Origin of the sequence: Nocardia cyriacigeorgica, from assembly GCF_010858045.1 — a bacterium.
GTDB lineage: Bacteria > Actinomycetota > Actinomycetes > Mycobacteriales > Mycobacteriaceae > Nocardia > Nocardia cyriacigeorgica_E.
Genome location: NZ_JAAGVC010000023.1, coordinates 1 through 57671 on the forward strand (window position 1 = coordinate 1; position 57671 = coordinate 57671).

51 protein-coding genes and 1 pseudogene (1 of these 52 running past the window's edge) are annotated in these 57671 nt (G+C 66.6%); 29 read left to right on the top strand and 23 right to left on the bottom strand.

Features of this window, described 5'->3' with window-relative positions; genetic code table 11:
- Nucleotides 1-470: 470 nt before the first annotated feature.
- Nucleotides 471-1703 carry an MFS transporter gene (locus tag GV790_RS18915; protein WP_178128119.1) on the top strand — a complete coding sequence of 411 codons (1233 nt, stop codon included), beginning with the start codon at nt 471-473 and terminating at the stop codon, nt 1701-1703.
- A 133-nt stretch (nt 1704-1836) separates the two neighbouring features.
- Here the strand turns inward: GV790_RS18915 and GV790_RS18920 are convergent, their stop codons facing one another.
- Both GV790_RS18920 and GV790_RS18925 read right to left on the bottom strand, forming a co-directional pair.
- Nucleotides 1837-2778, bottom strand: coding sequence for a LysR family transcriptional regulator (locus GV790_RS18920; RefSeq protein ID WP_163814663.1), 942 nt, complete (start codon nt 2776-2778; stop codon nt 1837-1839).
- Nucleotides 2779-2857: 79 nt separating this feature from the next.
- Nucleotides 2858-4213, bottom strand: coding sequence for a phenylacetate--CoA ligase family protein (locus GV790_RS18925; RefSeq protein WP_163814664.1), 1356 nt, complete (start codon nt 4211-4213; stop codon nt 2858-2860).
- Nucleotides 4214-4602: 389 nt separating this feature from the next.
- On the opposite strand from GV790_RS18925, the gene GV790_RS18930 reads away from it, so the two are divergent.
- Genes GV790_RS18930 through GV790_RS18955 form a run of 6 tightly spaced genes read left to right on the top strand, consistent with a single transcriptional unit; the run spans nt 4603 to nt 10304 of the window.
- Nucleotides 4603-5748 carry an acyl-CoA dehydrogenase family protein gene (locus GV790_RS18930; RefSeq protein WP_163814665.1) on the top strand — a complete coding sequence of 382 codons (1146 nt, stop codon included), beginning with the start codon at nt 4603-4605 and terminating at the stop codon, nt 5746-5748.
- A 35-nt stretch (nt 5749-5783) separates the two neighbouring features.
- Complete coding sequence (locus GV790_RS18935) at nt 5784-6287, top strand: MaoC family dehydratase (RefSeq protein WP_163814666.1); 504 nt, start codon at nt 5784-5786, stop codon at nt 6285-6287.
- A 4-nt stretch (nt 6288-6291) separates the two neighbouring features.
- Nucleotides 6292-7497, top strand: coding sequence for a thiolase family protein (locus GV790_RS18940; protein WP_163814667.1), 1206 nt, complete (start codon nt 6292-6294; stop codon nt 7495-7497).
- A 19-nt stretch (nt 7498-7516) separates the two neighbouring features.
- On the top strand, nt 7517-7939 hold the full coding sequence (locus GV790_RS18945; RefSeq protein ID WP_163814668.1) for a Zn-ribbon domain-containing OB-fold protein: 423 nt from the start codon (nt 7517-7519) through the stop codon (nt 7937-7939).
- A 51-nt stretch (nt 7940-7990) separates the two neighbouring features.
- The gene (locus tag GV790_RS18950; protein WP_163814669.1) at nt 7991-9157 is read left to right on the top strand and encodes a CaiB/BaiF CoA transferase family protein; all 1167 of its coding nucleotides are present in this window, start codon (nt 7991-7993) and stop codon (nt 9155-9157) included.
- A complete protein-coding gene (locus tag GV790_RS18955; protein ID WP_163814670.1) occupies nt 9150-10304 on the top strand; it encodes a CaiB/BaiF CoA transferase family protein in 1155 nt (384 codons plus the stop codon). Before GV790_RS18950 ends, GV790_RS18955 begins: the two co-directional genes overlap by 8 nt.
- A 95-nt stretch (nt 10305-10399) precedes the next feature.
- Here GV790_RS18955 and GV790_RS18960 read toward each other — a convergent pair whose 3' ends face one another.
- On the bottom strand, nt 10400-11338 hold the full coding sequence (locus tag GV790_RS18960; RefSeq protein WP_163814671.1) for an alpha/beta hydrolase: 939 nt from the start codon (nt 11336-11338) through the stop codon (nt 10400-10402).
- Nucleotides 11339-11661: 323 nt separating this feature from the next.
- Nucleotides 11662-12891, bottom strand: a complete 1230-nt coding sequence (locus GV790_RS18965; protein ID WP_163814672.1) for a CaiB/BaiF CoA transferase family protein — start codon at nt 12889-12891, stop codon at nt 11662-11664.
- Between the two features lie 317 nt (nt 12892-13208).
- Between GV790_RS18965 and GV790_RS18970 the strand changes: the two genes are divergently transcribed.
- A complete protein-coding gene (locus GV790_RS18970) occupies nt 13209-14123 on the top strand; it encodes an alpha/beta hydrolase (RefSeq protein ID WP_163814673.1) in 915 nt (304 codons plus the stop codon).
- A gap of 85 nt (nt 14124-14208) precedes the next feature.
- On the opposite strand, the gene GV790_RS31895 is transcribed toward GV790_RS18970, so the two are convergent.
- The gene (locus GV790_RS31895; protein ID WP_163814674.1) at nt 14209-14478 is read right to left on the bottom strand and encodes an antibiotic biosynthesis monooxygenase; all 270 of its coding nucleotides are present in this window, start codon (nt 14476-14478) and stop codon (nt 14209-14211) included.
- Between the two features lie 324 nt (nt 14479-14802).
- Here GV790_RS31895 and GV790_RS18980 point away from each other — a divergent pair, with 324 nt between their 5' ends.
- The 4 genes from GV790_RS18980 (at nt 14803) to GV790_RS18995 (ending at nt 19717) form a co-directional block, all read left to right on the top strand.
- A complete protein-coding gene (locus GV790_RS18980) occupies nt 14803-16356 on the top strand; it encodes an aldehyde dehydrogenase family protein (protein ID WP_163814675.1) in 1554 nt (517 codons plus the stop codon).
- 68 nt (nt 16357-16424) lie between these two features.
- On the top strand, nt 16425-17969 hold the full coding sequence (locus GV790_RS18985) for an aldehyde dehydrogenase family protein (protein WP_163814676.1): 1545 nt from the start codon (nt 16425-16427) through the stop codon (nt 17967-17969).
- A 137-nt stretch (nt 17970-18106) separates the two neighbouring features.
- Nucleotides 18107-19225 carry an NDMA-dependent alcohol dehydrogenase gene (locus tag GV790_RS18990; RefSeq protein WP_163814677.1) on the top strand — a complete coding sequence of 373 codons (1119 nt, stop codon included), beginning with the start codon at nt 18107-18109 and terminating at the stop codon, nt 19223-19225.
- Nucleotides 19226-19276: 51 nt separating this feature from the next.
- Nucleotides 19277-19717: a nuclear transport factor 2 family protein gene (locus GV790_RS18995; protein WP_163814678.1), complete on the top strand. Its 441-nt coding sequence runs from the start codon at nt 19277-19279 to the stop codon at nt 19715-19717.
- Nucleotides 19718-19833: 116 nt separating this feature from the next.
- On the opposite strand, the gene GV790_RS19000 is transcribed toward GV790_RS18995, so the two are convergent.
- Nucleotides 19834-20298, bottom strand: a complete 465-nt coding sequence (locus GV790_RS19000) for an aldehyde dehydrogenase family protein (RefSeq protein ID WP_256673389.1) — start codon at nt 20296-20298, stop codon at nt 19834-19836.
- A 211-nt stretch (nt 20299-20509) separates the two neighbouring features.
- On the opposite strand from GV790_RS19000, the gene GV790_RS19005 reads away from it, so the two are divergent.
- Nucleotides 20510-20725, top strand: coding sequence for an aldehyde dehydrogenase family protein (locus GV790_RS19005; protein WP_306043336.1), 216 nt, complete (start codon nt 20510-20512; stop codon nt 20723-20725).
- Between the two features lie 104 nt (nt 20726-20829).
- Here the strand turns inward: GV790_RS19005 and GV790_RS19010 are convergent, their stop codons facing one another.
- Nucleotides 20830-21573, bottom strand: coding sequence for an N-acyl homoserine lactonase family protein (locus GV790_RS19010; RefSeq protein WP_256673390.1), 744 nt, complete (start codon nt 21571-21573; stop codon nt 20830-20832).
- Between the two features lie 321 nt (nt 21574-21894).
- Here GV790_RS19010 and GV790_RS19015 point away from each other — a divergent pair, with 321 nt between their 5' ends.
- Nucleotides 21895-23016 (top strand): NDMA-dependent alcohol dehydrogenase, encoded by a 1122-nt coding sequence (locus GV790_RS19015; RefSeq protein WP_163814680.1) that lies wholly within the window; start codon nt 21895-21897, stop codon nt 23014-23016.
- Between the two features lie 606 nt (nt 23017-23622).
- Here the strand turns inward: GV790_RS19015 and GV790_RS19020 are convergent.
- Together GV790_RS19020 and GV790_RS19025 are read right to left on the bottom strand one after the other, a co-directional pair.
- Nucleotides 23623-24204 carry a TetR/AcrR family transcriptional regulator gene (locus tag GV790_RS19020; RefSeq protein WP_178128120.1) on the bottom strand — a complete coding sequence of 194 codons (582 nt, stop codon included), beginning with the start codon at nt 24202-24204 and terminating at the stop codon, nt 23623-23625.
- A gap of 258 nt (nt 24205-24462) precedes the next feature.
- Nucleotides 24463-24867 (bottom strand): nuclear transport factor 2 family protein, encoded by a 405-nt coding sequence (locus GV790_RS19025; protein WP_163814681.1) that lies wholly within the window; start codon nt 24865-24867, stop codon nt 24463-24465.
- 114 nt (nt 24868-24981) lie between these two features.
- Here GV790_RS19025 and GV790_RS19030 point away from each other — a divergent pair, with 114 nt between their 5' ends.
- Nucleotides 24982-25542 carry a PadR family transcriptional regulator gene (locus GV790_RS19030; protein WP_163814682.1) on the top strand — a complete coding sequence of 187 codons (561 nt, stop codon included), beginning with the start codon at nt 24982-24984 and terminating at the stop codon, nt 25540-25542.
- A gap of 384 nt (nt 25543-25926) precedes the next feature.
- On the opposite strand, the gene GV790_RS19035 is transcribed toward GV790_RS19030, so the two are convergent.
- The 5 genes from GV790_RS19035 to GV790_RS19055 form a co-directional block, all read right to left on the bottom strand.
- Complete coding sequence (locus tag GV790_RS19035; protein WP_163814683.1) at nt 25927-26772, bottom strand: alpha/beta hydrolase; 846 nt, start codon at nt 26770-26772, stop codon at nt 25927-25929.
- Nucleotides 26773-26783: 11 nt separating this feature from the next.
- A complete protein-coding gene (locus GV790_RS19040; RefSeq protein ID WP_163814684.1) occupies nt 26784-27566 on the bottom strand; it encodes an alpha/beta fold hydrolase in 783 nt (260 codons plus the stop codon).
- Nucleotides 27567-27580: 14 nt separating this feature from the next.
- Nucleotides 27581-28543 (bottom strand): alpha/beta hydrolase, encoded by a 963-nt coding sequence (locus tag GV790_RS19045; RefSeq protein WP_163814685.1) that lies wholly within the window; start codon nt 28541-28543, stop codon nt 27581-27583.
- 95 nt (nt 28544-28638) lie between these two features.
- A complete protein-coding gene (locus tag GV790_RS19050) occupies nt 28639-29652 on the bottom strand; it encodes a GlxA family transcriptional regulator (RefSeq protein WP_163814686.1) in 1014 nt (337 codons plus the stop codon).
- A complete protein-coding gene (locus GV790_RS19055) occupies nt 29649-30602 on the bottom strand; it encodes a helix-turn-helix domain-containing protein (protein ID WP_163814687.1) in 954 nt (317 codons plus the stop codon). The genes GV790_RS19050 and GV790_RS19055 overlap by 4 nt, the downstream gene beginning before the upstream one ends.
- Nucleotides 30603-31174: 572 nt before the next feature.
- Between GV790_RS19055 and GV790_RS19060 the strand changes: the two genes are divergently transcribed.
- Together GV790_RS19060 and GV790_RS19065 are read left to right on the top strand one after the other, a co-directional pair.
- On the top strand, nt 31175-32866 hold the full coding sequence (locus GV790_RS19060; RefSeq protein ID WP_175585945.1) for a hydrogenase maturation protein: 1692 nt from the start codon (nt 31175-31177) through the stop codon (nt 32864-32866).
- A gap of 211 nt (nt 32867-33077) precedes the next feature.
- Entirely contained in the window at nt 33078-33866 is a 789-nt protein-coding gene (locus GV790_RS19065) for an MHYT domain-containing protein (RefSeq protein WP_178128123.1), read from the top strand.
- A gap of 10 nt (nt 33867-33876) precedes the next feature.
- Here the strand turns inward: GV790_RS19065 and GV790_RS19070 are convergent, their stop codons facing one another.
- From GV790_RS19070 to GV790_RS19080, 3 genes are all read right to left on the bottom strand, one after another.
- Entirely contained in the window at nt 33877-34530 is a 654-nt protein-coding gene (locus tag GV790_RS19070) for a DUF305 domain-containing protein (protein ID WP_425343126.1), read from the bottom strand.
- Nucleotides 34527-36101: an LVIVD repeat-containing protein gene (locus GV790_RS19075; RefSeq protein WP_163814689.1), complete on the bottom strand. Its 1575-nt coding sequence runs from the start codon at nt 36099-36101 to the stop codon at nt 34527-34529. The genes GV790_RS19070 and GV790_RS19075 overlap by 4 nt, the downstream gene beginning before the upstream one ends.
- A gap of 323 nt (nt 36102-36424) precedes the next feature.
- Nucleotides 36425-37309, bottom strand: coding sequence for a 3-methyladenine DNA glycosylase (locus tag GV790_RS19080; protein ID WP_163814728.1), 885 nt, complete (start codon nt 37307-37309; stop codon nt 36425-36427).
- A 174-nt stretch (nt 37310-37483) separates the two neighbouring features.
- Here GV790_RS19080 and GV790_RS19085 point away from each other — a divergent pair, with 174 nt between their 5' ends.
- The gene (locus GV790_RS19085) at nt 37484-38104 is read left to right on the top strand and encodes a TetR/AcrR family transcriptional regulator (protein ID WP_163814690.1); all 621 of its coding nucleotides are present in this window, start codon (nt 37484-37486) and stop codon (nt 38102-38104) included.
- On the opposite strand, the gene GV790_RS19090 is transcribed toward GV790_RS19085, so the two are convergent.
- Both GV790_RS19090 and GV790_RS19095 read right to left on the bottom strand, forming a co-directional pair.
- Nucleotides 38105-39097: an NAD(P)H-quinone oxidoreductase gene (locus tag GV790_RS19090; protein ID WP_163814691.1), complete on the bottom strand. Its 993-nt coding sequence runs from the start codon at nt 39095-39097 to the stop codon at nt 38105-38107.
- A gap of 92 nt (nt 39098-39189) precedes the next feature.
- Nucleotides 39190-40443: a PucR family transcriptional regulator gene (locus GV790_RS19095; protein WP_163814692.1), complete on the bottom strand. Its 1254-nt coding sequence runs from the start codon at nt 40441-40443 to the stop codon at nt 39190-39192.
- 124 nt (nt 40444-40567) lie between these two features.
- Between GV790_RS19095 and GV790_RS19100 the strand changes: the two genes are divergently transcribed.
- Entirely contained in the window at nt 40568-41902 is a 1335-nt protein-coding gene (locus GV790_RS19100; protein WP_163814693.1) for a YhgE/Pip domain-containing protein, read from the top strand.
- Between the two features lie 105 nt (nt 41903-42007).
- Here GV790_RS19100 and GV790_RS19105 read toward each other — a convergent pair whose 3' ends face one another.
- On the bottom strand, nt 42008-42970 hold the full coding sequence (locus GV790_RS19105; protein WP_163814694.1) for an alpha/beta hydrolase: 963 nt from the start codon (nt 42968-42970) through the stop codon (nt 42008-42010).
- Between the two features lie 260 nt (nt 42971-43230).
- Nucleotides 43231-43983 carry a TetR/AcrR family transcriptional regulator gene (locus GV790_RS19110; RefSeq protein WP_218586436.1) on the bottom strand — a complete coding sequence of 251 codons (753 nt, stop codon included), beginning with the start codon at nt 43981-43983 and terminating at the stop codon, nt 43231-43233.
- 31 nt (nt 43984-44014) lie between these two features.
- On the opposite strand from GV790_RS19110, the gene GV790_RS19115 reads away from it, so the two are divergent.
- The 3 genes from GV790_RS19115 (at nt 44015) to GV790_RS19125 (ending at nt 47799) form a co-directional block, all read left to right on the top strand.
- Complete coding sequence (locus GV790_RS19115; protein ID WP_163814695.1) at nt 44015-45109, top strand: saccharopine dehydrogenase family protein; 1095 nt, start codon at nt 44015-44017, stop codon at nt 45107-45109.
- Between the two features lie 126 nt (nt 45110-45235).
- Entirely contained in the window at nt 45236-46153 is a 918-nt protein-coding gene (locus GV790_RS19120; RefSeq protein ID WP_163814696.1) for an acetoacetate decarboxylase family protein, read from the top strand.
- Between the two features lie 53 nt (nt 46154-46206).
- Nucleotides 46207-47799, top strand: a complete 1593-nt coding sequence (locus GV790_RS19125; protein WP_163814697.1) for a succinic semialdehyde dehydrogenase — start codon at nt 46207-46209, stop codon at nt 47797-47799.
- A gap of 158 nt (nt 47800-47957) precedes the next feature.
- On the opposite strand, the gene GV790_RS19130 is transcribed toward GV790_RS19125, so the two are convergent.
- The gene (locus GV790_RS19130; protein WP_163814698.1) at nt 47958-49244 is read right to left on the bottom strand and encodes an NADH:flavin oxidoreductase/NADH oxidase family protein; all 1287 of its coding nucleotides are present in this window, start codon (nt 49242-49244) and stop codon (nt 47958-47960) included.
- 104 nt (nt 49245-49348) lie between these two features.
- Between GV790_RS19130 and GV790_RS19135 the strand changes: the two genes are divergently transcribed.
- Nucleotides 49349-49945, top strand: a complete 597-nt coding sequence (locus tag GV790_RS19135) for a TetR/AcrR family transcriptional regulator (protein WP_163814730.1) — start codon at nt 49349-49351, stop codon at nt 49943-49945.
- A gap of 19 nt (nt 49946-49964) precedes the next feature.
- Here the strand turns inward: GV790_RS19135 and GV790_RS19140 are convergent, their stop codons facing one another.
- On the bottom strand, nt 49965-50576 hold the full coding sequence (locus GV790_RS19140) for a TetR/AcrR family transcriptional regulator (protein ID WP_163814699.1): 612 nt from the start codon (nt 50574-50576) through the stop codon (nt 49965-49967).
- An 84-nt stretch (nt 50577-50660) separates the two neighbouring features.
- Here GV790_RS19140 and GV790_RS19145 point away from each other — a divergent pair.
- From GV790_RS19145 to GV790_RS19170, 6 genes and pseudogenes are all read left to right on the top strand, one after another.
- Nucleotides 50661-51414 (top strand): annotated as a pseudogene (locus GV790_RS19145) (SDR family oxidoreductase).
- 43 nt (nt 51415-51457) lie between these two features.
- Nucleotides 51458-52717 (top strand): acyl-CoA dehydrogenase family protein, encoded by a 1260-nt coding sequence (locus GV790_RS19150; RefSeq protein WP_163814700.1) that lies wholly within the window; start codon nt 51458-51460, stop codon nt 52715-52717.
- Nucleotides 52714-53862 (top strand): phosphotransferase family protein, encoded by a 1149-nt coding sequence (locus GV790_RS19155; RefSeq protein WP_163814701.1) that lies wholly within the window; start codon nt 52714-52716, stop codon nt 53860-53862. The genes GV790_RS19150 and GV790_RS19155 overlap by 4 nt, the downstream gene beginning before the upstream one ends.
- Before the next feature lie 202 nt (nt 53863-54064).
- The gene (locus tag GV790_RS19160; protein ID WP_163814702.1) at nt 54065-54781 is read left to right on the top strand and encodes a type 1 glutamine amidotransferase domain-containing protein; all 717 of its coding nucleotides are present in this window, start codon (nt 54065-54067) and stop codon (nt 54779-54781) included.
- 376 nt (nt 54782-55157) lie between these two features.
- A complete protein-coding gene (locus GV790_RS19165) occupies nt 55158-56345 on the top strand; it encodes a lipase family protein (protein WP_256673393.1) in 1188 nt (395 codons plus the stop codon).
- Between the two features lie 273 nt (nt 56346-56618).
- Nucleotides 56619-57671 carry the 5' portion of a DUF1254 domain-containing protein gene (locus GV790_RS19170; RefSeq protein ID WP_163814703.1) on the top strand. The gene runs 252 nt beyond the window's last position, so 1053 of the gene's 1305 nt are visible here — the first part of the coding sequence; the start codon lies at nt 56619-56621; its stop codon lies off the right edge, out of view.

Genomic DNA, 57671 nt, shown 5'->3' on the forward strand with positions numbered 1-57671 from the left:
CAGCAGGCCGGTCAACCCCCACCCGGTAACCCCTGGACCGGCAACCGGAGGCGCCGAGGTAGATGTCTGGTCTTGTGCGAGTTGTGTCACGCGCTGGCCCTCGCCTCGGTCTTTCGACCTTCGATGTCGCCTGCCCGGCCCCTCACGCCGGGCAGGCGATCAGCTGTGGTGAGAAGTTGCATTGCCCCGGCCGTCTTTTGGTTGCGGAGCCCCGGACGCTGTACGACCAACCTCGACTGCCGGCCACCCGGTCGCGGCGTCAGGTGGTGAGCCGGACGAGCGGCGGTTCACGACGGGGTCCACTGAACTACCACTCTCACTCGCCATATAATATATGATGCGTAACACATTGGCGGGACAAGGTGGTCATCGCCACAGCATCGAAGGGCCAGCGCGTGACACAACTCGCACAAGACCAGACATCTACCTCGGCGCCTCCGGTTGCCGGTCCAGGGGTTACCGGGTGGGGGTTGACCGGCCTGCTGGTGGTGCTCTATCTCCTCAACGCCTCGGATAAGGCGGTGTTCGGTCTCATCGCGCAACCGTTGCGTGAGGATCTGGGGCTGACGGCGTCGCAGATCGGGTTCACGGGCAGCATGTTCTTCCTCGCGTTCACGGTCGGAGGTTTCTTGGCCGGCCCGATCAACAAGGTGCTGGCGTTGCGGTGGTCGATCGCGATCATCGCGGTCCTGTGGGGATTGGTGATGCTGCCCTTGGTGGTGTGGGCGACCTTCGCGGTGCTGTTCCTGAGCCGCGTGTTGCTCGGGTTCACCGAGGGCCCGACGTCGGCGTTACTGCATACCGCGGCGTACTCGTGGCATGCGCCGAGTAAGCGTGGATTACCCAGCGGGCTCATCCTTTCCGGGAGCATGCTGGCCAAAATGGCTGTTGTTCCGCTGCTGGCGCTGGTGGTCGCCGACCATGGGTGGCGTGCGGCGATCATCGTGCTCGCTGCGGCGACGGCACTGTGGTGTGTGCCGTGGCTGATCACCTGGCGGCCCGGGCCCCACACGGTGGGTGGGAATCGTTCAGTATCGGCGGACGCGAACTCGGAACCGGCGGTGGCGTGGCGACGGCTGCTCTCATCGAAGACCTTCGTATCCGCGGTCGCGGTGGCGATCGTCGCCTATGCGCTGATGTCGGTCGTATTGACCTGGTTGCCGTCGTATTTCGAGCAGGGCCTCGGCTATTCGCGGTTGGAGTCCGGCGCGTTGTTCGCAGCACCGAGCCTCGTCGGGCTGACCACCCTGCTGGGCGGTTCGTGGCTCAGCGACCGGGCAGCCAGTCGAGGATTGTCGTTGCGGCTGGTGCGAGTGGTCGCGCCGTGCGTGGGTGTGTTCGTGGCGGGCCTACTGCTGCTGAGTCTGCCCATGCTGGGGTCGCCGATCCTGGCAGTGGTGGCGGTGTCTGTGGCCTATGGGCTGGTCGTGGCGATCTTCCCGCTCCTCAATGCGGCGGTCACCGCGACGTGCCCGCCGCAGCAGACCTCCGGGGTGATCGGGGCGTTCTTCGCGTTGCAAGCGATCGGCGGCATCATCGGTCCATGGACGATGGGCATCGTCGTGGACGCGTCGGCAACGAAGGTCGACGGGTACACCGCCGCCTTCCAATGCCTCGGTGTCGCGGGCTCGATCGCAGCGGTAGCGGCATTACTTCTCGCCGACCCCGCCCGTGACCGTGAGCGCCTCCGGGCGACACGCTGACCGCCCGTCTCGGTCATCAGCCCCGCGACCCGCGACACCGACAGACGACCATCTTGGGCGAATTGGATCCGGCATCGGAAAACGCTGACCGGAGCCCCTGGTCCGAGACCACGGGCTCCGGTCGGCGTCGTTCTCAGAGGTCGTCGGCCGGCTCGATATCGTCGGCCGGTCGGGTCAGCAGCTGTTCGATGAGGACCTTTGTCGCAGGGCTGAATTCGCGACCGCGCGCGGTGGCGAGGTGGATGCGCCGTTCAGCCCATGGCTCGGCCAGGTCGAGCACGGCGACGCGGCCGGTCCATTCGTGGCCGACCAGGCATTCCGGCTGCACAGTGACGCCGAGCCCGGCGTTGACCAGGCTGATCGCGGCGCCACCGCTGCGCAGGACGTGCTTGGGCTCGTACTCCTCGCCGATACGCCGCGCAGCGGCGCGTAGCGCGCCGACCAGTGCGCGCGGGGCGATCAGTTTCTCCGGCAACAGGTCTCGGATCGTCACGCTGGTCTGCCCGCTGAGCGGGTGACCGAGCGGCACCACCGCGACGATGCGGTCGCGCCGGTAGGGCGTCACCTCGACACCGTCGAGGTCGAGGCCATAGGCCGAGGCGAACACGCCGAGGTCGGCCTCGCCGCGTGCGACTTCCTGCACGATGTCGGCGTTCTCCACCTCGTGCACCACCAGATCGACCAGGGGGTACTGGCGGCTGAACTCACCGAGCTCGCGGGCCAGGAACGGCACGATGATCGACCGAGCCGACACTATCCGCAACTCGCCCTGCACACCCTCGGTCAGTGCGGCGAACTCCGTGCGCATGTCGTCGAGGCTGTCGAAGATCATGCGTGCGTGGCGGGCCAGGATGGCACCCGCCGGACTCGGTAACACACCTTTGGGGGTGCGGTCGAGCAGCTTGACCCCGGCGATGTTCTCGAGCACCTGGATGCGTTTGGTCGCGGTGGACGCTGCGATGTTCTCGCGAATCGCAGCGAGGCCGATCTGTTGTTCTTCGATCGCCGAGAGGAACAGCCGCAAGGTGAACAGGTCCACCTGCCGAATCAGATGCAACCGGTTGAGGGTGCCCATCCCACCTCCGCTGTCGAGCTGTGACCGGTGCTTCCGATCATAGTCGAGCACCGAACGAAGAATATTTTATACGTCGCATTCAGGAGGTGGGCACTCGCTCGATGAGAGCGACCTTGACGTGGTCGGGTCGCTTCAACGTGCCGTCGGGCACCAGCTCCACGATCGTCTTCACATTGAGCGCCGATCGCACCCGCTGTTCGATGGTGGCGCGCAGATCGTTCTGCTGGTCGGTGCTCAGACCCCGGGCGAACTCGACTGCCAGCGGCAGCGGACGCTGGGTGGAGTGGCCTTCGAAATCGGCGCGGATGCGCATCTCGCCGGTCGTCGCGGGTGCCAGTTCCATGACCAGTTCTTTGACCGCGGAGGGGAACAGGTTGATGCCGCGCACGATGAGCATGTCGTCGGTGCGGCCGACGCAGCGCACCTTGTAACCCGTTCGGCCACAGGGGCAGTCGGTCCCAGTGACCACCACGTGGTCACGGGTGCGGAAGCGCAACAGCGGCGAGGCCTGGCGGCGCAACGCCGTGTAGACGAGTTCACCGCTGGCGCCTTCGACCGGGGTCACCTGGTCGCCCGTCTCCGGATCGATGAGTTCGGCGATCATCAGGTCCGGTGACAGGAAATGCATGCCGTCGCCGACTTCGCATTCACCCCAATAGGTGCACGCGATGTCGGTACCGCCCAGCATTTCGCGCACGGTGGCACCCCACAGCGATTCCAGCTTCTCGCGCACGGCGGGCAGGCCGCCGCCCGGCTCGCCACCCACGCTGATCGTCCTGACACCCAATTCGCCGGCCGCCCGCCCGACGATCTGCGGGGCCTGCTCGGCGAGGTGGGTGAGGAAGTAGGGGGTGCCGATGAGTGCGTTGGGGCGCTGGTCGGCCTGTACTCGCAGCAGCCGTTCGGCGCCGGCCTCGGCGCCGATGGGGATGTCGACGATGCCCATGTATTGCAGGATCTGCACGACCGGCAGGCCGCCGACGAAGCCCTTGCTCATGCCGAAGCCGTGCAGCAGGCGGTCGCCGGGGCGGAAACCGTTGGCGTACAGGGCACGTGCGCCGAGCTCACTCCAGACGCGGATATCGCTCTCGGTGAGACCGACGTAGGAAGGTGAGCCGGTCGTGCCCGAGGACGCTTGGATCTGCACGATATCGGCGTCGGCGGCGGCCACGTGCGTGCCCAGCGGTGGTGCGGCGGCGAGACTGTCGCGCAATTCCTGTTTCTCGGTGAACGGCAGACCCGCGAGGTCGGCGACCGTCGCGATCTTGTCGATATTCACGCCGTGTTCGGCGAACTTCGCCCGGTAGAACTCGCTGTTCGCCGCCAGATAGGCGAGCTGCTCCCGGAGCCGCTCGTCCTGGACCCACCGCGACTCGGTCGCGGACAAGGTCTCTACGGCACTCCAGTACTGCGCCGAGAAAGGAACACTTCTCATGATGACTCCCGAATGGCCGATGCAACGCCGCCGCGCTACCGTGGCGTTCGGCGACGAGTGTGCTCCGACCATAGTTCGGCCGGTACTGCTATTCAATTCCCTGTTTTCGAACTGCGGCTTCGGGAATTTTCACTTGCCGATCGGCAGGGTGGCGGGCATCCTCGAAATGTCGCCGCCGCGCCCTCTGACCTCGTGTTTCAGGAGGTCACCCAGGCAAGTTCGATCGAAGCAGGCGGAGCATCCGCCGGGTTTTTCGACACTCGTGGGGAACTTCGAAGCAGTCGAATGGCGAATTCGAAGAACATCACTTGGCGCACCGAGTGAGTGGGAATTAACGTCCTGCTCAGAAAAGACATCATCCGAATCCATCGCATTACGGAGCACACAGAATGAATTCGAACTTCCTGGACGAGGCGCAGGCCGCCTGGCTCGACGTCGTGAACAAGTTCATGGACGACGAGATCACCGTCGAATACGTGCGCAAGTGCGATGTGGGCCGCGAGTACCCGTACGAGGCGTACGAGAAGATCGCCGCGCAGGGCTGGCTCGGCATCCTGATCGACGAGGCTGACGGCGGTTCCGGCGGCGATATCTTCGACTACTCGCTGATGGCCGAGGGGCTGGGCAAGTTCGGTTTCGACTTTGCCTGCTCGGTGTTGGTTCCCACCTTCACCGCGATGAACATCATCAAGTACGGCACCGCCGAGCAGAAGGCGCGCTACGTCAAGCCGTTCATCGACGGCCAGATCCGCTTCTCGGTCTCGATCTCCGAGCCCGACGCGGGTTCGGACGCCTCCAACACCAAGACCCGCGCACGCCGGGACGAGAACGGCGACTGGATCGTTTCCGGGCAGAAGCTGTGGTGCTCGGGTGCCGCTGCCGAGAACACCGTCATCGCGATGCTGGTGCGCACCGACGCCGGTGACAAGCACGGCGGCCTGTCGGTCCTGCTGATCCCCAACGACACCCCAGGCCTGGACATTCGCAAGCTGCCGACGCTGTCGCGCCATGCCACCGGCACCACCGAGATCTTCCTCGACGAGGTCCGTGTCCCCGCCGACGCGCTGCTGGGCGAGGTCGGCCAGGGCTGGAAGATCATCACCGAGCACTTGGAGCTGGAGCGCTGCGCGGTCGCCGCCGCCTACGTGGGTAACGCCCAGGAGGCGGTCAGGGCCGCCAACAAGTACGCCCACGAGCGCATCCAGTTCGGCAAGCCGATCTACGAGTTCCAGGTGCTCAAGCACATGCTGGCCGAGAACCAGACCCGGGTCGACGCCGCGCGGCTGCTCTGCTACCGCGCCGCCAGGATGAAGGCCGCCGGCTTGCCCGCGCCCCGCGAGACCTCGATGGCCAAGCTCTACGGCTCCGAAACCCTCAAGCAGTGCGCGCTCGACGGCATGCAGATCCTGGGTGGTTACGCCAACCTGCCCGAGGCCGATATGGAGCGCTACCTGCGCGAGAGCGTGCAGTCCACCATCGGCGGCGGTACCTCGCAGATCCAGCGCACCATCATCGCCAAGTCGATGCGCCTTTGAGCCGCATTCACCCACGCACACCCAGGAGAACTTCGATGGCCACCATCAACAACCGCATCGACATGCCGCTCGACGAGATCGAGGTCGGTACCGTCTTCCGCTCCGGCGGACGCACCATCACCGAAGCCGACGTAGTGAACTACTGTGCGCTGACCGGCAATTGGATCGAGATCCACTCCAACGTCCACTACGCCGCGCAGACTCGCTTCGGGGAGCGTCTGGTGCAGGGTTCGCTGACCTACTCGCTGATGACCGGCCTGATCCAGTTCGGCCCATCGATCCAGGCGAACTATGGCATCGACAACCTGCGCTACCTGAAGCCGGTGCTGATCAACGACACCATCTACGTCACCGCCGAGGTGATCGGCAAGAAGGACAAGGACGAGAAGTACGGCGTCGTCACTTTCCTGATGAAGGCGCTCAACCAGCACGGTGACGTGGTTCAGCGCAGCGAGTGGAGCCTGCTCATGCTGCGCAAGCGCGAGGACCTCGAGGCGCTCGTCGGCGCGTCGCTGCCGACCGAGAAGGTCCGGAGCTGAGGTCATGACCGGACAACCCGTCGCCGCGATCGTCGGCATGGGCGACGCCTATGCCACGCGCGCGAACCGCAAAGACCCGCTGCAACTGGCCGTCGAGGCCACCGTGGCGGCGCTGGCCGATGCGGGGATCACGAAGAACCAGGTGGACGCCCTGTTCACCGGTCGTTCGCCGTGGGCCGATAAGCGCTCGCAATGGAACAACATCTTCGCCTCGCACATGCAGATGCCGTTGACGTTCACGAGTGAACTGACCCTGCATGGCGCCGGCCTCACCGCCTCGCTCGCGCAGGCATCGCAGATGATCGCCGCGGGCAAGGCGGAGTATGTGCTCTGCCTGCAAAGCGATGCGACGGAGTTGTTCGTCGACGCGGTGGCCATGGGCGCGGAGGCCGACGCGGATCCGCAGTTCGAAGTGATGTACGGACCGACGATCCCGTCCCTCTACGCCCAGGCCGCCCGTCGGTACTTCCATGAATTCGGCATCACCGAAGCCGATCTGGCCGAGGTTGCCGTCGCCAATCAGCGCTGGGGCGCGCATCATCCGCACGCGGCCAAGGCCAAGCACGGCGAGATCGATGTCGCGACCGTGCTCGCCTCGCCGTACGTGGCCACCCCGTTGCGGCGGTGGATGTGTTCCACCTGGGGTGGCGGTACCGGCGGCGCACTGGTCGTCACCGCACCCGACAATGTGCGACCCCATCAGAAGCCGGTCTACCTGCACGGATACGGCTCGGCCACCACCCACGAGTACCTGTCGGACCGGATGAACATGCGCACCTGCAAGTTCGCCGACTTCGGCGCCCTGCCGAACCTCACCCATACCGCCACCATCGAGGCGGCGCGGCAGGCCTACGCCATGGCCGGGCTCGGCCCCTCCGATATCGACATGGTGCAGATGTCGGTGAACTTCGCGCATATGGGCCCGATCGTCATGGAGGACCTGGGCTTCGCGAAGAAGGGCCGGGGCATCGACGTTTATCGTGAGGGCCGCACGGGCGTCGACGGCGATCTGCCGACCGACACCAACGGCGGCTGGCTGTCCTTCGGCCAGCCGGGTATCTCCTGCAACATGGACACCATCGTCGAGACCGTGCGCCAGCTGCGCGGGGAGGCGCTGGGGCTCGCACCCACCCGCAAACCGGAAACCGCGCTGGTCCAGGGTGCGGGCGGCATGTTGGCGGCCGGCAGCGTGCTGGTGCTGGCGGCCTGAGCGGAATCGGAGAACAACCATGAGCGAAGCAACCGCACCCAATGATTGGCCGCAGCCGTACCGACTGCTCGACGCCGCACCCTACTGGGCGGCGCTGGACGAGCGGCGCCTGACTTTTCAGCGCTGTGCCGGCTGTGCCGAAGCGGTCTGGCCCGCACACTCGTACTGCCCCTACTGCTCCTCGCCGGAATTGGCCTGGGAGGAGTCGGCCGGGCGCGGCACTGTCTACTCCTTCAGCACGGTGATGCGGGGCCCGACCCCGGTGTGGGCGTCGATCACGCCCTACACCGTCGGATTCGTGCAGATGGCCGAGGGCTACCTGCTCTTCGCCCAGATCGAAGGCGACCCCGAATCCATCGCGATCGACCAGGACGTCACCGTCCGGTTCGTCGAACGCGGTGCCCAGACCATCCCCGTCTTCACCGCCGCGAACCCCGGGTAAAGGTGCACGATGACAACACACGATCGACCACGACCAGGGCAGGAGCAGCCGATGCAGAACGAACTTCCGCTGTCCGGAATCGTCGTGGTCGAACTCGGTGACAGCGCCTCGGCACCGTTCACCGGCAAGATCCTGGCCGAGCTCGGCGCCGAGGTCTGGAAAGTGGAGCGCCCGACCGGCGACTCGTCACGCGGCTGGGGCCCGAGCATGTGGAAGGGCAGCGGCGCGGCGTTCCACGCACTGAACCGCGGCAAACGGTCGATCAAGATCGATATCAAGGATCGCGATCAGCTGGCGTTGCTGCACCAGTTGATCGCCGAGCGCGCCGACGTGTTCCTGCACAATCTGCGGCCGGGCTCCGCGGCGAAATACGGGCTGGACGCCGAAAGCCTGCGGGTGACCAAGCCCGAGCTCGTGCATTGCGAGATCGGCGCGTTCGGGCACACGGGCCCGATGAACACCCTGCCCGGCTACGACCCGCTGATGCAGGCGTTCTCCGGGATCATGAGTATCACCGGCGAACACGACGGACCACCGGTGCGAGCCGGGGTCTCGATCATCGACTTCGGTACCGGCATGTGGGCGGCCATCGGCATCCTCGCTGCCCTGCATCGGCGCCGATCGAAACTGGACGGTGCCGCGGTGAACGCGTCGCTGCTGGAAACGGCGATCGGGTGGATGTCGGTCGGCGTGGCCGGCTACAACACCGATGGCGCTCCCGGCGAACGCCACGGTTCGGGTGTCGCGTTCATCGTGCCGCACCGCGCGTACTCGGCCGCCGACGGCGATCTGATCGTCAGCTGCGGCAACGACGGACTGTTCGCCCGCCTGAGTCAGGCGCTGGGCCGGCCGGAGTGGGCGAGCGACGATCGGTTCGCCACGAACACCGGACGCCTGGCCAACCGGGCCGAGATCGACCGGCTGATCGGCGAACGGTTGGCCGAGCATCCGCGGGAATACTGGCGGAAACGCTTGCAGGACTTCGGTGTTCCGGTCGCACCGGTGCAGACGACCGCCGAGATGGTTGCCCATGAGCAGACCAAGGCCCTCGGCATCATCGGTGCGCCCGCCGAGGACGAGATCGGGGTCGTCGGACTGCCACTGTCGTTCGATGGCAAACGACCGCCCCCATTGCCGGCCGCTCAGGATATCGGCGGTGCCGACGACGAGCTGCGTGCTCTGCTCGGGCACCACAGCGGCGAAACCGGCAATGACTAGCCGCAGCGGCCCACTGACCGGCATACGCATCGTCGAACTCGGCGGGGTCGGGGCGGTGCCGTTCGCCGCCATGCTGCTGTCGGATCTCGGCGCCGACATCATTCGGCTGGACCGACCGCCGGGCTACGACGGCGGAGCACCGATCGACGCACGGTTCAATCTGCTCAATCGGGGAAGGCGCAGCGCGGTCTTCGATCTGAAGAAGCCCGCGGCGGTCGAGGCGGTGCTGCGGCTCGTCGGGAAGGCTCAGGTGGTGCTCGAGGGGTTTCGGCCCGGGGTCGCGGAGAAACTCGGCCTGGGCCCCGACGAATGTATGGCCGTGAACCCGGCGCTGGTGTACGGCCGGATGACCGGGTGGGGCCAGCGCGGGCCGCTCGCGAACGACCCCGGTCACGACGTCAACTACATCGCGCTGACCGGAGTGCTGCATTCGGTGGGTCGCGCGGGTGAACAACCCGTCATCCCACTCAATCTGGCGGGCGACTTCGGCGGTGGGGCACTGTATTTGGCGTTGGGCGTGGTGTCGGCGTTGCTCGAGAGTCGTACATCCGGCCGGGGCCAGGTCGTCGATGCCGCCATGGTCGACGGCTCGGCGTCACTGATGACGCTGTTCTACGGGCTGTTCGCCGCGGGCTATTGGAGCGACGAGCGCGGCGTGAACCGGCTCGACTCGGGCGCACCCTGGTACAACGTCTATGAAACCGCCGACGGTGGCTGGATCAGCGTGGGCGCCAACGAATCCCGCTTCTGGCGCAACCTGCTGCGAGTGCTCGGCATCGAAGAATCGGACATGCCCGACCAACACGACAAGTCACAATGGCCGGCGGTGCATGAGAGGTTCACGACGGTGTTCCGCACCAGGACCCGCGACGAATGGTGTGCTCTGGCAGTCGGGCAGGAGGCGTGTCTGACGCCGGTGCTATCGCTGACCGAGGCGCCGCGACACGCACACCTGCGAGCACGCGGCACCTTCGTCGATGTCGCCGGCGTGGTCCAGCCCGCGCCGGCGCCGCGTTTCAGTCGCACACCCGGCGCTGTCCAGCGTCCTCCGGCACAACCGGGTGAACACACCGACGAAGTATTGAGCGACTGGGGGTTCACCCCAGCCGAGCTGACCGCCCTGCGCGATCAGGGCGCCATCGGCTGAGTTCGGGGCAACCGTCGTTCCTCCGCGGGGCAGCGGCAGCCGGTAGTTCTCGTGCGACTACCGGCTGTCGGCCGGCCGAGCCGGATCGCGGCGTGTCAGAGGTGCTTGGCGAAAAACGGAATCGCCTTCTCCAGCGCGGCGCCCGCGCCCTGTGGCTGGTCGTAGAGGTCGTAATGTGACACGCCCTTCAGCACGACGAGTTCCTTGTCGGCCGAGGCGGCACGATTGTAGATCTCATAGCCGTCGCGGTAGGCCCCGAAAGCACCGGGCTTGTCACCGATGACGATCAACGCCGGTTGGGTCAGCAGAACCTCGGCGAGGTGGAACGCATCCCAGCCCAGCGCGGAGGCGCCGTGCGCGACATCGAAGGTCGCGGGACCGTTGGGAGCCTGACCACGTGGTGTGCAGTAGTAGTCGTACGCCTCGATGACGTCGATGTCGCCGATCTGCTTCGCGACCTCGGCGGATGGCGGCAGTGCGGCGCTCACCTGGCCCTCGGCGCCACCGAGTTCGGCCGAGCGCTGATCGGCGACCGCCTGGAGGGCAGCGACAGGCCCGCCCTGAGCGATCGAGTTCTCCCGCACCATCCGTCCGTAGTTGACACCGGTGATGGACACCACGGCCTTGAACCGGCGCTCGGTCATCACGGCATTGAGCGAATATCCGCCACCGCCGCACACGCCGAGGACGCCGATTCGGTCGTTGTCGACATAGGGGAGGGTGGTCAGGTAGTCGGCTACCCGCCGGAAGTCCTCGACCCGCTGCGTCGGATCCTCGACCCGGCGCGGGCTGCCGCCGCTCTCGCCCTGGAAGCTCGCGTCGAAGGCGATGGCTACATAGCCTTCATCGGCCAAGCGGGTCGCGTAGATGTTTCCCGCGGTCTGTTCCTTACAGCTACCGATCGGATGTGCGCAGACGATCGCCGGATAGGTCTTCGAACGGTCGAACGAAGGCGGGAAGTACAGATCCGCGGCGATATCCCACGCCATGTCCGGATTGCGAAACTTCACGTGCTCGATGTTGTCTGTCGACATCAGCTAGCCCCTTCCGTCATCTTCGTGTGCTGCGGATGAAGGCCGCAACCGGCCGATATCTTCGGCCTGTTCATACTCTCTGCCGTTGGCCAGTCGATTACCAGGGAGAATTCATGCCTAGGAACGCGGTGCGCCTCCGGGTGGGACACACCACCCCGAGGCGCCGCCGCGCGACGTCCTCGCCGGCCAAGGTGCGCGCCCTGCCCGATAAGCGGTTGCCGCCTGCACGCGGCCCGATCACCGGGAGCCGTCATGCCCGCATCGACAAGCTGCCGAATCATCACGATCGCCGGCTCGATCTGTGCCTGCGGGTGGTCGAACGCTCAACCCGGCACCGAACCGGATCGGGCCTGCAAGGTCTCCGGTGTGTGGGCCGCACCCGTCGACACGAGGTGTTCGATCTCGTCGGCACCGAACCCGTACTCGCTCAGGATCTGCAGCGAGTTCTCGCCGAGTCTCGGTGCGGGGTACCGCAATTCGGGTGTGTCGTCGCTCCACCGTTGCGGGATGCCCAGCGATCGCAGCAGGCCTTCGGTCGGGTGTTCCTCCTCGATGAAGAACCCGACGTCTTTCATGTGCGGGTCGTCGAGGAGGGTTTCGGGGGTGTTCATCTCGATGGCGGGGATGTCGGCCTCGGACAGGATCTGCACCCACTCCGCCGTCGTCTTGGTCGCGAGTACGTCGGCGAGGAAGCGGTAGAGCAGGCCGATGTTCTCGGTGCGGCCGCCGATGTCCGCGAAGCGCGGGTCCTGCGCCATTTCCGGCTTGCCTGCCAAGGAGAAGAATCGGTGCCAGTGCTTGTCGTTGTAAACGTTCACGCCGAGATAGCCGTCACGGGTCCGGTACGGACGACGGTCGGAGTTCATCATCCGGGCGTAGCCGGAGGTGCCGATCGGGGGAATGAAGGTGTGACCGTAGAGGTGATCGCCCATGGCGAACTGGGCGAATGTCTCGAACATCGGCACCTGCACCTCCTGGCCGTGCCCCGAGCGTTCGCGGCGGTAGAGGGCGGTGGTGACCGCGTTGGCCGCGGCCATGCCGACGACGCGGTCGGCGATCGCGGTGGCGATGTAGGTGGGCTCACCGGTTTTGCGGCTCTGCAGAACCGGCATGCCGACGGCGGCCTGAATCAAGTCGTCGTAGGCCGGCCGGTCAGCGTAGCGGCCGTTCTGGCCGAAACCGAAAGCGCCACAATAGATCAGGCGTGGGTTTCGCTCGCGCACCTGCTCGTAGGCGAGACCGAGCCGTGCCATCGACTTCGGACGCAGGCTGTAGAGCAACACATCCGCCGAAGCCAGCATGCGCTGGAGTGCGGCGTTGCCGTCGGCCGACTCGAGATCGAGCACCAGGCTGCGCTTGTTGCGGTTGAGGTGTAAGAAGATCGCGCCCATGCCGGGGTTGCGACGTGGACCGACACCACGGGTGGTATCCCCGGCCACGGACTCGATCTTCACGACATCGGCGCCCATATCGGCCAGCAGCAACGACGCGAACGGGCCCATGAAATTCGAGGTGAGGTCGAGGATGCGCACGCCGTCGAGCGGTCCGGCCATGGTCGTCTCTTTTCGTGATGGGGGAATACGGCGCCGGGGCAGGTCACCGGCAGGATCGTGAATCGTGCCGGGAGCACCCGAGGCTCGGTCACCGGCTGCCCTCATCGTAGCCCGCTCGGCTGCCCGAACTCGGTGACATGTTCCGAAGCGGAAATTCGCGATGGTCGAATCGCGGGCGATCACCCGCGTGCCAGTAGTTATCAGTGGGCTCGAGAGTTCATAGGAAGAATCCTTCCCATTGTCGGCAGGTTCTGCCGGAGAGAAGGTTGTCGCATCGGCTTCGAGCCGGACAGATCTCATCGAAAGGATCGTGCCTGATGCGCACAAGTGTCACCTTCCCGAGCAACGGCCTGCGCCTGGCGGGCATCCTGTTCACCCCCGACAACCGCGGCGGCGAGCGCCTGCCGGCCGTGGTGGTGTCGCACCCCGGCGGTGGTGTCAAGGAGCAGACCGCCAGCATCTACGCGCAGCGCCTGGCCGACAAGGGCTACGCCGCCCTCGTGTTCGATGCCGCCTACCAGGGCGAGAGCGAAGGGGAGCCGCGCTTCCTGGAAGACCCCTTCCAGCGCAGCGAGGACGTCAAGTCGGCGGTCACCTTCCTGACCACCCGTGACGACATCGACCCCGCCCGCATCGGTGCCCTCGGCATCTGCGCCTCCGGCGGTTACGTGCCCTTCGCCGCGCAGACCGATCACCGCATCAAGGCGGTGGCCACCGTCAGCGGCCTCGACATCGGCGACTACCTGAGCAACGGCCTCGGCCGCACCCAGGACCCCTCGGTGCTGCAGGAGATGCTCGACGCCGCCGGCGCGCTGCGCACCGCCGAAGCGCAGGGCGCCGAGCCGAACTACCAGATCTGGGCGCCGCCGAGCGCCGAAGGGCTGGAGGACGCGCCCGATCTGTACCGGGAGGCGCACGACTACTACCGCACTCCGCGCGCACAGCACCCGCGGTCGGAGAACAAGTGGTTGTTGCAGAGCATCGACCGTATCGCCCAGTTCGACGCCTATGCCAAGATCGCGATGATCTCCCCGCGTCCGCTGCTGATGATCGTCGGGTCCAAGGCCGACACCGCCTACTTCAGCGAGGAGGCCATCGCCAAGGCCGCCGAGCCGAAGGAGTTGTTCGTGGTCGATGGCGCCAGCCACATCGACCTGTATGACGTTGACCAGTACGTCACCCAGGCCGTGGACAAGCTCGAGGAGTTCTTCGGCAAGGGTCTGGCCGGCTGATCCCGGTCACCGTCCGCGTCTGCCCCGCACGGGTAATCCTCGTGCGGGGCAGACGCTTTCGCATATCAACCAGGCTGTCTTCACCTCAGATGCCCAGGAAGTCGTGGTAGCGGAAGGTGATCTCGCCGTCGAGCATCTCGAGGAGTTCGGCGATCACGCCGGATTCGTCGCGCCAGGCGAGGTAGGCCTCGAAATCCGAACGGCTGTCCCACTTCTCGACGAACAGGATACGGGCGGGTTCGTCCTGGTTGCGCGCGATCTCGACGTTGATGTTGCCGGGGTAGCTGCGGGTGCCCGGCAGGTTCTTGATGAACCATTCGCGCAGATCATCGAACCGGCCCTCTTTTGCTGTCATGTCGATTGTCACCTGAATAGCCATGAGAATGCAGACTCCTGTCGCGGAATGGGAATGTTCGGCGGTACTCCGGCAGCGAACGAGATGACCGTAACCTGCATCACATTCTATGCCAATTGACGTTTCGGAAATCGGCGATTCGGTCCGGGTGAAGTGCAGCAAGGCGCGCGAACCGAGTGTCCAAGAATCTGGACACTCGTGTGATCTGTATTTCCCTACTGTCGACACCGTGCCGCTACGCATCGGCAACGGTGCCTGGCGGACGCCCGACCATTCACACATTCCCGCCCCGCCGGATCCGGCAACTCGAACAAAAGGTGAGAAATGACTGCCACCCTCCCCGAATCCGCAGCCGTCGACCGTGACGGTGTGCCGCACTACCGGCTGTTCATCGACGGTTCGTGGGTTGATACCGATACCGTGATCCCGGTGATCGATCCGGCCACCGAAGAGGTCGTGGTCACCGTCGCGCAGGCCGACACCAGCCACGTCGACGCGGCGGTCGCCGCCGCCAAGCGAGCCCACGAGTCCGGTGTCTGGCGCAACACCCCGCCCGTCGAGCGGGCCGCCGTGATCGACCGCGTGATCGCCGCGCTCAGTGCCAAAATGGACGATCTCGCGGTGCTCAGCGCCAAGGAGACCGGCATGCCGCTGCGGCTGGCAGGTGCCATCGGCGTCGGTTTCCCGCTGATGCACCTGGGCCACTACGCGGAGCTGACCCGCACCTATGAGTGGGAGCGCCCGGGGCCGGTCACTGGCCAGGTGCTCTCGGCGAGCTTCATCCGCAAGGAGCCGGTCGGCGTGTGCGCCGGCATCGTGCCGTGGAACTTCCCGGCAGTCATCGCTGTGTGGAAGTCGATCCCGGCCCTGGCCGCGGGTAACACCGTGGTCCTCAAGACCGACGAGAAGACCCCGATCTTCGCCCTCGAACTGGCCCAGCTGCTGCAGGAAGCGGGACTGCCCGACGGTGCCCTCAACGTCGTCGTCGGTGACGGCCCGACCGTCGGCGCCCACCTGGTCAAGCACCCCGACGTGCGGCTGGTGTCGTTCACCGGCTCCACCGCCACCGGTCGGCAGGTCATGGCCGACGCCGCCGGCACGGTCAAGCGCGTGCTGCTCGAACTGGGCGGCAAGGGCCCGAACATCGTGCTCGACGACGCCGATCTGACTGCGGCCGTGGATGGTTCGATCTACGCCTTCTTGCTGCACGCGGGTCAGGCGTGTGAGTCCGGCACCCGGCTACTGCTGCCCGCATCGATCCACGACGAGTTCGTCGCCCGTCTGGTCGAGCGGTTGAAGACTTTGAAGATCGGCAGCCCGCTGGACCCGGCCACCGATATCGGTGCGGTGATGAACAAGACCCAGCACGAGCGGATCCTCGGCTACATCGAGAAGGGCAAGGCCGAAGGCGCGACCCTCGTCCACGGCGGTGGCGTGCCGACCGGTGCGGGCTTCGAGAAGGGTTACTGGGTGGAGCCGACGGTGTTCACCGGCGTCACCAACGACATGACCATCGCCCGTGAGGAGATCTTCGGCCCCGTGCTGTCGGTACTGAAGTACGACTCCGAGGACGAGGCGATCGAAATCGCCAACGACACCGAGTACGGCCTGGCCGCCGCCGTGTGGAGCCGCGATAACCAGCGTGCGCTCGAGGTGGCCCGCCGGATCGAGGCCGGTTCGGTGTGGATCAACGACTACCACAACATCTCCCAGTACCTGCCCTTCGGCGGATACAAGCAGTCCGGCACCGGACGGGAGCTCGGCCCGGACGCCCTGAACGAGTTCACCCAGGACAAGAGCATCACCGTCGATTTGTCCGGTGATGTCAGTCGGCGCGCCTATGGCCTGGTGCTGAGCACTCCTCCCTCGGCCGAATAGCGGTACCCACTGAACCTGTGCGCGCTCGGGAATCGGGCTCGTATTCGAGAAATCCAATGGAGAATCGCATGGGGAACGAAGATCCCGCATCCAGTTCCGTACGTCGACGAGCACGCGTGAGTTCGCCCGTGCCGACGGAACCTGTGGTGAGGCCCGCTTTCGGTTCGGAGGCGGCCGTGGGTCGCCTGCTCATCGATGGTGAGTGGGTGCCTGCGGCCTCAGACGCGACGTTCGACGTCATCGATCCGGGCACCGAAGTAGTGATCGGACAGGTCGCCGAGGCGTCGGCGACCGATGTCGATGCGGCAGTGCGGGCGGCAAGGCGCGCATTCGACGAGGAGCGCTGGTTGCGTTTGTCACCGGCGCAGCGCGCAGTGGTGCTGTGGCGGGTCGCCGATCTGGTCGAGGCGAGGATCGATGAACTGGCTCGGCTGGAGAGCCTGGATGTCGGAGTTCCTGTCTCGCAGGCGAAGCTGATGGTGGCCGAGGCCGTCAACCAATTCCGCTACTACGCGGGCTGGGCCGACAAGATCCAGGGCACCACCGTCGAGATCGGTCCCGCCGATCGGCGTATGCAAGGCGCCACCTACCGGGAGCCGGTCGGGGTGGTCGCGATGATCGTGCCGTGGAACGCGCCGCTGATCGCCATGTCGATGAAGCTCGCGCCCGCGCTGGCTGCCGGGTGCGCGTGCATCCTCAAGCCGTCGGAGGAAGCGCCGCTGTCGGCGCTGGCGCTGGGGCGGATCCTGACGGAAGCGGGTGTGCCGGCCGGTGTCGTGAACATCGTCACCGGCTTCGGGGCGACCGGCGCGGCAATGGCCGAACATCCCGGGATCGACAAGATCAGCTTCACGGGATCCACCGAGGTGGGGCGAAGGATCGTCGCGGCGGCCACCGGCAACCTGAAGAAGGTGTCGCTGGAACTCGGTGGCAAGTCGCCGGTGATCGTGCTGCCCGATGCCGACCTGGCCGCTGCCGCGGCGGGCATCGCGCTCGGCGTGTTCTGGAATTCCGGCCAGATCTGTACCTCGGGCACCAGGTTGTTCGCGCATGCCGACATCTACGAGGAGCTGATCGAAGGGATCGCCGATCAGGGCCGCGCCATGAAGATGGGCTACGGCACCGACCCGGATGTCGTTCTCGGACCCCTGATCTCGCGACGGCAACTCGACCGTGTGGCGGGCTATGTCGACGGCGGGATCGCCGCGGGCGCCCGGGTGATCAGCGGCGGAAGACGCGTCGGCCGGACCGGCTTCTTCTTCGAGCCGACGGTCATAGCGGACGCTTCACCCGAGATGGCGATCGTCCGCGAGGAGATCTTCGGACCGGTCCTCGCCGCTCTGTCGTTCACCGACCTGGATGAGGCAATCGCCTCGGCCAACGACACGGAATACGGTCTGGCGGGCAGTATCTGGACCCGTGATGTCGCGCTCGCGCACCGGATCGCCCGACGCCTCCGTGCCGGCCGGATCGGCGTGAACGTTCATCGGGCGGGTGGGGTACAGATGCCTGTTGGTGGATTCAAACAGTCCGGCTGGGGCAGGGAAAACGGCCCCGACGCACTCGAGCAGTATCTCGAAACCAAATCAGTCGTCACTCTGATCGATCGCTGAGCGCATTCGGGATGGCGGCATGCGCATTCTGGATTGTGACGTGCGTCGCAATGCTCCTAGCATCGTCCCAAAGGATAGTGCTCGACGGCGGCAGGTGAATCATCCTGTTGCACAGTAGAACTGGTGAGGAGAAGGTCATGCAGGTACGAGGCGCGATCATCTGGGAATCTCCCGGAAATCTCGATGTCGTGGATATGGAATTGGATGATCCCCGGCCCGACGAGGTTCAGGTGAAATTGGTTGCCTCGGGGATGTGCCACTCGGACGACCATCACGTGACAGGTGATTCACCGCTGACCGGTTGCCCTTTCGCGCTCGGACACGAGGGCGCCGGGATCGTCACCAAGGTCGGGCCCAACAGCAAAGGTATCGAAGAAGGCGATCATGTCGTCTTCGCGGCCATACCGTCCTGCGGGCACTGTCGTTGGTGTGCCTCGGGGATGTCGAATCTGTGTGATCTCGCAGCCGGTATCTTGGCGGGGCCACGGTGGACCGACGGCACCTACCGGTTGCATCTGCCGGACGGCCGGCCGGTAGGACAACTGTGCGGTATCTCAACGTTCGTGGAGACCACGACCGCGTCGCTGGACTCTGTCGTCAAGGTGGACAAGGACATTCCACTCGACAAGGCATGCCTGGTCGGATGTGCGGTGAGCACGGGATGGGGTGCGGCTGTCAATTCGGCTGCCGTACGGCCCGGCGACACCGTCATCGTGATGGGAATCGGTGGGATCGGCGTGAGTGCACTGCAGGGCGCGCGGTTCTGTGGTGCGGAGAACATCATCGCGGTGGATCCGGTGGCGTTCAAGCGGGAGAAGGCGGCGACCTTCGGTGCCACGCACGCGGTCGCGACGATGGACGAGGCTGCGGAGATCGCTCGCCAGTTCACCAACGGTCAAGGGGCGGATTCGGCGATCGTGACAGTCGGAATTCTGAAGGCTGAATACGTGGCCCAGGCATTCTCGGCGATTCGAAAAGCCGGTACCGTCGTTGTGACGGCGATCGGTCAGCACGACGCTGTCGGCGTGCCCATTTCATTGCACGACCTGACCCTCTCGCAGAAGCGTCTGCAGGGCTCGCTGTTCGGGGCCACGAATGGAAATTGGGATATCAAACGACTGCTGAACCTGTACCGGTCCGGGTCATTGAAACTCGACGAGATGGTGACCCGTACCTACACGCTCGACGATGTCGCGCAGGGCTATAAGGACCTCCACGACGGAACGAATATCCGCGGGGTCATCACCTACGGATAGGCGCCGCTTTATCACCCGGAATTCACGCGAGTCGAAAGTCGGATCAATACCATGACGAATCTCGATACGGGACTGGAGCAGAAGATCCAGTGGGTCGTCGACCTCGAGGAGATCAAGATCCTGATGGCGAAGTACTGCCATGGCATCGACAAGAAGGACGAAGCGACCTTCATGAGTATCTGGTCCGAGGACGCGGACTATCTGCTGCCTCGCGGGGAGGGCCACGGCACCGACGGCGTGCGTGAACTGGTGCGGAAGGTGTGGCGCGAAGTCCCGCAGTGTCATCACCACATCACCAATCCGGTGATCGATGTGCAGGGTGATGCCGCGACCGCGACCACCGATGTCTTCTACTTCCGTCTCACCGCGGACGGTACCCGCGTGCTGCTCTCCGGAACGTACGCGTTCGAATTCGTCAAGCGCGACGGGGAGTGGAAGACGCGGAGCCTGGCATTCACCAGCTTCGTACCGGACAGCCCGGTTTTCGCGTAGCTTTCCCAGCACTGCCCAGGTAGGGCCCGCCGATCACGACCGGCGGGCCCTACCCGAATAGGGGCGGGCACCGTCGCGGTGTCGCAGCCGCACCCACCACCCTCGGCGCCCGCCTCTCAGAGTGGCCACTGAATGTGTTTGATTTCGAAGAATTCGCGGAGTCCTTCTTCGCCGCCTTCGCGGCCGATGCCGCTGTGGCCGGGCCCGCCCCAGGGGGCATCGGGACGCATGCCGCCGCCGTTGATGGTGACGGTCCCCGACCGTAGTCGGCGGGCGATGTCGATGGCTTGTGGTGTGAGTCCCCAGATGTTGGCGTTGAGTGCGTATTTGACGTCGTTGGCCATGCGGACGGCGTCATCGAGGTCGGTGTAGGGGATGACGACGCCGACGGGTGCGAAGAGTTCTTCCTGGGCGATCTCGGCTTCGTTGGGGACGCCGGTGACCAGGGTCGGCTCGAGGTAGAAGCCCTCGTCGAGGCCGGTCGCCCGCCACCGACGGGGATGTCGGCGCCGGCGTCGCGGGCTCGGGCGAGTCTTCTTATGCAGCGAGAGCAACCGGAACTCCGGTGGCCCTCGCTGCATGTATAGCGCCTTGCTGTTGCTCTACTGCTGTCCAGGAAGTGTCCTTCCACGACAAGAGGCCATGGCGGCGGTGTAACAGAGCAATACATCCACGCACCGTGGTGTGCACGATCGCCGGGACTCGGCACCGTTTCGACCTTCGGGCATGGAGGGCATTTCTGCGAAGGGTTGCGCCACAAATCCATATGCTCCGGCTCCACAGTAATCGCCGATGTCGACGCGGCGGTGCGCGCTGCGGACGTGGTTCAACAAGAGTGGTCCGCAGACCTGCCCGCCGGTCCGTGACGGCACGATCGGCGTCAACAGTGCCTCGTTCCCGATGGAGGCGCCGTTCGGCGGAATGAAGAACAGCGGTATCGGTCGCGAACTGGGGCCGGGCGGCCTCGACGCTTACCTGGAGTCGAAGACGATCTTCCGCGGCTGCTGATACGGCGACGGAGCCGACGTATCGGTCCAACGTCGAAGAGGAGGCAGTGATGAGATCCACCGGCAAAGACTTGGGCCAGCAGGACCGTACTCCCGTTCGGGCGTTCAGCGCGCGGTCATCAATTCTGCCGCGCTGGTGATCTCGGCGCCCCCGGCGCGCAAGCTTGCCCAGTCCTGCTGGTCGTGGCTGATCCAGATGGTGGTGCCGGGTTGGGTACCGAGGAGTTTGAGCTTCTGCAGGGCGCTGTGCTTTTGGACGTTGTCCACGTCGAAGGGCATGCCGATGGTCAGGTCCACGCTGGCCTTCTTGTGGGCGGCGTCGCTGGTGAGCACCAGAGTGCTCGAGTCCGGCAGGCGCAGTTTCAGCCCGAGAGTGCCCGGCGTGTGTCCGGGCAGCGACAGCAACACGACGCTGCCGTCCCCGAACAGGTCGTGGTCGTAGCCGGCGGGAACCTCGTTCCAGGCGATCTTTCCTGCCGCTTCGATGTCTTCGGTTCGGAAGAACGGGGCGTCCACTGTGCGTGGGGTCCGAGCGTAGCGGAGTTCGCCGGCACCGATGAAGCCTTGCGCGTGCGGGAACAGTTCGAGGCCGCCGGTGTGGTCGAAGTGCATGTGCGAGAGCACGATCCGGCGGACATCGGTGGTCTTGTAGCCGAGCGCTTCGATCTGGCGGTCCAGCCGGTATGACTCGGGGAACTCGATCCGGAACGCGGCCGCCAGTTCACCGTACGCGGCGGCCGGATCACCGGCGCCCGCCAGGCTGGTGTCGAACAGCATCAGCCCTTCGTCATGCTCGATCAGGAAAGCGGGCGAGGGGATCGTTTCACTCTCCCCGCCGGTGCCGAGCATCAGGACGCCGCAGTCGACGGTGAGCCGTGGGGCGTCGAGGGCCCAGACTCGGCGGACGGTATCGATGGCCATGAATTCTCCTCGAGGCGAGCTTAAACTACTGTGTCGCGAATTTCGATGACCACAGCCCATTGTGGGTGTGACCCCATTCACAGTCAATTCGGAGACTAGCGCGCGAAATACGCCAGACCAAGTGAAGAAATGCGAATACGTACTTCACGAACCAGAAATTGACCTCGGTGGGTCAGGGTGCGAGCATCGAGTTGCCAGGCAACACAACGGGTCACACGCCCGACCCAGCACTTTCTGAGGGAGCCATCGATGTTGACACGGGGCGCAGTGCTGCGCGAATCGCCGGGAAGCTATGAAATTGTCGAGATGGAACTCGACGATCCACGGACCGGTGAGATCCGGGTCAGGATGGTGGCCAGCGGGCTGTGCCATTCCGACGATCATTTCGCCACCGGTGACCAGACCCCTGGAATTCTGCCTATCGCAGGCGGGCACGAGGGCGCCGGCATCGTAGAGGCAGTCGGGCCGGGCACGACCGGCTTCGCCGAGGGCGACCATGTGGTGTTCTCATTCCTGCCGGTCTGTGGCCGTTGCCGCTGGTGCGCGAAAGGACTGCAGAACCTCTGTGATCTAGGGGCGTTCCTGGCCACCGGCGCCCGCTTCGACGACCCCACCTCATTCCGGCTCTCGCTGGACGGCGCGCCGGTAGGCCAGCTTGCCGGGCTGGGGACGTTCTGCGAGTACGTCACCGTGTCGGTGTCATCCGCCATCCGCATCGACCCATCGATCCCTCTCGACGTCGCGGTGCTCGCAGGCTGCGGTGTCGGCACGGGGTGGGGCGCGGCCGTCAACTCGGCACAGGTACGTCCCGGTGACGTCACGATCGTGATGGGTATCGGCGGGATCGGCATCAACGCGGTCCAGGGTGCCTCCCACGCCGGTGCAGGAGCGGTGATCGCCGTAGATCCCGTGGCATTCAAACGCGAATCGGCTCTGAAACTCGGTGCCACACACGCTGTTTCCTCAATTGAAGAGGCCGATGAGCTCGCCCGTTCGATGACGAACGGCCAGGGCGCGGACTCGGCGATCGTCGCTGTCGGTGTGACCACCGGCAAGCACATCGGCCAGGCATTGCAGGCGGTGCGCAAGGCTGGCACGTGTGTAGCTGTGGGCTTGGGCGATACCTTCGTCAAGGACGGCGATATCGACCTGCACCAACTCATCCTGTTCCAGAAGCGGCTGCAGGGCTCGCTGTTCGGCGCCTGCGCGCCGACCGCTGATATTCCGGCCCAGCTGGCGATGTACCAGCAGGGCACCTTGAAACTCGACGAACTCGTCACCACCCGCTACCTGCTCGAGGACGTCAACCAGGGCTTCGATGACATGAAAGCGGGCCGCAATCTACGCGGCGTGATCGTTCACCAGGGCTGATCGGCACGCACTCTCGCTCGTCGGACCTGCGACGGGGCATGATCGGTCGACTTCGATTATTCGACACTGCCCGCGCTTCGATCTCGGCGCCACGCCGGGGCCTGAACCGCGTCGAGCATCGCACCTGCCCCGTGCCGACCAGTACATGCCGATGCGCGCCCGGTACGGACAGAATTGATCTCAATGGCCATGCCGACCGCCACCGCCGCAGTGATCAGACCGATTACGCAGTTGTCTGAACGCAGCGCGGCAGTGATGACTAACTGCTCGGTTCTTGATGTCTCGCAAGTCATTTCGGGCTCGGCGAGTTGGCGGCCGCTTCCATAATGGCCACCGCCAACACCACGCACAACCTGCCAGGACACACGCGGTGAAGCTCCGATCGTCGGGCTGAACCAAGCGCTCGAGCCCGCGATCACGGCAATCCCGGGCGGGATCTTCCGTGAACGAACGCGGTAATTGCTCGCGCACCCATTGCGGTGTTGCACCTGACCGGGCGCCGGCCTCATCGCCAATGAACAGCAATCGGGGGAATCTCAGTCAGAGCCCGCGCTCACGCTGCGGAGAGACCTTAGCGTGAGCGCGGCCCGGCATGGTGTCAGCTGGTTACGCCTCGTCGCCGAAGGCCCGCAGAAAGGTGGCGACCGCATTCTCGGCGACTTCATGTAGCTCGGCATCGGAGATTCTCCGGGTCCCCATTCTGGTGCGCGCTTCCAGTGGCGCAGTGAGCAGGGCGCCGAAGTGCTCGGCGGCAGTCGCGGGCTCCCCGACGAGATTCAGCCGGCCGGTCAGAGCAAGTTTGGCCAAGCGCGCGGTCAATGCGTCGCCGACTCGGTCGGAGGCTTTGCCTTTGACGATGTCGAGTAGGTCCGGCATGGTCGGCATGTGCGCCTGCAGCAGGCGCCGCAGCGCCACGGACCGTTCGTCGCAGTAGCACTCGGCGAGCCGGAGCGCGGTCTCGGTCAGTTGCATCGTGAGATCGCCGCTCCGGTCCAGGATTTCGACCGCAGCCAAGTTGCGGGTCAGCGCTTGCTCGGACAAGTTGGCCACCAGTTCGCGGAACAAGGCCTCCTTATCACCGAAGTGGTTGTAGATCGTGTGCTTCGCGACCTGCGCCCGGGCCGCGATCGCATCGACCCCGGCCCGGTAGTAGCCCTCTCTGGAGAAGACGATGAACGCGGCGTCCAAGATCGCCTGACGCTTGTCGATCCGCCCAGTCGGGCGGTCGGGTTTCGGCCCAGTCTCAGATGGAGATGGTGCGGCGTTCCCCGGCTATCGCATCATCGACCCGTTGCTCGGCGAAGAGGTCAGAAACATCCGAATCGCCGTCAGGACACGGCCTTCCCAAAACAACCCGATGGAGCTGGAGGTGCCCGCGCACGCTGCTAGGTGGCGTCGCCGTCAGCCCGGCGTCAACCGCGCCGACAACAATCGCCCCGTAATCGCTCACATCCCTGTGAGCTGCGCGGTGGCCTCGGCCTTGATCTGCTCGAACTGTTCACCCATCCGCGCCGCGAGCGCTCGAGCCGCCGACAGTGGACGCACCATGACCATGAAGTCGTCGATTCGGCCCTGCTCGTCGAAGTGCAGGAAGTCGCAGCCGGTGATCTGTTTGCCGTCTACCTTCGCCTCGAAGATGAACGCGTGGTCGCGCCCGCCCGGGTCGGCGATTTCGCGCACGTAGCGGAAGTCCTCGAACACGCGCATCACGCCGCGCAGGATGGCCGCGGTGATCGCCTTGCCCGGGTACGGCGTGAACGCCACCGGACTAGTGAACACCACATCGTCGGCGAGCAGCGCTTCGATGGCCGCCTCGTCACGGGCCTCCACGGCCGCCCGGAAGGGATGCATATCGCCACCTCTCATAGTCAACTTGTTGACTCGACTGTAATGAGCTGTCAGCGACGTGTACAGAGCGGATTGAACAACTATTTGAGTAATCACCTCGGGTGTTACATTGAGTGGGTGGCGCTACGGAACGCGGTGTTGGCCGCCCTGCTCGACGGCGAGGCCTCCGGCTACGACCTGGCCAAGAGCTTCGATGCCTCGGTGGCGAATTTCTGGATGGCGACGCCGCAGCAGCTGTACAAGGAGCTCGAGCGCATGGCGGCCGAGGGACTCGTCGAGACACGGGTGGTGCAGCAGGAGCGCCGGCCCAACAAGCGCCTGCACACCATCACCCCGGCCGGGCGTGCCGCCCTGCGCGAATTCATCGGCTCGGCGGCCAAGCACACCGCCATTCGCGACGAGATGATGGTGAAGGTGCAGGGCATGGACGTCGAGGACGCGCAGGCGGTGCGGGCGTCGGTGGCCGAGCGGATGGAGTGGGCGAAGGCGAAACTGGCCCGCTACGAGCGTCTGCGCACCCGGTTGCTCGACGGCCGCAGCGAACACGCCTACCTCGCCGAAGCCGAGCGCATCGGCCCCTATCTGACGCTGCTGCGCGGAATCTCATTCGAGCAGGAGAACATTCGCTGGGCCGAGTTCGCCCTGGCGGCGATCGACCGGCGCGTCGCGCACGTATAGCGGGGCCGGGTCCCGCAGGCGCGTTGTCGCCGGAACACTGCGCGCGTCAACGTTCGTTCAGCCGGTCACCGGCAGTGGTGCGGACCTGAGCAGATAGGGGCTGGGGCGGGCGCCGTACTCGACCGCACACAGGCCGCCGACCTCTGTGACATCGGATCCGGACCATCGATCGCGATGGTCCCGGAGTACTCGGTGAGCAGGCTCGGATGCTCGTAGATCGGACTGTGGAAGAACCAGGTGACCGTATCGCTACGTAGCAGGCACATGCCGCCTGCCGCACCGCACTCACCGAAGCTGCCGTTGTTCGTCGGAGCCATCCGAGACGGCCTCGGTCCGCGGCGAAAGCCTGGCGAGGTCGTCTCGGACGTGAGCTTCCTTCACTGGTCAGGCGAAGCGGCGGATGAAGGCGAGGCTCGTGTCGGCGACCTCGCGCCAGCCGCTGTCGATGGTGATCGAATGACCACGGCCCGGTATTTCGACGAACTCGGTGATATCGGGGTTGGCCTGCTGTTTGCGGTAGGCCGCCATCGAGATCGCCCGGGGGACGGTGTTGTCCTTTTCTCCCGAGATGATCAGCAACGGACCGCGTTCCGGGTTGCGGGTGTCGACCGTGGTCTCCGACCACGGGTTGAGATTGGCGGCGGCTGCTTGGAACAGGGGAGCGCCGGGGGCGGGTACGGCGAAGGTGTCGAACAGCCGACGCGCCTCGTCCTCGTCGACGGCGTTGGCGAAGCTGAACCGGAACTGCTCGAATGTCAGCGCGACCGCACGGCGGCGGTTCGCGGGGTTGCCGAGCACAGGGGCAGCTGCGCGCAATGAGCTGATGGGCAGCGGCAGGACGCCGCGAAATGGGGCGGCATCGATGGCGACCGACGCGACGGACAGTCCGCGGCCGGCGAGGATCTGGGTGAGCAGACCACCGAAGGAGTGGCCGATGACGGCCGGTTTGCGGGCGAGGCGGCCGATGACGCCGGCATAGTGGTCCGCGACTCGGCCGACGGTTTTACCCGCGAATACCTCGGGATGTTCGCGGGCCGACGCTACGGTCTCCGGATCATCGGGCCAGCCCGGGGCGACCGGCGCGTAGCCGGCGTCGGCGAACACGTCGGCCCAGCGGTGCCAGCTGCCGGCCAGCAGCCAGAGGCCGTGGATGAAGACGACGGGGGTGCGGCCGCTGTCGTTGGCTCGATCGATCTGGTCGAGAGTGTGGCGGTCGATGGTGGGCGACAACGAATTTCCTGTCACTGATCGGCCGCCTCGGCGATGACATCGGCGACGGCGGCGGGTTGGGAGACGAGGCAGGCATGCGATGCGGTGACCTCGCTGGTGCGAGCGCCCATGCGAGCCGCCATGGCACGCTGGGAGGCCGGCGGGATGACGCGGTCCTGTCCTGCGACGAGATACCAGCTGGGTACCGACGCCCAGGCGGGCGGACCCGAGGGTTCGAGGTTGGCGGTGAGTGCGAGGGAACGCTGGTGGGCGATCATGTCCGCGGCGGTCTGCTCGCTGACGTCCTGGGCGAAGACCTCCCGGAAGTAGCGCGGATCGACGTAGGCGTCGACACCGGCGCCTGTGCTCGCCACCGCCAACGCGGGCGGCAGCAAACGGCTTCCGGGGTAGCGGATCGGATCCAGCGCCAGTTGCGTCGGCTCGTTGTGCTGCGGCGCGAACGCCGCGATGTACACCAGCGCGGTGACGTCGGGATCGGAGACGTTGGAGATGACAGCTCCGCCGTAGGAGTGGCCGACGAGAACGATCGGCCCGTCGATGTCGGCGAGGAACCGTTCGATGGCTGCCGCGTCGGAGGCCGGGCCGCGCAGCGGGTTGGCAGGTGTCACCACGTGGCGGCCGTCGGCACGCAGTTCCGCGGCGACGCCGTGCCAACTGGTGTCATCGGCGAAGGCGCCGTGCACCAGCACGATCGTCGGCTCCCGCGGTGCCGCCTGTGCGGGCAGGGCGGTCAGCGCGCTGGCGCAGAGACCGCACAGCGCGGCGAGCGCACCGGTGAATGTCGTTGTTCGCATGAGCTCGTCCTTCTTCAGCCGTGCAGGGCGGCGCGCAGGGTGGCGACGGCCTGGGCGACGGCGGCACGGGCAGCCTGGGTCTGGTGCAGGGAATTGACCATGACGAAGTCATGGACGATCCCGCCGTAGCGGACGGAGGTGACGGGCACACCTGCCGCACGGAGTTTGCCCGCGAAGGCTTCACCTTCATCGCGCAGTACATCGGCTTCCGCGGTGATGACCAGTGCGGGCGGCAGGCCTGCGAGCTGGTCGAGGGTCGCTCGGAGTGGCGAGGCGGTGATCTCGGCTCGCTCGGCGTCGCTGGTCGTGTACTGATCCCAGAACCACCGCATGCCTTCGCGGGTGAGGAAATAGCCGTCGGCGAACTGCTCATAGGAGCCGGTATCGAAGCCGGCATCGGTGACCGGATAGAACAGCACCTGCGCCAGGAAGGACACGTCGCCACGCTCTTTCGCCATCAAGGTCAGGGCGATCGCCATGTTCCCGCCGACCGAATCCCCGGCGATCGCGATCCGCGAGGAGTCCAGTCCCTTGGCCGCACCCTCGGTGGTGACCCACTGTGCGACGCGGTAGGACTGCTCGTTGGCGATCGGGTAGCCCACTTCGGGAGAGCGGTCGTACTCGGGGAAGACCACGGCGGCGTCGGCGCCGACAGCCAGATCACGGACGAGCCGGTCGTGGGTGTGAGCGTCACCGAAAACCCACCCGGCGCCGTGGGTGTAGACGATCACCGGCAAGGGCGCCGAGGCATCGACCGGCTTGACGATGCGCACCGGCACCGAGCCGGTCGGACCGCCGGAGACGGTGACCCACTCCTCGTCGATCGCGGGTTTGTCGATCGCAGAGTCCTGGACCGCGTCCACCGCCTTGCGTCCCTCCTCCGGCGGCAGCTGGTAGAGGTACGGAGGCTCGGACGTGGCGTCGACGAACTCTTGCGCGGCCGGCTCGAGGGGTAGGCCGTGGGGATTTCCTGGCATGGTGACCAATCCTGAGGAGGAGAAACGGTGGGCCTTCAGTCTTCGGCACCACCCCTGCTCCGCGCCCCGCTCGGCGAGCCAAAAATCCCTAGGAATCAGACATGCTCGGGTGCGCGTTGCGCGGTGGTGCGGAAGCGTTGCTGGTACTTCTTCGGCGAAACCCCGAGCCGGGCCACGAACGCCCGCCGCATCACCTCACTGCTGCCGTATCCGGCCAGCGCGGCCGCCTCGGTCACGGTGTATCCGGCGTCGAGTTTGTCCCGGGCGAAAGCGAACCGGACGAAGGCCACGTATTCGGCGGGCGAACTGTCGAGTTCCTCACGGAACAATCTGGTGAGATGCCGCGGACTGACGCGCGCGTGCGCCGCGAGCACCTGCACCGTATAGGGCTGGGCCGGATCGGCGTAAATCAGATCGGCCAGCGCGCGCACCAAGGGACTTCGCGGCGCGGGACCGCTCAGCGCCGCCGAGAATTGCGACTGCCCGCCACCACGCTGCATGTACACCAGCAGGGATTGCGCGACCCTGCGGGCGACCGCCGAGCCGTGATCGTCTTCTACCAGCGCCAGCGCGAGGTCGATTCCGGCGGCGACACCGGCCGAGGAGTACACCGATCCGTCTCGCACGTAGATCGCATCAGGATCCACCCGCACGTCCGGGAACCGCGCCGCGAGCTCACGGGTGAACTTCCAATGGGTGGTCGCGCGCCGCCCGTTCAGCACACCGAGTTCGGCCAGGACGAATGCCCCACTGCACACCGAAGCCAGGCGCCGGGTGCGGCGAGCCATCTGCGCGGTGGCGGCGAGGACCTCGGGTGTGACGAAACGGGCCGGCGGCAGTTCGCTGCCGGGGATCAGCACGGTGTCGAACGGCGCCGCTTCCATCGCGCTGCCCATCACACACACCTGGGTGCCGAGGGACGTCACCACCGGGCAGCCATCGGGCGAAACGGTGACCACGTCATAGCCGGCCAGCGACTGATTGGCCTCGACGAACACTTCGGCGGGCCCGGTGTAGTCGAGCATCTTCACACCATCGAACACCAGGATGCCGATGCGTCGCCGTTGCGCCACCAACGGTGCGGGGGACAGCCGCACGGAGGCGGTCATCGTCGGTCCCGCTGCAGGCCGCGCCACTGCAGCGGCGGCATCCCGTACTCGGCTCGGAAGCGCCGGTTGAAATGGCTCACGTTGATGAACCCGGTGCGCCGGGCCACCTCGGCGACCACCGGCTCGCCACGGGATTCTGTGAGAATCGCTGCCGCTCTTCGTAATCGGCGCCGAATGATCCATTCCGCGATGCCGATCCGGCGGCCCGCGTCCGCCCAGCGTGCATACAGGGTGCGCAACGAGACGCCGTGTGCTTCGGCGATGCCACGCGGAGTGAGCGCCGGATCGTGGAGGTGGGCGTCGATGTACAGGCCGACCCGCACGACCAGGCTGTCGTCCATCGCCGCGCGGCCTCTGCGCTCATCCCGCGCCGTGGTCACCAGTGCCCGCACGAGTTGAACGGTGGCCTGCCCTACCGCCTGCGCCGCTTCGGTGGGCAGCTCGGTGGTGGTGTTGCACAGCTCGGCGAAGTGAGCGCGAACCAGCGGATAGACGGGGCTGGCCGGCAGAAACGGTGCCGCCGCACGGATGACATCGACCGGCACGTCCAGTAGGCCGGGGTCGAAGATCACCACCTTGTTGTCCGACACCGCCGACTGCCGGTACATGTAGGGGCGTGAGGTATCGATCAACGTCACCTGCCCCGGTTCGGTGAGCCCGGCACCCTCGGCGGTGGTGAGCAGACCCGCGCCGCGGACCGGCATGAACATCGCGAACTGTTCCGGCGCGCCCTGCGCGACGTGGCGTGCGCTGCGGACGACACACAGGCCGGTTCCGGTATTGCGCAACACGTGCACGTTCGGCCCGAGATCGACCATCACCATCCGGTGCCTGATCTCACGGTCGACGACGTAGGTCACCGACTGCGGGTTCTCGTGGTCGTTGAACACCGCTTCCAGTGCCGCGGCCCGGTCGGCCGGCGCGATCAGATCGCTGTCGTACACCAACATCTGCCGCAGCCTCTCACCCAGCGCACACTCACTCCGGGAACGCTAGACGACCACGGTCTCGATCGTCAGGCGCTGCCGACCTCGGCGGCACGCTCAGCACAGCCGATCACCAGCGGAATGGCGAAACGACCAGGGCGGCGACCTCGTGCAGTGCACGCAGAGCACACGGTGCCGTAGCGAGCGGCCTGATCTGCCGCTGTGCCGTCCCGGAAGGTGAGCGTGCCCGGTGGTTCTGGTCCGGACCGCCTGTGACGTGAGCGCCGTGATCCTGGCCACAGCTCTCGAGGGTGGGCCGAAGCCGATTCCATCGAGTGGGAACCGGCGTGTGCCACAACTGCCGCCTCCGGATCGGTCGGCGCGTGAGAACCGGGTTCGCGCTGCGTACGGCCCTGCGAAGCTGCGGCGCAGGGACGCCGCTCCGGTCGGCCAGGTCCGCGGCGCCGTGAATTGTGGCGTGCGCCACCGGTACTCGTGGCGCGCCCCGATCGCGCTGCGGCTAGCTTTGACGGCGAATCCGAATACGCTGTGCAGGGAATGAGATGTGCTCATTCCCGCCCGATGGAGGGGAAAACGTGCGCATCCTGCTAGTTGCCAGTGCCTTCAACAGCCTCACCCAGCGCGTGCACGCCGAACTGCGCGCACGCGGCCACAAGGTGGGAGTGGAACTGGCGCTCGGTGACGATCTGCTGCGCGCGCGGGTGGCCCACTTCCGGCCGGAGCTGATCGTGGCGCCCATGCTCACCACCGCGATCCCCGAGGACATCTGGACCGAGCACACCGTGCTGATCGTGCATCCAGGCCCCAAGGGCGACCGCGGTCCGTCCTCGCTGGACTGGGCCATCGCCACCGGCGCCCAGGAGTGGGGTGTGACGGTATTGCAGGCCGTCGCGGAAATGGATGCCGGGCCGATCTGGGCGTCGGTGCCGTTCGAGATGGCAGCATGCGGCAAGAGCGAGCTGTATCGCAACGAGGTGTCCGACGCCGCGGTGGCTGCGGTGCTGCTGGCGGTAGAGAGGTTCGCGGACGGGACGTTCGAGCCCGAACCGCTGGACTACGGACGCCCGGATGTGCGGGGACAGTTGCGGCCGTACCACTCCCAGCAGTACCGCCGCATCGACTGGTCCGCCGATTCCACCGCCGATGTGCTGCGCAAACTGCGTGCCGCCGATTCTCAGCCGGGGGTGCTCGACGATCTGCTCGGCCGTGAATATTTCGTCCACGGCGGGCACAACGAGGACCAACTGCGCGGCGCCCCCGGCGAGCTGATCGCCACCCGCGACGGCGCGATCTGCCGGGCGACGGTGGACGGCGCGGTCTGGCTGCCGCAGCTGCGGCCACGCCGGCTGCCCGGCGGCCCCGCGACGTTCAAACGCCCGGCCGTCGACGCACTGGGCGCCGACCTGCCCGACGTGCCCGAAGTGCCGGTGACGCCGGCCGAGGCGGCGGTCCGCGACACCTGGTCCGAACTGCGCTACCGCGAGGAGGGCGCCGTCGGCTTTCTGGAATTCGCTTACAGCGGCGGTGCGATGAGCACGAGCCAGTGCGAGCGACTGCTGGCCGCCTACCGGCAGGCCTGCGCCCGGCCGACCGCCGTGCTGGTGCTCGGGCCCGCCCGCGACTTCTTCTCCAACGGCATCCACCTCAACGTCATCGAGGCGGCCGCGGATCCGGCGCTGGAGTCGTGGCACAACATCAACGCGATGAACGACGTGGTCGAGGCGATCCTGACCACCACGGACAAGATCGTCATCTCGGCACTGGCTGGCAATGCCGCGGCCGGCGGGGTGATGCTGGCGCTGGCCGCCGACGAGGTGTGGTGCCGGGAATCGGTGGTCCTCAACCCGCACTATCGCCTGATGGGCCTCTACGGCTCGGAGTACTGGACCTACTCGCTGCCGCGCCGCGTCGGTGAATCCGAGGCCGCGCGGCTCACTCGCGAGACGCTGCCGGTGGGTGCCGCGGCGGCCGCCGAGATCGGCCTGGTGGACCGCGTGGCGCCCGGCAGCACGACGGCCTTCCGCGATTGGGTGCGCCGCGAAGCCACGGCGCTGGCCGATTCGCCGGAGCTGGAGGGCCGGTTGGTGGCCAAGAAGCAGCGGCGCGAAGCCGACGAACTCAGCAAACCGCTCGCCGACTACCGCGCCGAGGAGCTGACCGAAATGCGCCGCAACTTCTACGGCGACGGCGAGCCCTACCACCGGCTGCGCCGGGAGTTCGTCTACGGCGTCGTACCCGCCGCTACGCCCGCGTACCTGCTCGGCTGACCGGCTCGCCATCCGGTGGCGCAGTAGAGACACCGATTGGCGACTCCCAGCACATTCGTGGTGAACTTCTCACCTTGAAATCCTCATTTCGGTGGTTCGCACACCTCGTGCACCCGATCGCGGATCGGAAATCGACTAACGCAACATCGGAGTAGACGTGCATCTCGAGCACTTCAGCAATGGGTGGGTAACCCCTGCCCTGGCTTATCTCATGTCCTTCATCGGGTCGGTCCTCGGCCTGCGCTGCGCGGCGCACGCGCGCACAGCGAAGTCGCCGATCGGCTGGTTGGTCGCGGCGGCGGTGGCGCTGGGCGGCGCGGGTATCTGGGTTATGCATTTCACGGCGATGCTCGGGTTCGCCATCGATGGCGTGGACATCCGCTACGACGTGCCGCTGACGCTGTTCAGCGCGGCCATCGCGGTGGTCGTGGTGCTGGTCGGGCTGGCGATCGTGGTGCGCGGGCATCGGGAGGCGGTGGCCCTGCCGTTGGGTGGTGCGATCACCGGTTTCGGAGTCGCGGCGATGCATTATCTGGGCATGGCCGCGATGAACAGCGGCGCGACCATGGAGTACGACGCCGGTCTGGTCGCGCTGTCCATCGCCATCGCGGTCGTCGCCGCCACCGCCGCGTTCTGGTTCATGGTGCATGTGCGCGGCTGGGCCAACACGGTCGGCGCCGCGGTGATCATGGGCCTCGCGGTCTGCGGCATGCACTACACCGGCATGATGGCGATGAGCGCCCACCACGGTGATCACCAGGCGACGCCGGTGGGTATGGCGCCGGTGGATCTGCTGACGCCGCTGATCACGACCGTCGCACTGGTCGTGGTGGGTCTGGTCGTGCTGGTCGGGGTCGCCGAGTTGGACGTCCGCAGTACGGCAGCCGCGGCCGCGTCCCTGGAATCCGACCGGCCCGTCGCCACCACGCTGGCCACCACCGATCCGACGACGCTGGTGAGCAGCGGCCGGCAATGGCCGCGTCAGCCGATCGAGCACTGACTGCCGTCGCTCACGGCAGGGGCCGGGCGTCGCGTTGGCCGAGCAGGGCGGCCATCACCCCGGATTCCTGGGACTGGGCGTGGATCATCGACCGCGCGGTCTCCTTGACCGGTCCGGATTCGATGAGTTGATCGGCCGCCTGCGCCATCGCCACGCCGCCCTGGTGGTGGCGCAGCATGAGTTGCAGGAACAGGATTTCGGCGGCGCGGCCCCGGGCGGCGGACAAGGCATCGAGCTCGGCCATGGTCGCCATCCCGGGCATGGGGTGCCCGGCCGGGGCGTGCGCGCCGGCCGGGCCGGTGTGATGTGCCGGTTCGGCAGCGGCCCGCATCCAGGCCATCGGCTGTGGGGACAGCGGAGACGCGTTCGCCAAGCGCAGCCATCCGAGCATGGTGCCGATCTCCAGTCGCTGGGTGTCGGCCATCTGCTGGGCGAGCCGCGCGACGGCGGGGTCGACGGCCGGATCGAGTCGCTGCACCATGATCAGGGCCTGCTGATGGTGGGCGGTCATGTCCTGGACGAAGCCGATCTCGACCGCGTCGAGCACCGGATCGGCCGGTCGGTCGTCATCGACGAACAGCGGGCGCAGCGCCGCGCCGATGACGAGCAGCAACACCGCGACCGCCGCGTACCCGGCGATCCGCATTCCACGCGGCATGCTCACGATCCGACGATCGAGGACTGGTTCGGCGGCGGCGTGTACACGCCGTTGTTCAGCTCCAGCACCATGAAGCCGTTATCCGAACACGCCACATACAGCTTGTTGCCGCGCCATTCCGGCGGGGAGAAACACCAGTCGGTGGAGACGTCGCCGAAGGCGAGCCGCCCGGTACGCGGTGTGAGCGCGTCCATCGGGTTGAACTGGCCCTCGAGCACCGCGCGTACGGCGTTCGGCGCGCTCATCAACGGCACGCCGATGATGGACGCCAGCGCGTGCGGTGAATTCCACAGCTCGAGGTTGCGTCCGGTGCGGGCCGGGGGATTGAAGTAGGCGATCTCGCGGATATTGTCCGGATCGCGTACGTCGAAGACCCGGATGCCCGAGGAAATCCAGCCGCAGGCGAGCGCGGTCGGGTTCTCCTGCCGGTCGGCGGCGCAGTAGTGGGATTCGTAGGCGAAGGCCGAGCCGCCCATCGAGGAGCCGATATTGCTGTCGATGTGCTGCGGAAGATTGATCTCGAGCTTGAGTTTGGCCGCCACCTTCGGCGCGGTGTCATCGGAGATATCGATCAGCTTGACCCCACCGGATCCGCCCTCGTCGACGGTGTAGAGATACGGCTTGCCGTCGTAGCTGACCGGCACGCTGTGCTGGGTCGCCCAGCCGTCGGTCCAGAACACCCGGCCGATGTGATGGACCTGCGGATTCGGATCGCGCCGCTGCACCGCACTGATGTCGAGCACGGTGAAGCCGCCGAGCGCGGAGATGTACATGCGGTTGCCGTCGGGGCTGATGCCGAAGCCGTGCGCCTCGATGCCGGTGAGGCCCTGCCACACCACATGCGGATTCGACGGATCGGTCAGGTCGACCGCGCTGACGAACCCGGGTGCGATGCCCGAGGCCCAGTAGGTGCGGCCGTCGGGGGAGAACCCGCCCTCATGCGTGGTGATCGGCAGCGGCATGGCCAGATTCGTGCCGGGGCCCGGATTCAGCAGCCGAGGATGCGCGCAGTCGGAGATGTCGTACACCGACAGATAGCCGACGCCGATGCCCACCGGGACACCGGTGCCGACCAGCAGTTTACGTTCCTTGTTGACCTTCAGGCTCTCCCATGTGCCCGCGAGCATCGCCGGCTCGGTCAGGGTGGCCGTCGGCCGCGGATTCGCCGGATCGGAGACGTCGAGCACCTGCACGCCACGACCCTCGCCGAGCAGATTGCCGGGGAAGAACGAGCCCATGTACGCGCAGTGCTCGAAGCTGGTGGAGGTGATACCCGCACCGCGCCCGGCGAACTGGCCCACCATCGACATATTGCAGCGATAGCCCTGGGTGCTGCGCCCGCTGTCGCGATCGGCGGCCGGAACATCGCCCTGGAGGCCGGGTTCGGGCATCGAGCCGGGGCCGCAGTCGGCGCGCGGCACCGAGGTCCGGCCGACGTCGAGGAATTCGCGCACGCCAGTGGCGATATCGGATTGCAGGTCGGCCGACGCGCCCGCGGGCAGCATCATCGTGGCGATCAATGCCGCCGCGGCCAAGGCGAACGGCCTGGCCCGGCGCAGCTTCAACGGACGCCTCATCGCATCCCCCAACTTTCTGTTGTCCGACTCACGTCGGCCCCGCAGCGGGATGGATAGCGTCCCAGACAGCAGGGCCGACGTTACTGACCGGAGTTTAATAAGGGCGCGTCGGGGCGGGAGCGTTTTCGCGGAATTGCCCGCCGCGACCGGCGCTCAGCGCGAAGGCATCGGCTCTGACCAGGTGGAACGTTGTGCTGCATGGAGGGATACGGTGCTGGACGGCGGGACCGAGCCAGGGCCCGTTGATCGACGTCGGTGCTCGGATGTGGTAGTTCCACTGTCTGTGAAACTCGCACAGCGAGCGCCTCGGTCGAGTCGGCTACTCAGTGGGTAGGCGCCGCCGCTGCTGCCTCGAGCAATCGCTCGCACGCCCGCAATAACCGGGCCCGCAACGGGGCGGCCCGCTCCGCGAGCGCGGACTGAGCGCGCGCGTATTCGCTTCGCCCGGCTGCGGTTTCGATGGTGACGGGCTCGTAGCCGTACTCGGTGAGATCGTAAGGACTGGCTCGCATATCGAGTTCTCTTGCAGCGCAAGCGAGTTCGAAGCAATCCGCCAGCAGGTCGGAGTCGATGAGCGGGACGAGTTTGAAACCCCACTTGTACAGGTCCATGTTCGCGTGCAGGCAGCCCGGCTGTTCCCGCAGCGGTTGATCATCGCGGGTGAGCACTTGGTTGTTGCGGCCGAGGGCGTCAGCGGTGAAGAACCGATAGGCGTCGAAATGCGTGCAGCGCAACGACATCGACTCGACCACCGCATCGGTCTCCGCCCGGCCCAGACGCAACGGCACCGCCCCGTGCCGCACCTCATCGGAGCGATACACCATCGCCCATTCGTGCAGCCCGAAACACGACAGCTGCGCCGGCCGCCCTGCCGTCGCCCGCAGCAGCCGAGCCACGAACTCGATGGTGTCACGCCGCTTCGCCAGAAATGCCGGATCGGGCGTCGCGACCATTCCCGAACCCATATCCACCTGGTGATACCCGCGCGCTCCCGCGTATTCGGCAGCCTCCGCTAGGCCCACCCCGAAGCCGGGATGCCACCTTCGCAATTGCGCCGGCTTATGCCCGTAATACGTGAACAGGAAATCGATGACCGGATGCGCCGCGCCCGCCGCCCTGCGCCGCAGGTACGGCCCGACCAGCTCGTCGATGCGTTCCCGATGCGCCCGCGCCCGCTCCCGCCACTCGACCTGCGGCAATACCCGCAGGTCGGGGGAGTGGTCGAGATCGTTGGGCGTACTCACCCGTTCATTTTCCCGCACCCTCCCGTGACGGACGACGCGCCCTCGACCCGCGCCTCGACCGGATTCGGGCACCTCCATACACCGCTATCATCGGGGCAACGATAATATTAGCGCCGTTAACTAGTGCTAGGTGGTGCCATGGCAACGTCGAATACGCCGTACCATCACGGCGACCTTCCTGCCGCGCTGGTTCGGGCTGCGATCGAGCTGCTGGAGGAGAACGGCGAGCTGTCGCTGCGGGCGGCGGCGCGGCGGGCCGGGGTGTCCACGGCGGCGCCGTATCGGCATTTCGCCGATCGGGAGGCGCTGGTGTCGGCGGTGGCCGCGGTGGGGTATCGGGAGCTGGCTGCCGCACTGGCGGCCGCGAACCCGGCGCCGAAGACGGCGGAGGATTTCTCCGACATCGCGATTGCCTATGTTCAGTTCGCGTTGGCCCGCCCTGGCCTGTTCCGGGCCATGTTTTCCGAGCCGTGCGATCCCACAAGTCCCGAGCGCGTGGCGGCCACCGAAGCCATCCACGAATACGTGCGGTCGATCGTGCGTCAGGCGTTTCCGGACGCGGACGTGGAGGCGCTGGCCACCGCCATGTGGTCGATCGTGCATGGGTTGGCGTTTCTGTTCCTGCACGGCAAGTTCGACGCCGACGCGCCGGGGGAGCCCGCCGCCACTGTCAGCGCGGCGGTGCGCTCGGTGCTCGGGCCGGCGGTGCGGCCCCGGTCCCGGCGAACGGCGCGGTCGGCCGTCCGGTCGCATTCTTGATCAGGGTTCGCGCACCGTCAGCAGCACCTTGCCGACCGTCTGCGCCGAATCCAGCAAAGGATGCGCATCGGCGACCTCGGAAATCGGGATCTCCGCCGAAACAACCGGCCGGACAGCACCTTCGGCGATACGCGGCCACAGCTCCCGGCGCAGCGCGGCAATGATCTCGGCCTTGGATCCGGGGCCGCGTTCGGGCCGCCTGCGCAGGTTCGTCACGTGGATGGAACCGCGTTTGCTCAGCAGGATTCCGAGGTTCACCTCGGCGACCGCACCGTCCTGCAACCCGATGATGGTCAGGTCGCCGTCCTCGGCCAGCGCATCCACATTGCGCGCCAGGTAGCCGGCGCCCATGATGTCGAGAATCACGTCGGCGCCGCCGTATTCCTCCGTGACGGCGGAGACGAAATCCTGTTCGCGGTAATTGATCAGCGTGTCCGCGCCGAGGTCGCGGCAGCGGTCGAGCTTGAACTGTGATCCGGCGGTCACCGCGACCCGCGCGCCCAGCGCCTTACCGACCTGGATCGCATGCGTGCCGATCCCGCTGCCGCCGCCGTGGATCAGCAGCGTCTGCCCCTGATGCAGGCCCCCGGCCATAGCCACATTCGACCAGACGGTGGCTGCCGCTTCGGGCAGGGCCGCGGCGGCCGTCAGGCTCACACCGTCGGGCACCGGCAGCACCTGCGTGGCCGGCACGTTCACCCGTTCGGCATAACCCCCACCGGGTAGCAGCGCGCATACGGCATCACCCGGGCCCCATTCGGTGACGCCAGCACCGACCGCGGCCACGATGCCGGAAACCTCGAGGCCGAGGATGTCGCTGGCACCGGGCGGCGGCGGATAGACGCCCCACCGCTGCATGATGTCGGCGCGGTTCACCCCGGCGGCGACCACATCGATCGCCACTTCGCCGGGGCCGGGTGCGGGCAGATCCTCGACCTCCCGCCAGTTCATGACCTCAGGTCCTCCGTAGCCGTTCAGCGTCACCGCGAACATATCGATCCTTCCGATCGGGGTATGTAAACAATGCTTACATTACCCGTGGTGGCGGTGGCGTCAACACGGTGGAGTCGATGATCACATCCGTCTCACCGGCCCGCGGAGCTGCGGTGGCGCGAGGCGGGCTCGCCGCGCCAATGAAGAATCTCCAGTGCGGCAGCCACAGCAAGGATGTTGTCCGACAAGGGTTTCGGCAGAAGTTCATCGGCTCGGGCCAGTCGGCGGATGATGGTGTTGCGGTGGATGAACATGTGTTGCGCAGTGCGTGAGGTGTTGCACAACAGCTGGATGTAGACCCGGAGCACGGTCAGGGTTTCCGGTTCCGCGGTCAGCAGTTCGCCCAGGGTGTCGTGTACGAATTCGTCGGCAAGGGCCGGATCTCTGGTCATCAGGGCGACCACGGCGATGTCGTCGTAGCGGGCCACCTGTTGCGGTGCGGTGAGCCGCGCGAGCAGCTGCTGCGTCGTCGCCGCTTCGAGATGGCTGCGCCGGAACCCGTCGACTCCTCGGCCGGGCCGGCCGATCGCCACGCGGATGCTGCCGAAGGCCGACAACTCCGCGGTGAGTGCCGCGGTATCGAGGACCGTTGCGGTCGGCAGCCACAACCAGAGCGCGTTCGCGCTGGCGATCACCGTCAACCGACCGGGCCCGCCGCTGTGCCGGGTCAGAATCTCGGCGGCGGCATCGAGTTCGCCGGCCGCTGTCGCCGACTCGTCCCACACGATCGCGGCGGTATGCGGGCCGGTGAGGCGGTAGCCCAATTGCGATTCCGCCCGCGCCGGGGTGATGGTTGCCCCTTCGATGAGCAGCGTCGCGGCAGTCAGCCGCTCCGCATGCGTACCGCGAGTCAGTGCGCGACGTTCGGCGTCCATCGCCTCGCCCACCGCATCGACGATGTCGTCGATGAAGGTGTTGGCCGACTGCGCCGAGAGATCGAACAGTTCGGGCAGGTCGGCCGGCTCGGCGGCCAGGGTGAAGCAGGTCTGCATCCAGTGACGCCAGGCCAGGCTCTGGCCGGTGCGGTAGGCGTTGAGCACCGATGTGTCCAAGCCCCTGCGCACCATGTCCCGAGCGCTGGCCAGCAGTTCGGGCGGCACATCGGCGGCGACGCGCCGGCCCGGAGCGTGCATATTGGCGAATGCCCATTGCCGCAGTACCGCGACGTTTCCCCGCTGGACGGCCTCGGCCAGGACGGGGTCTTCGGCGATCGGCCGCAGCGGCCCGCCCCGCAACGTCTCCGCGCGCTCACCGAACCAGGTGGCTGCGGAATCGAACGCGGCCTGCGCGGCGCGCCGCCAGATCTCGGCAACGCGCGGCGACGGATGCGGCCATGACTGCTCCATATGAACACTATGCACCCGGCCCGCCGTCAATCAGGGGCATTGTGTGCTCGATCGTGCGGTGTGTTCGGAGGATCGTTGGTCGCGTTGCGCAGTGCGACCACTCACCCGACCAGGAGCATTCGATATGAGCGACAACTTCGTCACCGACCGCGCATCGGCCTCGGCCGCCGGGGCGCGCTCGATCCGTTTCCGGTGGATCATGCCGGTCGCCGTGGTGACGGTGTTCGCGTCACTGCTGGGCCTGATGTACCTGGCGTACGTCGCGAAACCGGATCAGAACCTGCACGACTACCCGATCGCGGTCGTCAACAAGGATGTCGGCACCGAACTCGGCCCGCCCGGGCATCGGACCCACATCGACTACGGCGCTCGAGTGGTCGACGCCATCACGGCGAACAGCCCCGACGAACGGTTCGACCTGCGTGTGGTCGGCATCAACGAAGCCAACCAGCTGATGCAGGACGGCCAGGTCTACGGTGCTGTGATCATTCCCGGCGATTTCACCCAGCAATTGGTGAACCTCGGCGCCGGGCCGGTGGTGCAGGGTGAGCTGCGGCGGCCGTCGATCACCGTCGAGACCAATCCGCGTCTGGGGCCGTTCAGTACCTCGATCACCACTCGCTTTGCCGACCAGGCGATCGCGTCGGTTAACGCCGCGCTCGGCCCCGAACTCACCGCCCGGGTACAGCAACAACTCGGCGCGGGCGTGCCGATCGGCGCCGCGACACAGTTGATGCTGAACGACTCCGTCGAACGGGTGGTGCAGCCCTACCACGGCATGCCCGAGGGCACCGGCCAGGGGCTGACCGCGTTCTTTGTCGCGCTGACCATCCTGCTGGCAGGGATGACCGGAGCCATGACCGTCCACGCCATCATCGACTCCATGCTGGGCTTCGCGCCCACCGAATACGGCCCCTACTTCAGCCATGCACCCGCCTCGCCGATATCGCGCCTGCGCACCCTGCTGATCAAATGGGGCACGATGGCGGTGGCCGCGGCAGTGAGCTCGGGCGCTCTGATCGCTATCGGTGCGGCTTTGGACGTGCACATCGACCGGCCGTTGGCGCTGTTCCTCTACAGCACCTTCGCGATGACGGCGGTCGGCGTCACCGCGTTGACGATCATGGCGGCTGTGGGTTCGGTGGGCATCCTGGTCAATCTGATCCTGTTCGTCATCCTGGGTATGCCCTCGGCCGGTGGCACCATCCCGGTGGAGGCGACGCCACGATTCTTCGACCGGCTGGCCGACTTCGAACCGCTGCGTCAGGTCTACTTGGCCGTCCGTTCGCTGATGTATTTCGACGGCAGCGCGGCGGCCGGTCTGGACCGCGGATTCTGGATGACCGTCATCGGCCTGGCCATCGGCATCGTGTCCGGTGTGCTGATCACCGCCTTCTACGATCGGAAAGGCCTGACGCGCACCGCGCGACCCGCTGCCCTAGCCGTACAGCCGGCCTGATCACGATCGAACGCCGTTCGGCCTGAACAGTTTCGGCTGTTCAGGCCGAACGACGTGTCGTGCTGGTGAGTATCGGAACTGTCATGAATGCCGGGCCGGACGATCTCAATGCAGCGCGGCGCGCAGCGTGTCCTGTGCCAGTGTGATGGCCGCGGTCGCGGCATGGGTCGAGCGCATCGAGTTGATCATCATGAAATCGTGGATGATCCCGCCGAAGCGCACCTGGGTGACGGGCACACCGGCCGCGCGGAGTTTGGCCGCGTACGCCTCGCCCTCGTCACGCAGGACATCGGCCTCGGCGGTGATCACCAGCGCGGGCGGCAGGCCCGACAGCTGCTCGATCGATGCGCGCAGCGGGGAGGCGTAGATCTCGTCGCGCTGGGCCTCATTCTCGGTGTACTGGTCCCAGAACCACTTCATACCCTCCCGGGCGAGGAAATAGTGCTCGGCGAACTGGTGATAGGAATCGGTGTCGAAATCGGCGTTGGTCACCGGGTACAGCAGCACCTGCTGGGTGACGCGGACATCGCCGCGATCCTTGGCCATCAGCGTGAATACGGCGGACATATTGCCGCCGACGGAATCACCGGCGACGGCGAAACGTGATGCGTCGAGCCCCTTTTCGGCACCGTGGGCGACCACCCACTGAGCAGCGGCGTAATTCTGTTCAATGGCCGTCGGGTATTTCGCCTCCGGCGACAGCGTGTATTCGGGGAAGACCGCAGCGGCTCCGGCGCCGACGGCGAGTTCACGCACGAGGCGGTCATGGGTATGCGCATTGCCGAAAACCCAACCCGCACCGTGGATATAGAAGACGACGGGCAGCGTTCCGGTGGCGCCCGCCGGTTTCACGATGCGCACGGGAACCGACCCGGTCGGCCCGCCCTCGACGGTGATCCACTCTTCGTCGACCGCGGGTTTGTCGATGTCACCGGACTGGACTTCGTCCACGGCCTTCCGGCCTTCTTCCGGTGGTAGCTGATACAAGAACGGCGGTGAATCGGTGGCCTTGCAGAATTCGGCGGCCTCGGGTTCGAGGACCGGCTTGGTGTGCTGGTTCGTTGCCATGGACACTTGCTCCCATCATGAGAAGGTGTGCGGTGTCGGGATCAGGCTAGTCCTGCGATGTTAACGGTGGCAACACTTTGGTGGAAATCGTTGTGCTCGAACGATTTCGGACTATCGATCGATACTGGGTACAGATCGCGAGTCTTGATGGATGGGTTATGGGCGCCAAGCGGTGATTTGCTGGCGCAGGCTCGTGTGGAACGTCATTCCCAAGTGGTCGGTAGGTTACTTCGGCTCACCGCGCGCTATCGATCGCTGGCTCACCGGTGTGGCTCGAGAAGGGTGGCGATGAGCCGCTGCGCGGATTCGACCGCGTGCTCGGCATCGCCGTCCGCCAGGCCGAGCAGCGGATCCAGCCCGCGGATATGCGGTGCCAGCGCGATATGTGGCAGCGTTACCAGCAAGATCGACAGCAAGGCCTCGGTGTCGGCATCGCGGGACAGCTGCCCGGTGGCGACCGCGCGCTCGATCAGCGGGCGCAGTACCGCCAGGTAGTCGTCATTGACGACCTCCCGCACCGCGGTCCGGGCGACGGGATCGTGCTCGAGGTTGGCGGCCGCGGTCATCGCGCGTTCCAGCGGATGGTCGTAGAAGTAGCGCACCCACGCCGCGGTCAGTTCTCGTAACGCACCGAAAAAGTCTGCGTCCCAGTCGAGTTCGCGCGCAGCCGATTCTATCGCGGTGCGAATCCGGTGGCTGGACCGTTGCGCGAGATGGACATACATGTCCGCCTTGTCTGTGAAGTACTGGAAAAGGCTGCCTTTGGCGACCCCGGCCGCGCGCGCGATGGTGTTCAGGCTGCCGCCGCTGAAGCCGCGCGCGGCGAACTCGGCCTCCGCCGCCGCGATCACTGCCGCACGGCGTTGTTCGGGCAGGCGCTGCCAGGTTCCCGTCGGCACGTACCGGCCTCCTGTTCGGACGACGATTGACATCGGATGGCACCGATCGTACAGTGACCACCAGTCATATGACCAGTGGTCATCTCTGTGGTGCCCCGTCTGCGCGCCGCCCACCGGTCACCATCTTCCGAAGGGAATCCTGTCGATGTCCGGACGTATCGTGCTACTCGGAGCCACCGGCTACACCGGCGGAATCGTCCTCGACGCCCTGCTGGGGCGCGGGCTGGAACCGATCCTGGCCGGACGTAACCGTGACGCCCTCGCGGCGCTGGCCGAACGCGGCGGCGGACTCGACTACCGGCTCGCCGACGTGACCGATCCCGCGAGCATCGCGAATCTGGTGGAACGCGGCGATGTGCTCATCAGCACCGTCGGGCCGTTCGAACGCTATGGGCATCCGGTCGCCCGCGCCGCCGCCGACACCGGGGCGCATTACATCGATTCGACCGGCGAGGTGGGATTCGTCGCCGCGTTGCGTCGCACGCTGCACGATCGTGCCCGCGAGACCGGAGCGGTGATGGTGCCCGCGTTCGGCTACGACTATGTGCCCGGCTTCCTGGCCGCGACACTCGCCGCACGGCAGGTCGGCGAACCGGTGCGGTCGATCGATATCGGTTATTTCGCCACCGGCCCGCTGGGCAAGGGGCTGAGTCAAGGCACCCGCACGACCATGCGCGACGGTCTCACTCTGCCGTCGCCGCGCTGGTCCGGCGGCCGGCTCGTCGATGCGCGCACTGGGTCGAAGATCCGTGCCTTCGAAGTCCGTGGACGCCGCAAGAACGCCACGCTCGTCTCGGGCACCGAGGTGCTGTTCCTGCCGCAGGATCTGCCATCGCTCGAATCCGTCACTGTCTACAACGGCTGGTTCCCGGCGCTGAGCCGCCCGATGGTGGTGATGTCGGCGGTGACGTCGGCGCTGAACCGAATTGCGCTCGGCCGCACGTTGATCGACGTCGCTACTCGGCCCATGATCGGTCCCGTCGGTGGCCCAGGCGCTACCGAACGGGCACGCACCCGCTCGCATGTCGTCGCGGTCGCCGCGGCCGCGTCGGGGCGGACGTCCGAAGTGCACGTCGAAGGTCTCAGTGCCTATAGCTTGACCGGTGAGCTCATGGCCTGGGCGGCGCAGCGGCTCGCGTCGGCTCCTGCCCGTACCGCCGGGGTCGTGGGGCCGGTCGAGGCCTTCGGTTTCGAGGAGCTTGCCGCGGGTTGCGCCGAGGTCGGTCTCGTTCCCGTGTAGCCGTTTGCGGGGCCTGTTCGCTCGCTGTGTAAAGGCGCAGTCGCACCCTAATGTTGACGCCGATAACATGGCTGGTTAACATGAATGTAAGCGATGAATACATTTCGATTCGAGGGAGCTTTGCCGATGTCACCGACCCGTCAGGACACCGTCGAGGTCGACCTGGGTGGCCGCACCGTCGCGGTACCGAAAGGCGGCCTCTACGACCGGTTCCGGATGAACACCGATCTCGATGAGGTGGCAAGGGACCCGCGCGTGCGCAGCGTCGACTTTTTCCGGAACCTCCGCAAGACCACGGTCGATTCGCCGATCGGGGAGACCCTCACACCGAACTTCTACTACCGGATTTCCACGGCCCGGCTCACCATGCTGGCCCGGACCCGGGCGATCCGTGATCGCCTGCCGCGTGAGCTGGCGCCGCTGCAGGTCGCACCCGGCGTCGGGTTGATCTCGGTGATGTTCTTCCGCTACGACGTCTGCGATATCGACTTCTACACCGAGGCCGCCGTGGGCGTCGCCGTTCGCCCCGCGCGGCACGGCGGGCCCGGGTTCTTCGACCTGGCAACGGGTCTGGCGAACGATCATCTGCATTCCTATGTGCTGTCGCTGCCGGTGAGCTCCGATATCGCGCAGGTCCGCGGCCACGACGGCTACGGTTTCCCGAAGTGGGTCACCGAGCTCGATGTCGAGATCGGCGAGGAGCGCACCACCGCACGCGTCGCCAACGACACCGGCGGCCTGGACGTGGCGCTCTCGGTGCCCACCCCCGCGCAGACCGGATACGGCTCCGGCGAGCGCGTCTCGAGCCTCACCTCGTACACCTCGATCGACGGCGTATGGCATGCCACTCTGAGCCAGACCAATGTGCTGTCGACGGGTACGGCGAGCCTGCCGCGCGATATCGATCTCCGCATCGGGCAGGGCCGGATGGCCGACGATCTGCGTTCGCTTCGGCCCATCAAGACCATTCGCCTCGATGTCACCACCGAAGGCCAGCTCGCCCTGCACATGCCGGTCCCGACCTCGGTCCCGGCCCGGAGCTGACGTACCGAGCCGAATCCATCCGCCATCCGCTCGAAACCCTCACGGAGCCCGTCATGCACACCGACCACATAATCCGGCCCACTCCCGGCTCCGATCTGCCGGCCTCGGTGAGTCCGGGCATGCTCGACCGTCTCGCCGGCCGCGTCTCGGCTGCCGCGGATGCCGAACGTGTCACCACCACCGTGCCGTACACCGGTCACCCACTCGTCGACCTGCCCGTCTCCACGCCCGCGGACGTGGAGCTGGCATTCGCCCGCGCCCGCGGCGCCCAGGCTGCGTGGGCCGAGCGGCCCATGCGCGAACGCAAGCAGATCCTGCTCCGCTTCCACGACCTCGTCCTGGACCGCCAGCACGAGGTACTGGATCTGATGCAGGCCGAGAGCGGCAAGACCCGCCGCGACGCGTTCCTGGAAGTCAGCGATATCGCGATCACGGCGAGGTATTACGGCCGAAATGGCGCGAAATTCCTTGCCCCCAAGCGGCGCCGCGGTGCGATCCCGCTGTTGACCCACACTACCGAGCTGCGTCATCCCAAGGGCGTCGTCGCCGTCATCTCGCCGTGGAATTATCCGCTGAGCATGGCGGCAGGCGATGCCATTCCGGCGCTCATGGCCGGCAATGCGGTGGTGCAGAAACCCGATACGCAAACCGCGCTCACCGCGTTGTGGGCCCTGGATCTGATGTATGAGGCGGGCCTGCCCGCCGGCGTGTGGCAGATGGTGGTGGGCCGGGGCAGTGCCATCGGCGGTGCGCTGATGGACAATGCCGATTACATGATGTTCACCGGCTCCACCGCCAGTGGACGCAAGATCGCCCGCGATGCGGGGGAGCGGCTGATCGGCTCATCACTGGAACTCGGCGGCAAGAACGCCATGCTCGTGCTGGACGACGCCGATATCGGCCGCGCCGCTGACGGCGCGATCAACGCCTGCTTCCCGTCGACCGGGCAGCTCTGCGTCTCCATCGAGCGCATGTACGTCGCCGAATCCATTCGTGACGAGTTCGTCGACGAATTCGTCTCCCGCACCAAGAGATTGCGGTTCGGTGCCGCCTACGACTACAGCGTCGATGTCGGGTGCCTGACCAATCGGGCTCAGTTGGAGACCGTCACCGCGCATGTCGAGGACGCTGTTTCCAAAGGGGCAACCGTGCTCGCAGGCGGCAGGGCCAGGCCGGATCTGGGCCCGCTGTTCTACGAGCCGACCATCCTCACCGATGTGACCCCGGATATGACGCTCTACGACCACGAAACCTTCGGTCCGGTCGTGTCCATCTACTCCTTCGACGATGTCGACGACGCCATCGCGCGGGCAAATGCCACGCCTTACGGTCTCAATGCCAGCGTATGGACCCGAAACGGTGCGAAGGGCCGAGCCGTGGCGGCGCGGCTGCATGCGGGGACGGTCAATGTGAACGATGCCTACGCGGCGGCGTGGGGGAGTATCGACTCCCCGATGGGTGGCATGGGCGATTCCGGCCTCGGCCGCCGCCACGGCGCCGACGGCATCCTGAAATACACCGAACCGCAGACGGTCGCGCATCAGCGGCTCCAGGGATTCAACGCTCCGGCCGGTGTTCCGCATCGGGCCTGGGCGGCAACCCTGACAATGGCGCTGCGGATGCTGAAAGCGGTCGGTGTCCGCTGAGTAGCCCCGTTCGAGACCTGTCGCGTTGAAACTGCCGGCCACAGGATTTCACTGTGGCCGGCAGTTCTTGCGTCAAGCACCGGCCCGGGGCACTCTGCCATCGGTGCGGACACGACGTGGGGCCCGGATCAAATTGATCCGGGCCCCACTGATCGAACTCACCGCGCGGTGGCGTCCACCTTCCGAGCCCGGCCCCGATCCTTCGCCGCGAGCCAGCGCGAATACCGGCGCAGGGCGCCTTTTTGCACAAACTGATCGGCGACGAGTGCGAACGCCGGCGCGACACCGAGCGCGGGATTCTTCCCGGCCGCCATCCGGCGCATCTGGTAGCGGACCATCGACATCTCGGTGAGGGAGGCCAGCGATTTATCCGGCCACGTCACCGGTTTCATCGTCCCGGCCGCCCCCAGGTCCTCCCGCCAGCGGTTGGGCAGATCGGGAGTCACCGCCAACGCAGTGGCCATGCCGATCACTTCGACATTGTTGGCGAGCACCTGCTCGGCGGTCTCCCGGCGCGAGATCCCGCCGGTCAGCATCAGCGGTAGCGCGCTGGTCTTGGCCAGATCCGCGGCGAGCTCGAGGAAGTAGGCCTCGCGGGCCGCGGTGCGGCCGTCGGCGGGGCGGCCGCTCATGGCGGGGCTTTCGTAGCTGCCGCCGGACACCTCGACCAGATCGACGCCGAGGGTGGCGAGCATCTCGATGACCTTGTGGGCGTCCTCGGCGTCGAAGCCGCCGCGCTGGAAATCGGCGGAGTTCAGTTTCACCGCGATCGCGAAATCCGGTGACACCACGGCGCGGATGGCGCCGACGATGTCGAGCAGCAGGCGCGCACGATTCTCCAGCGAGCCACCCCAGCGGTCGGTGCGGTTGTTCACCAGCGGCGACAGGAACTGGGAGAGCAGATACCCGTGCGCGGCATGCACTTCCACCCCGTCGAATCCGGCTTCCTCGGCGCGCCGGGCAGTGGTGACGAAACGGGTGACGGTGGCGTCGATCTGTTCGGCGGTCATTGCCACGGGCCGACCGAAACGCTTGGAGTGGCGGCCCACATCCACCGCGATGTCCGACGGCCCCCACACGACGCCGGGCATCTTCGCCTGCACCTGGCGTCCGGGATGGCTGATCTGCATCCACATCGCGGCACCGGCGGCCTTTCCGGCCTCGGCCCATTCGATGAACGGGGTCAGCGGCGAGTCGGCGTCGAGGACGATGCCACCCGGGCCGGTGAGCGCCTCGGCGTGCACCATGACATTGCCGGTGATCAGCAGGCCGGCACCGCCGGCGCCCCACCGTCGATACAGGCTGACCAGCCGCCGGTCCGGCAGCTGTCCCTGGCCTGCCATGCCCTCTTCCATCGCCGCTTTCGCGATCCTGTTGCGCAATACCTGGCCGGATCGCAGCCGCAGCGGCGAATACAACCCGCCCGGCGTCGAATCACTCGACATGGGAATCTCCGTCCGAATCGGAAGCGTATGCGGTAGCGGCCGCATGTATACGTTGCTAACATTAGGGACGTAAGTAAGCGCCGTCAACTTTCAGGATGGATCTCATGCCGCCGTCGACCACGTCGTATCACCATGGCGATCTGCCCGGTGCGCTGGTGCGCGCGGCCGTCGAGTTGCTCGAAGAGGGCGAGGTGGCCGAGTTGTCGCTGCGCGCGGTGGCTCGGCGGGCCGGCGTTTCGACCGCCGCGCCGTACCGGCATTTCGCCGACCGTGAGGCACTGCTGTCCGCTGTGGCCGCGGTCGGTTATCGCGAACTGGCGGCGGATCTGGCCGCGGCGCACCCGGCCCCGGTCGGTGTCGAGCATCTGCCGGCCGTGGCGCTCGCCTACGTCCGGTTCGCGCTGGATCGTCCCGGCCTGTTCCGGGTGATGTTCGCCGAACCGTGCGATCCGGCGGACCCGATCCGGGTGGCGGCGGTCGAGGCTGTCAAAGCCTACGTCGATGCCATTGTGCGACAGGTCTTCCCGCATGCGGATCCGGTGGCGATGTCGGCTGCGCTGTGGGCGCTGGTGCACGGCCTGGCATTCCTCCACCTGGACGGCAAACTCGACGCGGCCTCGCCCGAGGGGGTGGCCCAGCGGGTCCGGTCGGCGGTGTTAGCCGCTCTCACCGCAGAGGAAGCGCTGACGGCGCAGCGTTGAGCGCGTGCGGACGTGGCAGCTACAGCTGGTCGACCAGGCGCAACGTGGCGGCGAGCTGATCGAGTAATGCCTCGACGACCTGCTCGGTGGTGACCTCGCACCGGGTGCTCTCGATGGCGATCTCCTCGCCCATCGCCAGCCAGCCGCGCACCGCCAGGGTCTGCCAACTGGTGGGGTCGGCGATGCCCGCGGCGTTCATGACGCGTTCGGTGAGTTCGGAGCGCACGTCACGGAAGGCGCCGACCACCCGTTCGTCACCGCCGGCACCGCCGCGCACCAGCGAGACATAGTTGCGGGTCCGGCGCCGGATGAACGCCACATAACCGGTGGTAATGGCCCGCAGTCGATCCCGGCTGCTGCCTTCGCCTGGGTCGCGCGCCTGATCGAGCATCCGGCGCGCCGCGGCGACGACGACCGCGACGTAATAGTCGGTCTTGGTGTCGAAATAGTGGAACAGCAGTCCGCGCGAAATCCCGGCCTGTTCGGCGACCCGATCGATGGACAGCTCATGAATCGGGGTGTCGACGAGCAGGCGCAGCCCGATCCCTACCAGCTCGGCGCGCCGGTCCTTAGCGCTCTTCCTGCGGCTGCCGGCCGCCGCGTCGGCTGTTCGTGCGGTTGCCTCCGTCATGAGCTCACCATAGCCCTTGTTGAGCGTTGCTCAGTAATGTAGGTTTTGAGCAATGCTCAACAAGGACGTGCGAGGAGTTCGTTGATGAAGCGGTCGAAGATCTTGATCACCGGCGCCAGTTCCGGATTGGGGATGGGCCTCGCGCGCGAATTCGCCGCCCGCGGCGCGACCCTGGCGTTGTGTGCTCGCCGCACCGATCGCCTCGAGGCCCTGGCCACGGAGCTGACCTCGGCACACCCCGGATGCCGGGTGTTCGTGCGGGCCCTGGATGTGAACGACCATGCCGCGGTGAACGAAGTGTTCGACGCCTTCGCCGCCGATTTGGGTGGAGTGGACCGAGTGATCGTCAACGCCGGCATCGGCAAGGGCAAAGCGCTGGGGACGGGTGGATTCGAGGACAACCTCGCCACCCTGGAGACGAATCTCGTCGCCGGATTGGCGCAGATCGAGGCGGCGATGTCGATCTTCCGCGCCCAGCAGCACGGGCATCTGGTGGTGATGTCCTCGGTCAGCGCGTTTCGCGGGATGCGCCGCGCGATGACGACCTACGCGGCCAGTAAGGCGGGCCTGGCGATGTTGGCCGAGGGCCTGCGCGCCGAGTTGTCGGGGCGCAGCCCGATCACGGTGAGCATGATCTACCCCGGCTACATTCGCACCGAACTCAACGAGCAGGTGGGCGAGCGCGCCGTTCATGGTCGATGCCGAAACCGGCTGCCGGGCGTTGGCGAAGGCGATCGAGAAGGAACCCGACACCGCGGTCGTGCCGGCCTGGCCGTGGGCGCCGATCAGCGTGGCGATGCGCGTTCTCCCGCTCTCGCTGGTACGCAGACTGAGCTGACCGTCCCGCCCGCCCAACATCTACCGAACCCTGAGGAACCACGATGCTGCTCTCACCGTCACCGCGCGGGGCCGAATTGGCCACGCGGGTCAAGGAATTCATCGACACCGAGATCACCCCGGTCGAAGCGGCCTACCACGCCGAGCTGGCCGAGGCCCGCGCCGCCGGCACCGCGTGGGAACCGCTGCCACGAATGAAGCAGCTGCAAGAGAAGGCGCGCGCGGCCGGATTGTGGAACCTTTTCCTGCCCGCCGGACACGGCGACGGCTACGCGCAGCGCTTCGGCACCGACGGTGGAGCGGGCCTGACCAACATCGACTACGCGCCCATCGCCGAACTCACCGGCCGGTCGCTGATCGCACCGTATGTGTTCAACTGCAACGCACCCGACACCGGTAACGCCGAGGTGCTGTTGCGCTACGGCAGCCCCGAACAACAGCGGCAGTGGCTGGAACCGTTGCTGGAAGCGAAGATCCGCAGTGCCTTCCTGATGACCGAGCCGGGCGTGGCGTCCTCGGACGCCACGAATATGGCGGCGACCGCCATCGTCGACGGCGACGAGATGGTGCTCAACGGCACCAAATGGTGGTCCACCGGAATCGGCCACGCCGACTGCGAACTGCTCATCTTCATGGGCCTCACCGATCCGGACGCGCACCGGCACCGGCGCCATTCGATGGTGATCGTGCCGCGCAGCGCACCGGGCGTGGAGGTCGTCCGCATGCTTCCCACCATGGGCTGGTACGACGAACCGCACGGCCACGGCGAGATCCGGCTCACCGATGTCCGGGTGCCGCTGTCGAACGTCATCGCGGGCCCCGGCCGGGCGTTCGAGATCGCGCAGGGCAGGCTCGGTCCCGGGCGGATCCACCACTGCATGCGGCTGATCGGTCTCGCCGAGCAGGCGCTCGAGCTGGCCTGCCGGCGCGCCCTGTCACGCACCGCGTTCGGTAAACCGCTGGCCAACCTCGGCGGTAACCGGGAACGCATCGCCGACGCGCGGATCGCCATCAACCAGGCCCGCCTACTGGTGCTACACGCGGCTTGGCTGCTGGACACCGGCGATCTCGCCGCCTACGGCGCCGTCAGCGAGATCAAGGTGGCCGTGCCCACCATGGCGCAGCAGGTCATCGATATGGCCATGCAGTTGCACGGCGGCGCCGCACTCTCCGAGGATCTGCCATTGGCGGCGGCGTGGTTGCAGGCGCGGGCGATCAGGTTCGCCGACGGCCCCGACGAGGTGCACCGCGGCGTGGTCGCCCGCCTCGAACTCGGTAAATACCAGCGAAAGGCGGACGCGTGACGCGCGCCGGCGAACTCGACCCCGCTCGCACGGTGCGCGAGGAGGACTCCTTCGACGTCGAGGCCGTCGCGCACTGGCTGCGCGAGCACGCCGCGGATCCGGCCGGCCTGGACGGTGTGCCCGAGGTGCGGCAGTTCACCGGCGGCGTCTCCAACCTCACCTATCTGCTGCGCTACCCCGGGCGTGAGCTGATCCTGCGGCGTCCACCCGCGGGGAGCAAAGCCAAGAGCGCCCACGATATGCACCGCGAATACCACGTGCAGCAGCTGCTCGCGCCCGCCTACGACTATGTCCCGGACATGGTCGCCTACTGCGACGATCCCGCGGTGATCGGTTCCGACTTCTACGTCATGCAGCGGCTGACCGGCCGCATCCTGCGCCGCGATCTGCCCGAGGACCTCGCGCTCACGCCCGCGCAGGCGCACGAGCTCAGCCGCGTCTTCGTCGACCGGCTCATCGACCTGCACCAGGTCGATATCGCGGCCACCGGCCTGGACGAATACAGCCGCGGGCCCGGCTACGTCGAACGCCAAGTCGGGGGCTGGTCCAAGCGTTATCGCGCGGCGCGCACCACGAATGTCGGTTCGTTCGAGAAGGTCATGTCCTGGCTGGCGGACAATCAGCCCGCCGACCGCGGCCTGTGCTTCATCCACAACGACTACCGCCTCGACAATCTGGTACTCGACCCCGAGAACCCGCTGCGGGTGGTGGGGGTGCTCGATTGGGAGATGGCCACCGTCGGCGATCCGCTGATGGATCTCGGCTCCGCGCTGGCCTACTGGCTGGAGGCGGGCGACAATCGGATCTTCCGCAGGTTTCGCCGCCAGCCGAGCGATGTCGCGGGCATGATGACCCGCGCGGAGATCGTCGAGTACTACGCCGCGCGGACCGGTCAGACGATCACGCCCGAACAGTGGCGGTTCTATGAGGTGTTCGGCCTGTTCCGGCTCGCGGTCATCGCCCAGCAGGTGTACTACCGCTATTTCCACGGCCAGACCACCAATCCCGCCTTCGGGCAGTTGCGAGCGGCGGTCCTCGTGCTCGAGTGGCGATGCACCGAGCTGATCATGGGCGGCCCGTTCGCCCGGCTGCGCGCCCTGCCGGGACCGCTGGCGCGGTTGGCCGGGTTCGGCGCGGGAAGGTAACGGACCGCGGCCCGCACGAGTGGCGCGGCACCGATCACTTTTCTTGACGACGAGCAGCCCGGCCGCTAATGTAAGCACTAGAAACATTGACGGTCGGGATCGTTTTCTCTCCCCGGCTCCCGGCCCGGTCTTATCGTGGACGCAGCGAAGGTTGCGCAGGCCGAATCCGATATCCATACCACTGACGAGCAGGGGTACAGAAATGACGAAGGTGCTGTTCGTAATTTCGGCCGCCGACCGCTGGACGTTGAACGACGGCGAAGTGCATCCCTCGGGCTTCTGGGCCGAGGAAGTGGCGGTTCCGCATCGGATCTTCGCCGAAGCCGGATGGGACATCACCGTCGCCACCCCGGGCGGCAAGGCGCCGACGCTGGATCGGCTCAGCCTCGGCATCGCGGGCGGGATGCCGTGGAAACGGCGCGAGGTCGAACGGTATCTGGACAGCATCGAGAGCGTGCTCGACACGCCGATCCCGCTCGATTCCGTCGACGCCGACGACTACGACCTGGTGTTCTACCCGGGAGGCCACGGCCCGATGGAGGACCTGGCCTACGACGAGACCTCGGGCGCGCTGCTCGCGCACCGGCTGGCATCCGGCAAGAAGCTCGCCCTGCTGTGCCACGCGCCCGCGGCTGTCCTCGCCGCGACCGGGCCCGACGGGCAGTCACCCTTCGCGGGTTATCGGATGACCGGATTATCCAATCGTGAGGAATTGCTCAACCGGTTCGCCAAGAAAGCGCCGTGGCTGCTCGAGGACAAGCTGAAGGAAGCCGGCGTCGAATACTCCAAGGGCCGGATTCCGTTGCGGCCGTATGTGGTTGTCGACCGGAATCTGTATACCGGGCAGAATCCGCAATCGTCGGAAGAACTGGCCCGCCGGTTGGTCGAGGAAATCGGTGCGGGACAGTCCTCGAATTAGTTCGTGCACTGACTGTTCCGCTGCGCTTCGCGCGCACCTCCGGCACGAGCACGCAGGCGGATCCGGCGGCCCGTGAGTCTGCCGCACACGCGCAGCAACCCGGCGGCGGCAAGGTAACCGGCCGATGACGGTGGCGGCCATCACAGCGGCCGCCGCCCACCTTGTTGCCCTCCCGCGTCATCGCGACGCCGGGTTGTGATCGGCGACAGGAAACGCTTTCCGTTGTGAGCGGAGACGGTTTCAGCCGTTATGTTCTGTGCGGCCTACAGGACCGCTTGCGGTCGCGGCCTCCCCCCATCCACTCGGCCGGGTGCGATGCGACACGAAAGATGTTGCGGCGCACCACCGGCCATGCGGTGCTGCCCGAAGGAAAGTCTTGTCCAGATCTGTCTTCCGACTACTGACCCTGGTGCTGAGCATTGTCTGCCTCGGCTTGCTCTGCGCCCCGGCCGGTTCCGAACCGAGGTACCCCGATCCCGACCCGGATCCGTTCTACGCCCCGCCCGCCGATCTCGCCGCACGCCATCCGGGGGACGTGGTGCGCATCCGCAAGATCGACACCGGACCCTATCTGGGGACCGAAGGATGGCAGGTGGCGTTCCGGTCCACCGATTCCACCGGCGACCCGATCATGGGGATGACCACGGTGCTGATGCCGATCGGAGTGCCGAACCCGCCGCTGGTGTCGTATCAGGCGTTGATCAATTCGCTCGGTACGCGGTGTAATCCGTCCCGGTCGCTGTTCAACGGCGAGTTGCAGGACGCGGTCGGGTCCATGTTGCCGATCTGGCGGGGTTGGGCCATCTCACTGCCGGACTACCTCGGGCCCAACGTGGCCTACGGTGCGGCGCGGTTGAGCGGCATGGTCACCCTCGACAGCGTCCGCGCCGTTCAGCGGGTCGCCGAGCTCGGCCTGCACGATGCGCCGGTCGCGATCGCCGGCTACTCCGGCGGCGGCATGGCGACGGCCTGGGCCGCCGCCCTGCAACCGAGCTACGCACCCGAACTGGAGCTCACCGCGGCGGTGGCCGGCGGAATCCCGGCCGATCTGGAACAGATGGCCCTCGGTCTCGGCTTCGGCCCGCATCCAGGGTTCGGCCTCGCCTTCGCCGCGGCCATGGGGCTGGAACGGGAATACCCTGAGCGCCTGCCGATTTCCGAGCAGCTCAACGACCACGGACGCTGGTTCCGCGAGTTCACCCATAACGCGTGCCGTCGCTTCCTGCTCTTCCACGGGGTCTTCCGCAGCGCCGAGGAGATGGCGGCGTCCAAGAGCCTGATGGACAGCCCCGAGGCGCGCGCGGTGCTCCACGAGAACAGCCTCACCCATTTCGACGGCGTACCAAGCGCACCGACCTACCTGTGGCACGGCCGCTACGACACGCTGACCCCGTATAACGCCATCTCCACCGTCGCGGACCGGTACTGCCGTGCGGGGGCGCCGGTCGAGCTGGTCACCTACGACATCGCCGAGCACATGACCGCCGCCGTCGCCGGATTCGCCGATGCCTGGAACTTCGTCGAAGCCCGCTTCCGCGGCGACCCCTTGCCGAGCGGGTGCTGATCGATGCGGGACCGTGCGGGTCGGCGGTCCCGCATCAACTTCACCCCGATCGGGTGAGGAGGGGCGGCCGGGCCGGCGAATACCGTCGGTGACGGCGTCGAACCACACCGGTTCCGATCGACGGTCGATATCCACACCGGTATCGAGCGGCGGAACCGGTCAGCGTCCGGTCAGCGTGGACCGGCCGCGATGCCGGCACACGCGATCGACGCCGGCACACCATCGACACGATCGACGCACACCCGTGTCGACGTCGATTGCGATGGAGGGATCATGAGCATCTTGGCCGCCGATCTGCGCACACTGAGTCGCGAAGCCTACATCTATCTGTATCCGCTGGTAACCACCGACGAAACCCGCCGACAGCAGATCAACGGGGCGGCCGGGTCCAAGCCCAGCTTCGGCCCGCCGAACCAGTTCCACCACATCCGGGGATTCCCGGACGCGGCGTTCCGGACGGTCGTGCGGCCCAACTTCGACACCCTGTACTCCTGTGCCTGGATCGACCTCGACCAAGGCCCGGTACAGGTGCACGCACCCGACAGCGGTGATCGCTTCTACATGCTGCCGATGCTCGATGCGTGGACCGATGTGTTCGCCAGCCCGGGCAAGCGCACCACCGGCACAGGACCGCAGGACTATCTGCTGGTCGGGCCCGGATACCGCGGGGACCTACCGCCGGACATCCCGGTCATCCACGCACCGACGCCCCATGTGTGGATCATCGCCCGCCCGCAGACCAACGGGCCCGGCGATTACGCGGCGGTCAACGCCTTCCAGGACGGTCTCCGGATCATCGATATCGGCGAGCGTGCTCCGTTCGAGCCCGACCCCACCGTCGACAGCAGTGTGGAACCGCTGCACGTGGTCGAATCGTTGTCGGCGGCGGATTTCTTCCGACGCGCCTGCGCCGCGCTCGCCGTCGATCCGCCGCACCTCACCGACTTCTCGCAACTGGCCAGGATCGAACCGCTCGGAATAGTCCCGGGCCGCCAGTTCGATGTCGCGCGGTTCGGCGCGGCCGAGCTCGAAGAGATCGAGGCGGGTGTGGCCGACGCGCGGATGGCGATCACCAACGCGCCCCGAACGGTCGTGCCGCCGGTCGACGGCTGGGTGACCCTCGGCACCGGTGTGTACGGCAACGACTACCTCACTCGCGCGGCCATCGCCAAGGCCGGACTCGGCGCCAACCCGCCAGAAGATGCCATCTACCCGTTGCTGCTCACCGATGCCGAGGGGAAGCCGCCCATGGGCGATTCCGACTACGTCATCCATTTCGACGCGGACCGGCTGCCGCCCGTCGACGCCTTCTGGTCGATCACGATG

Bases quoted from the DNA above. Each gene is read 5' to 3' on its own strand.
- GV790_RS18920 (WP_163814663.1), bottom strand. From the start codon at position 2,778: ATGGGCACCCTCAACCGGTTGCATCTGATTCGGCAGGTGGACCTGTTC.
- GV790_RS18925 (WP_163814664.1), bottom strand. From the start codon at position 4,213: ATGAGAAGTGTTCCTTTCTCGGCGCAGTACTGGAGTGCCGTAGAGACC.
- GV790_RS18930 (WP_163814665.1), top strand. From the start codon at position 4,603: ATGAATTCGAACTTCCTGGACGAGGCGCAGGCCGCCTGGCTCGACGTC.
- GV790_RS18935 (WP_163814666.1), top strand. From the start codon at position 5,784: ATGGCCACCATCAACAACCGCATCGACATGCCGCTCGACGAGATCGAG.
- GV790_RS18940 (WP_163814667.1), top strand. From the start codon at position 6,292: ATGACCGGACAACCCGTCGCCGCGATCGTCGGCATGGGCGACGCCTAT.
- GV790_RS18945 (WP_163814668.1), top strand. From the start codon at position 7,517: ATGAGCGAAGCAACCGCACCCAATGATTGGCCGCAGCCGTACCGACTG.
- GV790_RS18950 (WP_163814669.1), top strand. From the start codon at position 7,991: ATGCAGAACGAACTTCCGCTGTCCGGAATCGTCGTGGTCGAACTCGGT.
- GV790_RS18955 (WP_163814670.1), top strand. From the start codon at position 9,150: ATGACTAGCCGCAGCGGCCCACTGACCGGCATACGCATCGTCGAACTC.
- GV790_RS18960 (WP_163814671.1), bottom strand. From the start codon at position 11,338: ATGTCGACAGACAACATCGAGCACGTGAAGTTTCGCAATCCGGACATG.
- GV790_RS18965 (WP_163814672.1), bottom strand. From the start codon at position 12,891: ATGGCCGGACCGCTCGACGGCGTGCGCATCCTCGACCTCACCTCGAAT.
- GV790_RS18970 (WP_163814673.1), top strand. From the start codon at position 13,209: ATGCGCACAAGTGTCACCTTCCCGAGCAACGGCCTGCGCCTGGCGGGC.
- GV790_RS31895 (WP_163814674.1), bottom strand. From the start codon at position 14,478: ATGACAGCAAAAGAGGGCCGGTTCGATGATCTGCGCGAATGGTTCATC.
- GV790_RS18980 (WP_163814675.1), top strand. From the start codon at position 14,803: ATGACTGCCACCCTCCCCGAATCCGCAGCCGTCGACCGTGACGGTGTG.
- GV790_RS18985 (WP_163814676.1), top strand. From the start codon at position 16,425: ATGGGGAACGAAGATCCCGCATCCAGTTCCGTACGTCGACGAGCACGC.
- GV790_RS18990 (WP_163814677.1), top strand. From the start codon at position 18,107: ATGCAGGTACGAGGCGCGATCATCTGGGAATCTCCCGGAAATCTCGAT.
- GV790_RS18995 (WP_163814678.1), top strand. From the start codon at position 19,277: ATGACGAATCTCGATACGGGACTGGAGCAGAAGATCCAGTGGGTCGTC.
- GV790_RS19000 (WP_256673389.1), bottom strand. From the start codon at position 20,298: ATGCAGCGAGGGCCACCGGAGTTCCGGTTGCTCTCGCTGCATAAGAAG.
- GV790_RS19005 (WP_306043336.1), top strand. From the start codon at position 20,510: ATGTCGACGCGGCGGTGCGCGCTGCGGACGTGGTTCAACAAGAGTGGT.
- GV790_RS19010 (WP_256673390.1), bottom strand. From the start codon at position 21,573: ATGCTCGGCACCGGCGGGGAGAGTGAAACGATCCCCTCGCCCGCTTTC.
- GV790_RS19015 (WP_163814680.1), top strand. From the start codon at position 21,895: ATGTTGACACGGGGCGCAGTGCTGCGCGAATCGCCGGGAAGCTATGAA.
- GV790_RS19025 (WP_163814681.1), bottom strand. From the start codon at position 24,867: ATGCATCCCTTCCGGGCGGCCGTGGAGGCCCGTGACGAGGCGGCCATC.
- GV790_RS19040 (WP_163814684.1), bottom strand. From the start codon at position 27,566: ATGCGAACAACGACATTCACCGGTGCGCTCGCCGCGCTGTGCGGTCTC.
- GV790_RS19045 (WP_163814685.1), bottom strand. From the start codon at position 28,543: ATGCCAGGAAATCCCCACGGCCTACCCCTCGAGCCGGCCGCGCAAGAG.
- GV790_RS19050 (WP_163814686.1), bottom strand. From the start codon at position 29,652: ATGACCGCCTCCGTGCGGCTGTCCCCCGCACCGTTGGTGGCGCAACGG.
- GV790_RS19055 (WP_163814687.1), bottom strand. From the start codon at position 30,602: ATGTTGGTGTACGACAGCGATCTGATCGCGCCGGCCGACCGGGCCGCG.
- GV790_RS19065 (WP_178128123.1), top strand. From the start codon at position 33,078: ATGTCCTTCATCGGGTCGGTCCTCGGCCTGCGCTGCGCGGCGCACGCG.
- GV790_RS19075 (WP_163814689.1), bottom strand. From the start codon at position 36,101: ATGAGGCGTCCGTTGAAGCTGCGCCGGGCCAGGCCGTTCGCCTTGGCC.
- GV790_RS19085 (WP_163814690.1), top strand. From the start codon at position 37,484: ATGGCAACGTCGAATACGCCGTACCATCACGGCGACCTTCCTGCCGCG.
- GV790_RS19090 (WP_163814691.1), bottom strand. From the start codon at position 39,097: ATGTTCGCGGTGACGCTGAACGGCTACGGAGGACCTGAGGTCATGAAC.
- GV790_RS19095 (WP_163814692.1), bottom strand. From the start codon at position 40,443: ATGGAGCAGTCATGGCCGCATCCGTCGCCGCGCGTTGCCGAGATCTGG.
- GV790_RS19100 (WP_163814693.1), top strand. From the start codon at position 40,568: ATGAGCGACAACTTCGTCACCGACCGCGCATCGGCCTCGGCCGCCGGG.
- GV790_RS19105 (WP_163814694.1), bottom strand. From the start codon at position 42,970: ATGGCAACGAACCAGCACACCAAGCCGGTCCTCGAACCCGAGGCCGCC.
- GV790_RS19115 (WP_163814695.1), top strand. From the start codon at position 44,015: ATGTCCGGACGTATCGTGCTACTCGGAGCCACCGGCTACACCGGCGGA.
- GV790_RS19120 (WP_163814696.1), top strand. From the start codon at position 45,236: ATGTCACCGACCCGTCAGGACACCGTCGAGGTCGACCTGGGTGGCCGC.
- GV790_RS19125 (WP_163814697.1), top strand. From the start codon at position 46,207: ATGCACACCGACCACATAATCCGGCCCACTCCCGGCTCCGATCTGCCG.
- GV790_RS19130 (WP_163814698.1), bottom strand. From the start codon at position 49,244: ATGTCGAGTGATTCGACGCCGGGCGGGTTGTATTCGCCGCTGCGGCTG.
- GV790_RS19135 (WP_163814730.1), top strand. From the start codon at position 49,349: ATGCCGCCGTCGACCACGTCGTATCACCATGGCGATCTGCCCGGTGCG.
- GV790_RS19140 (WP_163814699.1), bottom strand. From the start codon at position 50,576: ATGACGGAGGCAACCGCACGAACAGCCGACGCGGCGGCCGGCAGCCGC.
- GV790_RS19150 (WP_163814700.1), top strand. From the start codon at position 51,458: ATGCTGCTCTCACCGTCACCGCGCGGGGCCGAATTGGCCACGCGGGTC.
- GV790_RS19160 (WP_163814702.1), top strand. From the start codon at position 54,065: ATGACGAAGGTGCTGTTCGTAATTTCGGCCGCCGACCGCTGGACGTTG.